Source organism: Alteriqipengyuania abyssalis (assembly GCF_019857185.1).
Lineage (GTDB): Bacteria > Pseudomonadota > Alphaproteobacteria > Sphingomonadales > Sphingomonadaceae > Alteriqipengyuania > Alteriqipengyuania abyssalis.
Genome location: NZ_JAHWXP010000001.1, coordinates 782035 through 836705 on the forward strand (window position 1 = coordinate 782035; position 54671 = coordinate 836705).

Consider the following 54671-nt stretch of genomic DNA (forward strand, 5'->3'; position numbering starts at 1 on the left):
TCTTGTGGGAAAACGGCGAGTTCTTCTTCATCGAGATGAACACCCGCCTGCAGGTCGAACATCCCGTGACCGAAGCGATCACCGGGGTCGATCTGGTGCGCGAACAGATCCGCGTCGCCGAAGGCCGGCCGCTGTCGGTCGCGCAGGACGAGATCGCGTTCAAGGGCCACGCCATCGAATGCCGGATCAACGCCGAAGACCCGTTCACCTTCGCCCCCTCGCCCGGCAAGGTCAGCTATTACCACTCGGCCGGCGGCATGCATGTGCGCGTCGATAGCGGGCTCTACGCCGGCTATTCGATCCCGCCCTACTACGATTCGATGATCGCCAAGCTGATCGTCTATGGCCGCACGCGCGAGGGCTGCATCATGCGGCTGAAGCGCGCGCTGGAGGAAATGGTCATCGAGGGCCCGAAGACCAACATCCCGCTGCACCAGGCGCTGCTGAAAGAGGCCGACATCCTCAACGGCGACTATTCGATCAAGTGGCTGGAAGAGTGGCTCGCGCAGCGCGAGAGCGAAAGCTAACGGCACTTGTAACTTACGCTTCGCCCCGCGCGACCCTATCCGCTGTCTTCACCGACAAGACGATCGCGGAAATAGGCGTGCGGGGCGGCTGATCCTCGCCCGCAGGAGGACCAGCCCATGCGTAAATTGATCTGCACCATTGCCGCAATTTCCCTGTGCGCCGGAACCGCGGCGTTCGCTTCCCAAAGCGAGACCCGACCCGGCGAAGCCGGAGCCGCGCTGGCCGAAGGGGAAAACAAGATGGCCTCCGAAGGGGATATACTAGAGGATCGCAGCTACGATCTGGCGAAGGACTGGGGCAAGCCGACCGCCGAGGGCAAGACCGGCGAGATTTTCAGCCAGATGCGCGTCAACCACGCATTCGGCCGCCATCTCAGCACCGGCGGTTTCCGGCAGGACGTCCTTTTCGGCTTGGACAGCAAGGCCAACCTCAAGGTTGCGATCCTCGATGCCGGGATCGGCGATAGCTGCGAAAATCTGGCAGAAGACACTTTCGCAGTGACCCTCGCTTCTAGAGCGGGAAGCCTGACATTGGACAGCGCCACCACGCGCAAGTTCACCGCAGGGGAGAAGAGCGGGTGTTTCGTCCAGATCGTTGGCAACTGGAGCGCGTTGCGCGATTTCCTGAACCAGTCGGGTGACCTGCCCGTCCTGGTCAGGCTCAATGTCAGTGGCAAGGATTACCCGGTTTTCGCCAGTTTCCCCGGCACGAAGAAGCTGTTCTGGCAACCCGCCAGCCTGATGAAGCTACGGCAGAACTTCGCGGTGACGGGCGGCTGACTTCAGGCGGACGGCTTGTCGGCATGCCATCCGCGAATCATGAACGCCTGGAAGAACGGCACCGGCACCGCAAAGCCTGCCTCGCGCCATAGCGCCTCGGTTTCCGCCGGGCCCATCACGCCCAGCACGTTGCGCAAGGTCTCGCCCAGCGAGGCGAGCGATTCCTCGTTCGCGCCCATCAGCGCCTGAACCTGCTTCCAGTCCTCGACCATCCCGGGAAATTGCGGCGCGTCGAGGTCGCTGCTGATCTCTGCGCTGAGAAAGCGTCCGCCCGGCGCGAGCCGATCGTAAATTGCGCGGTAGAACGCGGGGCGATCCGCGCGCTGCACGAAATGGGCGACGAACAGGCTGACCACCGCAGCAAAATCGCGCTCAGCCACATCGTCGACATAGCCGTGCACCAGTTCGCACCGCTCGCCGATGCCTGCCTCGTTCAGGCGATGCCGGGCAATCTCAAGCATTTCCGCCGAAGGGTCGACACCCACGAAGGTCAGGTCCGCACGCGCGCTGGCGAGAGCGAAAATATCCGCCCCCGTCCCTACTCCGACGCATAGCACGCGGGCACTTTCGGGCAGCGATGCAAGCGTCAGCCGCATCAGGAAGTGCAGGCCCTCGGAAATCGGGGCGAGCCGGTTGTTCCGCTCGTCGTAACTATCGGCGACCTTCTGGTCGAAGAAGCCGGAGGTCGAATGCGATGCGTCCCTGCTCATTGATACAATGTATCATTTGAATGACGCACTGTCTCGCCCATTCTTGCAGTTGGAGGGAAATGACGAGAGAACGGGCAACCCCGCCAACGCCCGTCTATTCGAAGGTGAAGCCTGCCGCCTTGGCCTCCGCAATCACCTCCGCGCCCGTCTGGCGCGGGTGATCGCCCTCGATCCGGCACCAGTCGGCGCGCTCGTCGATGAAAATCTCTTTCTCGATTGCGTGGTGCACCGCACCGTCGAACAATCCTGCGGAAAAGCTCCGGTTGCCCGTCGGCAGGAAACGGTACCACAGCCCGCTGCCGCACTGCTTGCAAAAGGCGCGGCTGGCCCACTCGCTGGAGCGGTATTCGGTGACGAACTCCTCACCCGTTACCGTCGCCGCGGAGCCCCTTTGTGCGGCATAGAATGCACCGCCCCAGCGGCGGCACATGTCGCACTGGCAGATTTCCACCTCGTGCGATGGCCCGGCCAGCACGATGGTCACCTCGCCGCACAGGCAATGGCCGGAAAGCGGTTCGGAAGAAGTCACTCCCGCCCCCGCTTACCTGAGCGGAACGCCCGGGGTATATTTGCTGGTGCGGATCGTCAGAGAGGTCTTCACGCTCGCCACGTTGGGCGCAGGGGTCAGCTTGCTGGTCAGGAATTCCTGGAAGCTCTGCAGATCCCGGCTCACGATCTTGAGAACGAAATCGATCTCGCCGTTGAGCATGTGGACCTCGCGCACTTCGGGCAGATCCTGCATCGCCGCCTCGAACTCGCGCAGCGAATCCTCCGCCTGGCTCTTCAGGCTGACCATTGCGAACACCACGATCGCAAAGCCCAGCTTCGAGGGTTCCAGATCGGCGTGGTAGCCGCGGATCACACCCATATCTTCCAGCGCACGCACACGGCGCAGGCACGGCGGCGCGGTCAGCCCGACGCGGCGCGCCAGTTCGACGTTCGTTATCCGCCCTTCGGCCTGCAATTCCTGCAGCAGCTGCCGGTCGATCTCATCAAGATTGGCCACAGGCCCCCCTTCCGCAACAATCCATCATCCCTACCGCTGTCCGAACCAATCCTGGAAGGATCACCTTTGTTAATAATTCGGGCGGCTAACATTATTGTTCATGACAGCGAATGTCCCGCTTTGCAACGTGGGGACTGACTGTCATTCCTGCGCCGTGTTAAAGGGTTATGCACCATACACGTCGCGCCGCCCGGGCCGGCGGACAATATCGTATTTCTCCGGAGCCCGCGCCTCTTCCCGATCATGCAGTTCGACGATCGCCTAGCCACTGTTCTGCGCCAGAAGGCGAGCGCCAGCGCGGGTGCGCGCACGCAATATCGCCAGTTGCTGGACCTGCTCGGCCGTCCGCGCGAAGGGCGCGATCCGAGCCTGCTTGCCGCTGCGCGCCTGCGGCTCGAATCGCTCGCCGAAACCATCTCCGTGCGCGAGCGGGCGGAGATCATCCGCGAACAGGGCCGACGGCTCAGCGATCCGGAGCTGGTCGCACATTTCGCGGAAGGCGAGCCCGACGTCGCCTGCGCCACCTTGTCCACCGCACGGCTCACGGAAGAGCAGTGGCTCGAGCTGATTCCCGAGCTACCGGTGCGCGCGCGCGGATTCATGCGTCTGCGCCGCGATCTGCCCGGAAAGGTGGAGGACCTGCTCGAAAGGCTCGGCGTGCGCGACCGCGCGCTGCCGCTGCCGGACGCAGAAGAGCCGCTGGTGGAAGACGCGCCGACTGACGAAGCGCCGGTGGCTGAAGAACCGGAGCCCGAACCGGAGGACGACGACATCGTCGATGGCGAATTCACCGAGGTCGACGAGACCGCCGAGGCCGAGGCCGCGCATGCGGCCGCCGCCACAACCGCCAGCGACAGCGACAGCGAAATGGCTGCGGCGATCGGCGCGCTCGCGGCGGGTATCGCCGGCGCGCAGGCTGCCGCCCGGCCCGAATCGCCTCCTCCTGCCGATCGCGAGCCCGCGCCGGAGCCCCAACCTCAGCCGCAACCGCAGGCGCAACCTGACGCGCAGGGTGAAATCGCCGCGCTGCGCCACCGGATCGAAGCCTTTCAGCGCGCCAAGGAAGAGAAGAACGCCGGGCGCGAACCGAGCAACAACGATGATCGCCACGCTGCCGCTCCGGCAGAGCCCGACCGCACCGCCCCCACCCTGCCCTTCACCGAAGCGAGCATCCGGCCGGAAGAGCTGACCGGCTTCGGCTTCGCGACCGACACCACCGGGACGATCGACTGGGCCGACAGCTTCGCCGCCTCGCGCGTGATGTATCTGGCGCTCCCCTCGATCCTGCCCGAGGAATTCGCCGAGGCGGTCGCGCTGCAGCAGCCGCTGCGCGCCGTGCAGGTAAAGCTCGAAGGTGGCCCGGCAATCGAAGGCGACTGGATTCTCGATGCCCACCCGCGCTTTTCCAGCCCCGATGGGCGCTTCCTCGGCTTTGCGGGCGGGATGCGCCGTGCGCTGGAGGCGGAGGAGCCTGGCAACCACAGCGATCGCCTGCGCCAGCTGCTGCACGAGCTGCGCACGCCGGTGAACGCGATCCAGGGCTTTGCCGAGGTCATCCAGCAGCAGGTGGTCGGCCCCGTCCCGCACGATTATCGCGCACTTGCCGCAGGGATTGCGGGCGACAGCGCGCGCATGCTCGCCGGGTTCGACGATCTGGAACGCCTCAGCCGTCTGGAGAGTGGCCAGTTGCGCCCGGCCGGCGGCGATGCGGATATTGCCGCGATCTTCCGCCAGCATGTCGCGCAACTGATCCCGATGCTGCAGCCCCGCAGTGCGAGCTTCGTCGCCACGCTGGGCGGGGTGTGCAAGGTCGATCTGGCCCGCGCGGACGCAGAGCTGCTCAGCTGGCGCATCCTCGCCACGCTAGGCTCGGCTGCCGCGCCGAGCGAGAAGCTCGCGCTGACGCTGGAAACCCACGCGGCGACGGCGCAACTCATCGCCGACCTGCCCGCATCGCTGAATGGCAGCGACGATATCTTCGCCGCGCGCGGCAAGCCGCTGTCGGTCGCGATCAGCGCCGGGCCGTTCGGCCCCGGCTTCGCGCTCCGCCTCGCACGGGCCGAAGCACATGCGATCGGCGGCAACCTACGGCGCGAGAACCGGCAGTTGATACTCACGCTGCCCGCTTTGACCGCAAGCGAACCCGCCGCTACTCAGCGTGGCGGAGTGCCCGAACACGCGGTTTGAACTGCGGGCGTGGCGCCCGACCTGACGGGGGCCAAAACCTATGCTGAGATTGCCGACGGCGGACCAGGCGGCGCAGTTCGCGCCCGGCTTCGCGCCCGTTTCGCTGCTGACCGTCGATACCGAAGAAGGCTTCGACTGGGACAAGCCCTTCACCCGCGACCAGCACGATCTCGACCACGTCGAGCAGATCCCCCGGTTCCAGTCCTTCTGTGAAGAGCTGGGCGTCTCGCCGCTCTATCTGGTCGACTGGCCGATCGTGCAGTCGGCCCGCGCGCGCGAGATCATCGGCGATGCGGTGCGGCGCGGCAAGGCCGAGGTCGGCGTGCAGCTGCACCCCTGGGTCAATCCGCCCTTCGATGAAGAAGTGAATACTTTCAACAGCTTCGCGGGCAATCTTCCGGCAGAGTTGGAGCGCGAGAAATTCACCCGCCTGCGCGATGCAATCGAGGAAGGCTTCGGCACCGCGCCGATCTCCTACCGTGCGGGCCGCTATGGGCTGGGCCCTTCGACCAAGGCGATCCTGCACGACACGGGCATTCGCGTGGACACATCGGTGCGCGCGCTGTTCGACTATTCGGAGCAGGACGGCCCCAATTACGAGGATTTCCCCAACCACCCATACTGGGTTTCGCGCGAGCCTGAGCTGCTCGAACTGCCGGTCACCAGCGTCTATCGCGGCGCGCTGAGACGATCGGGCGCGGCGCTGTTCCCCAAGCTTACCCGCATCCCGCGCGGTGCCGGGATCGCTTCGCGCACCGGCCTGCTCGAACGGGTACGATTGACGCCGGAGGGCACGCCGCTGGGCGCTGCGAAGAAAGCGGTCGATGCCGCACTCGATGCGGGGCTTCCGGTGCTGGTGCTGTCGTTCCACAGCCCCTCGCTCGCGCCCGGGAACACGCCCTACACGCATAGCGATGCGGATGTGGACCGGCTGTACGACTGGCTGAGCGGGGTTTACGCGCACATGGCGGCGCACAAGGTCGCGCCGAGCACGGTTGCCGACATCTGGGCAGCCGCCGACCACGATTGAGAGCCACTGCCCGCTTGCAGGCTCGCGCAATCGCGGCTAGCGCCCGGCCTTGCGATGGCATCGCGATCCGGGGGCCTGTAGCTCAGTTGGTTAGAGCTGGCCGCTCATAACGGCTAGGTCGCGGGTTCGAGTCCTGCCGGGCCCACCGGAAGCGACCGCCATAAGATATCCCGTGTCGGGGAGTAGCGCAGCCTGGTAGCGCATCTGCTTTGGGAGCAGAGGGTCGCAGGTTCGAATCCTGTCTCCCCGACCATTTTCGCCATCGCCCGAAAGAGGGCGGATGCCCGGCGTCTGGTCAGCCCCCCTGGGTAACGGCGACCACGAGCAGCACCACAACCAGCAGCAGCAGACCGATGACCATTGCCTTGCCCAGCATCTTGCGGTCGCGCCGGCGCTTGAAATAGGCCTGCCGACCTTCTTCGGTGTTGGGAATTCTGGTGGCCAAGGGGCACTCCTCATAACTTCGTCGGGCAAACCTTACTTTTCAGGGATTTGACAAGTCAAGTTACAGAGGCGGTTAAGCTGTCAATTGCCTATCCAATCCAGACTCGATTGCCTGAGGGCGGTTGCTCGTGATGCCGGATTGCACGGTGACGAATCGCCGCCCGCGCAGAACGCGGACCAGCCTCGATCGCAGGCGGATCGGGGACGAGCCCTGTGGCCCGCCCCCTCCACTTCTTACTCCGCCGGCTTGAACGGTTCGCGGGTGTTGGCGAGGATGCCCGCCACCTGCGTATAGACTGCGACGTTCTGGCGCAGCTGCGCCGGGTCGATCTTGTCCAGCGTGTCGTTGTTGGTGTGGTGCAGGTCGAAATAGCGGCTGCCATCCTGCTGCAGATCGATCAGCGCGCCGCCCTGGTCGCGCACGATGTTGATGTCCGCACCGCCGGTGGCGATTTCGCGCGAGGGCGCCACGCCAAAGCGGGCGACGGCACGTGCCAGCTTGCCGTAGAGATCGGGGTTGGAGGCGGTGAAGTTGCTGTCGATCCGCCAGATTCGGTCCGCCCCGAAATCGCTTTCGATACCGACCGCGATCGGTTCGTCGATATGCGCCTCGGAATAGGCGGTGCTGCCGAACAGGCCGACTTCCTCTGCCCCGGCGAACAGCACGCGGATGGTCCGCAGCGGCTGGCCCGCCTTGGCGACGTTGAGCGCGGCGGCCGCCACGATCCCGCAGCCGGCGCCATCGTCGAACGCGCCGGTGCCGTTCCACCAGCTGTCGAGGTGACAGGCGAGCAGCACGGGCGGCAGCGAGGGATCGCGACCGACGATCTCGCCGACCACGTTGCCGCTGGTCGTCTCTCCAATGACGCGCGGCGTCAGCACCAGCTTCATGGTGATCGGCTTGCCATCCGCGCGCGCGAACATCCGCTCCAGATTGTCGGCGTCCGGGTTGGACAGCGCGCCTGCCGGGGTCGGCTTCACACCGTCGGGGAAGCTGGTGCCGCCGGTATGCGGCGTCCGCTCGGTCTCGGTGCCGATGGAGCGGATCACGGTGGCGACGGCGCCCTTGCTCGCGGCCAGCCCTGCGCCGGTCCAGCGAACCGGGCCGGCAAAGCCGTAGCCCGAGCCGTCCTGAGTCGGGCGCATGTCGTGGCTGATGAAGGCGATCTTGCCGGTCAGCGAACCTTCGGGCGCGGCGGCGAGATCGGCGTAGCTGGGGAAGTAGACCACTTCGGCCTCGATTCCCGCTTCGCCCGTGCTGGCGCTGTTGCCCAGCGGCACGATCATCAGGTCCTGCGCATAGGGCGCGGTGACGCGTGCGGTCGCGTTGCTGCCGGGCACCCAGGTCTGCATCTGATAGGGTTCGTCAGCGACATTGCGGAAGCCATTGGCGCGCAGCCATGTCACCGCCCAGTCGCGCCCGCGCTGTTCCGCCTCGGTGCCCGCCTGACGGGGGCCGACCTCGGTGGTGATCCCTTCGACGAAGTCCCATGCGGCGGTGTCGCTTGCCAGCGCCTCATCGGCCACTGCGGAGAGCCGGTCGGGCGCCTCCTGCGCAAGAGCGGGAGAAGCCGAGAACGGGGCGGCGAGCGAAAGCGCAGCGAGCGCGACGAGCGATGTTTTCATGGCCCGCAGCGCTAAGCCACTCGCCGCGATCTGCCAAGCCTGTCGACAGTCGGAGGTGTTTTTGGGGAAGCCCGCTTGACGCGCCCCGCAAGCAGGCTTTAAACGCTATTGCGAAGCACTCGCAATGATAGACAGGGCTCAACCGATGACTTTGCACACGCTGCTCGCCACCCCCAATCTCGACGACATCGCGGCGATCCATGCCCGGCTGGTGTGCGCGATGCGCTACGTCCACCTCGCCCGGTGCGAGGGCAAATATAGCTGCCGCACGCTCGCCGCGCAGATCGGTACGCCGGACGCGGTGCGCCCGTTTCATGTCTTCATGGACGAGGCAGGCCGGGCATGGCCCGAACCGATCGCGCTCAACCGACCGTGCCAGATGGCGCTGAGCTATGACGAGATGCTGCTGGTCGACCTGTGCACCGCCGCCGCGCGCAACGAACGCGGGGTCTTCGACGAGCTGGTCGAGGACATGATCGGCCGCGCGGGTCGCAATTCGATCTGGACCGCCGCGCGCCGGTTGATGAGCACCGTGGTCGTAATCGTGCGCTAGGCACGAAGGCCGGTCACCAGAAGCGGCTGCCGGGAACGCCCTTGAACGGGCCGACCACCCGCGACGTGATCCACCCGCCATAGAATTCGCCCGGCTGCGGGGTCACGACCTCCCCATCCACCGTGATCCGGTCGAAGGGTGCGGGGTAGAACGCGACGTGATCGGTCAGGATGCGAAAACCGGGCGTGGGGTCGGCATAGCTCCAGCCGACCTTCGCCAGCCGGTCGCCCCCGGCGATGATATCCCAGTAGCGCGCCTGCCCCTTCCACTCGCATAGCGAGCGGCCCGGCGCGGGCTCCAGCACGCCATTGGCGATGTCTTGCGGGGGAATGTAATATTGCGGCGGATGACTGGTTTCGAGCACGCGGATCGCCGCCCGCGTCTCAGCGATCCGGACACCGCGATGCTCGATCACAATATGCACGTCGGTCGGTTCGGCAATCGCGGGGCGCGGATAGTCCCACACGCTTTCCTGCCCCGGGCCGGGCGGGATCGGATCGGGCCGTTTCATGCGGCGCACCTGCCGGTCATTCGAAGACCACCTTGGTGCCCTTCTCGATCGCCTTGGCGAGCGCGGCGGCATTCCAGTTGGTCAGCCGCACGCAGCCATGGCTTTTGCCCTTGGCGATGAAGTCCGGGTCCGGCGTGCCGTGGATGCCGTAGCCATCCTTGGTCAGGTCGATCCATGTCCCGCCGACCGGGTTGTTCGGGCCCGGGGGGAGGATGAAGGTACCGTCCGGCCCCCACTCCTGCTTGTCGCCATCGAAGGTGTAGTTGGGTTCGGGCGCGACGGTGTTGACCGCCATCGACCCGCTCGGGCTCGGGAATTCGACGCTGCCGATGCTGGCGGGGAAGCTTCCGACGATCTCGCCCGCGTCGTCGAACGCGACCAGCCTGCCCTCGTCCTTGCGCACTTCGAGCTTGGCAATATCCGCAGGCACCTTCTCGTTGCCGTGGCTCACGATCACCAGCTTGGTGCCCGCCTTGCCGAAATCGGCATCGGGGTTGAGCGCCTGCAGGAACTCCGCGTCCATGTGGAACCGCTCGGCCAGCATCTCCAGCGGGGTTTCGTAGCCCAGCGCATCCATCTTAGCCATGTCGGCGAAGTCTTCGGGCAGTTTCTCGAACGGCCCCTTCGCGTCCTTCTCGGTCACGGTGTAGGTGCGGAAGACATCGCCGCTCGTCTCTTCAAACAACGCCTGGAGTAGCTTGCCATCGACACCGCCATCGGCAGACATCCCGTGCGCCTCGCGGAAATAGCGGATCGCGCTGTCGGTATTGCTGCCGCCGAAGCCGTCGATCACACCGGGCGCGTGGGCCGTGTGGTCCAGCATCACCTGCACCGCGATCATCTCCGGAGTGCGGTCGCCGAGCATCTCCTGCGTCACGCCGTCGGGCAGTGTGAGCGAAAGCTTGCCATCGCTCACGCTCGCTTCCGGCTCGGCAGCCGTGCGCGGATCGTCGTAGCCGCCGGTCGCGGCAGGCGTCTCAGCCTTGCGCTCGACCGGCGCCTGTTCGTCCTTGTCGGTGTCGGTTCCCTGCAGGCCGCAGCCTGCCAGCGCGGTGAGGGAAAGGGCGAGGCAAAGCGGGCTGAAGATCCTGTTCATGCCACCCGAACGGCGGCAGCGCGCAAGCCGTTCCCCAACTAGCCTGCGATGCGCCGGGCAAGCGCCAGACCGGAGAGAAACGCGTTCTCGACCCGCGGGCCCGACAGCCAGTCTCCGCACACGCCGATGCGCAGCCCAGCGTCCCACAGCGCGCCCGCATCGTTCTTCTCGCACTTGGCGTAGCGCCAGAGGTGCGCGCTGCTGAACAGGACCGGCGGCAGATCGCCGACCGCGCGGGCGAAATGGGCGAGCAGTTCCTCGCCGACATTCTCCGCCTCCCGCTCCAGCTGGGCGCGCGACCAGCGGGGATTGGCCTGGATCACCCAGCATTCCCGATCCGCATCGCGCCCCGGCTTGGCCGAGTTGCGTGCCGCCCAGCCGATCGCGCCTTCATCGGCCAGAGTGTCGGGCGCATCGACCCCGCTCTCAAACGCGACCATTGCGGTCCAGCACGGTTCGCTTTTCACATCGCGCGCATCCTCGGCGAAATCGGGTGCGTGGACGGCTAGCAGCGGTGCCGCCTGTTCGGCGGGGACCGCGATCACCACCGCGTCGAACCGGTCGTCGGGCGCGCCCTCGCCCTCCAGTCGCCAGCCACCGCGTTCGGGCACCAGCCCCGCGATCCGCGTGCCGAAGCGCACTTCCAGAGCCTCCGCCATCGCCCGGATCGGCGCGTTCATCCCCGGCGTGCCGACCCATGCGCCGTCCTTCGCGGCGGGCCACGGGGCGACGATGCCGTCGGTCTCCCACGCGCGCACCTGCGTCTGGAACGCCATTTCGCGCGCGGTGAAATATTGCGCGCCGTGATCGAAGCGGAAGGTCGCCCCGTTATGCTCGACCCGGCGAGTCGCCATGCGCCCGCCGGGCCCGCGCCCCTTGTCGAACACCGCGACATTGTGGCCCGCCTCGACCAGGCGAGAGGCGCATGTAAGCCCGGCCATTCCGGCCCCGATAACTGCAACGTGCATAGAACATCCTGTCGTGTGGGTGCGCGGGCGGGCGGACGCTTGCCCCCTCGCCGCTTCGCGCCTATCTCACCGCCCAATTCCCGAACCCGACAGATTGATCCGAAGGACCCACGATGGCCGCGCAATACGCCTACGTCATGAAGAACATGACCAAGACCTTCACCGGCGCCCCCAAGCCGGTGCTGAACAACATCAACCTGCAGTTCTACCAGGGCGCGAAGATCGGCATCGTCGGGCCCAACGGCGCGGGCAAGTCGACCCTCATGAAGATCATGGCCGGGATCGACACCGAATTTTCGGGCGAAGCATGGCCGGGCGAGAACATCACCGTCGGCTACCTGCCGCAGGAGCCGGAGCTCGACCCCAACAAGACCGTGCTCGAAAACGTCAAGGACGGCGCGCGCGAGACCGCCGACATGGTCGAACGCTTCAACCAGATCGGGATCGAGATGGGCGAGGAAGACGCCGATTTCGACGCGCTGAGCGAAGAAATGGCGCAGCTGCAGGACAAGATCGACGCGGTCGATGGCTGGACGCTCGACAACCAGCTCGAAATCGCAATGGAAGCGCTGCGCTGCCCGCCCTCCGATGCGTCTGTCGAGAACCTGTCGGGCGGTGAGAAGCGCCGCGTCGCGCTGACCCGCCTGCTGATCCAGAAGCCGGGCATCCTGCTGCTGGACGAACCGACCAACCACCTCGACGCAGAGTCGGTCAACTGGCTCGAAAACCACCTCGCCGAATATGCCGGTGCGGTGCTGATGATCACCCACGATCGCTACTTCCTCGATAACGTCGTGGGCTGGATCCTCGAGCTCGACCGCGGATCCTACTACCCCTACGAAGGCAACTACTCGACCTACCTCGACAAGAAGGCCAAGCGCCTTGCTCAGGAAGAGCGCGAGGATTCGGGTCGCCAGCGCGCGCTGTCCGAAGAACTCGAGTGGATCCGGCAGACCCCCAAGGGCCGCCAGACCAAGTCCAAGGCGCGCCTGCGCAAGTTCGAGCAGCTGCAGGACGCGCAGAGCGACCGCAAGCCGGGTAAGGCGCAGATCGTGATCCAGGTGCCCGAACGTCTCGGCAGCCAGGTGATCGAGGCGCACAACATCTCGAAGTCGTTCGGCGACAAGCTGCTGTTCGAAGACCTGAGCTTCACCCTGCCCCCGGGCGGCATCGTCGGCATCATCGGGCCCAACGGCGCGGGCAAGTCAACTTTGTTCAAGATCATCACCGGTCAGGAACAGCCCGACAGCGGCACGATCAAGATCGGCGACACCGTGCACCTTGGTTACGTGGACCAAAGCCGCGACGACCTGAACCCGAAGAACAACGTGTGGGAGGAAATCTCCGACGGGCTCGATTACATGAAGGTCAACGGCCACGACATGAGCACGCGTGCTTACGTGGGCGCGTTCAACTTCAAGGGGCAGGACCAGCAGAAGAACGTCGGGAAGCTCTCCGGCGGTGAACGCAACCGCGTGCACATGGCCAAGATGCTCAAGGAAGGCGGCAACGTGCTGCTGCTGGACGAGCCGACCAACGACCTCGACGTGGAAACCCTGCGCGCGCTGGAAGACGCGATCGAGAACTTCGCCGGCTGCGCCGTGGTCATCTCGCACGACCGCTTCTTTCTGGATCGCCTCGCGACGCACATTTTGGCGTTCGAGGGCAACAGCCACGTGGAGTGGTTCGAGGGCAACTTCGAGGCTTACGAAGAGGACAAGCGGCGGCGTCTTGGCGATGCGGCGGATCGGCCTACGCGGTTGGCGTATAAGAAGCTGACAAGGTGATGAAAGTCGAGGTTTTCGCGGGAGAACATGGCGATACACTGCTCTTTGCAGGCGATTTCCCCGCGATGCCTCGGATTGGTGAAACAATCTCGAGGGACGCTGGTGGCTATTTCGAGTATTATGACGTGACTGACGTTTGGTATCGTCAAGACGGCGAATCTGGTCGGTTCAACGCTTGCGTTTCTGTGAAACTGAACGACTAGCTTGCAGGAGAGTGACGTCCAAAGAAGCCTGATCCCGGCTCGGGGGCAGGGATAACGTTGGTGGGGGTGTAGCGCCTATCCATCCCCGTCGGCCCGTGCTTGACACGGGCCAAGGCTTCTTCTGGCTTGGCGGGGAAATGGCGAGCCTTGGGCCGTGTCGAGCACGGCCCGACGATGTTGCTAGGGGTGTGCCTTATCCCCGCCGAACCATACGCCCCACAGGTCTTGCCACTCGGGGTTCTCCGCCTCGATCAGCGCGAATTTCCATTCGCGACGCCATTTCTTGACCAGTTTCTCGCGGGCGATGGCGGCTTCGATGTCCTCGTGGCGTTCGGCGTAGACCAACAGGGTCTTGCCGTTTTGCGCGACGTGATCCGAGCCCTCGCCATTGCGGTGCTGGTGTACCCGCGCGATCAGGTCTGCGGTCACACCGACATACACCCCGCCGCGATAGCGGTTGGCCATGATGTATACCCAGCCGCCCTTTTCCATGCCTGTGTCATGCCGGAGCGCGTGGCTGAAGAGAAGCCTTGGCCCGGATCAAGTCCGGGCCGACGAGATGGTGAGACCTTGCCCCCGTCCCTCCCCTCCGCTAACCAGCGCCCGTCATCTGGGGAGTAGCCCGCCGTCGCCCACGCGCAGCGGTTCCCTCGCGTCAACATACTCGGCCGAGAGGTCGTGGCGCAGGGGCGCGGAGTGATCCGCACGGGCAAGACCAATGGCACCTGACTTTCGCCTGGCCGGGCGGGAGGTCATGTGCCGTTGCTGTCTTGTTCGCCCGGCCCGGAGATAGTCAAAGTGGACGCCATCCTCACCTCTACCGCCGTGGTCGCGCTGGCCGAGATCGGCGACAAGACCATGCTGCTTGCCATCGTGCTCGCCGCGCGGTTCCGCGCGCCAGTGCCGATCATCCTCGGCATCCTTGTCGCGACGCTCGCCAATCATGGCATCGCCGCCTTCCTCGGGCACGCGATCGCAGGCCTGCTCGACGGGGAGTGGTTCCGCTATGCGGTGGGCATCGGCTTCGTCGCCATGGCGGCGTGGACGCTGGTGCCGGACACATTCGAAGACGACGACCAGCCCAGGGTCGGCCGCTTCGGCGCGTTCCTGACCACGGCAATCGCCTTCTTCCTCGTCGAGATCGGCGACAAGACGCAGATCGCCACCATCGCGCTCGGCGCGCAGTTCGGCAATGTGCTGCTGGTCACCATCGGCACCACGGCTGGCATGATGCTGGCGAACGTGCCCGCAGTGTGGTTCGGCAACGCGATTATCGAGCGCGTCTCGCTCAAGGCCGTGCGGATCATCGCCGCGCTGCTGTTCCTCGTCATCGGGCTGTGGGTGATCGCTCAGGCCGCCGGGATTCTTGGCGGTTAGGCGGCACGCAGGCTGTCGCCAAGGGAAGGTTAACCCTTTGGGAACAGGCAGTTGCACACACGCGGCAGGCGCAACCACCCTGTTTGCCGACCAAGAAAATGGTGGTCTGCCGCCAGAAATAGCACCCTTCATCTACAATGGACCGGTATTCCCATTTCCATTGCAGAGAAGACCCTCCCGGATGACCCTGAAGCTAAAGCTCTTTGCCTGCCTCGCGATCTTGAGCGCCGCCCTGTTGGCGCTCGCGGGGGCCTTCTATAACACCGCGCAAGATAACGAGGCGGCCTTTGAGACTATTCTGGTCGACCGGGTGGAGCCGCTCGCCGATCTCAAGACGGTCGCCGATACCTACGCGGTGCTGATCGTCGACAATGCGCACAAGGCGCTCAACGGCAATATCGGCTACGCCGAGGCCGAGCAGAACGTGCGCGAGGGGGAGGCCGCAATCAAGAAGGCCTGGGCATCCTATCGCGCGACCAGCATCGACGGTGAAGAGGAAGTGCTCTCGAAAAGGGCCGAAGCGCAGATGGCGGTCGCCGACGCGGCTGTCGAGCGGCTGGAAGCGCTGCTGAAAGCCCGCAACCCGGACGCGCTCAGGAACTTTGTCGAAAACGAACTCTACCAGACCATCGATCCGGTGTCCGAGACGATCGCAGCGCTGACCACGATGCAGATCGAGATCGCCAGCGATGTCACCGGGCAGGCCCTGAGCGAAACCAACGTAGCGCTGACCATTGCACTGGTCCTCGCCATTCTGGCGGTCGCGGCGATCGCGATCTCGATCTTCATCGTCACCCGCAAGGTCGTCCACCCGATCACCAATCTGTCGAGCGTGGTCCACGATCTCGCGAAATCGGGCGACGGGCAACTGCCGCATCTCGACCAGAAGGACGAGATCGGCGACATGGCCCGCGCGATCGACGCCTTCCTGAATGCCGTGCTCGAGAAGGACCGGGCGGCGGCGGCGGCGATCGCCCGCGAACAGAAGATGGTCACCGATACGCTGGCCGAAGGTCTCTCCGCACTCGCGGCGGGCGATCTGACCGCCGAGGTGACCGCGACCTATCCGCCGGCCTATGCCAGCCTGAAGACGAACTATAACGAAGCGGTCAAATCGCTGCGTGAACTGATCGAACGCGTCACCAAGGGGACCGATTCGATCCGCCTGAGCTCCAGCGAAATTGCGCAGAGCTCCGAATCGCTGGCACGGCGTACGGAGGCGAATGCCGCCAGCCTGGAAGAAACCTCCGCCGCGCTCGCCCAGATGAACGACCGGATCTCGCGCGGGGCCGCCGCGGCCAAGGATACCGCCCACAGCGCCAACGAAGCCAACGGCATCGTCCACGACGGCCGCGCGCTGGCCGAGGAAGCGATGCAGGCGATGGGCCGGGTGCAGGAAAGTGCCGAGGGGATCGACACCGTCATCGAAGGTCTCGACAAGATCGCTTTCCAGACCCGCGTTCTGGCCATGAACGCCGCCGTCGAAGCGGGCCGTGCGGGCGAAGCGGGCCGCGGCTTCGCAGTGGTCGCCGATCTCGTCTCCGCGCTCGCCATGCGTGCCGAGGAAGAGGCCGGGTCCGCGCGCGAACAGCTGACCACCACGCAGGAAGAGGTCGGCAACGCGGTGGGCCGCGTCCAGCGCGTCGATGCGGCACTGGAACAGATTTCGACCAGCGTCGGCAATGTGAACCAGTTGCTCGATACTATGGCGGCGGACAATCAGGCGCAGGCTTCGGCCATTTCGGAGATCGTCACCGCGGTCAACGATATGGACACCTCGACCCAGCAGAACGCGGCGATGGTGGAGGAAACCTCCGCCGCCTCGCGCCAGCTCGCATCCGAAGTGACGGCGCTGGCCGAAGAAGCTGGCCATTTCCGCACCCAGGCCGGCACGGCGAAGCCGATGTCCTTCGCGCCCGCATCAACAACCGCGATGGTGCATTAAGCCGGGGCAAGATAGCGCGCGCGGACCCAGCCGGGGGGACACCGGGTCCGCGCGCGGCCGACCGCTAGCCCTGCTTTGCCAGCGGCGGCACGCTCCAGCTGTCGTCGATCACCGGCTCTTCGGGCCGGTAGGTGCGGAAGATCGCCTCGAACGACCCTTCGGGTGTCGGCACCCAGACCACGTCCTCCTCCTCCGGGCGCTCGCGCGAGAGGTGGAGGACGATCGATCCGTCGGGGCGTTTCACCAGATCGGACGAGCCCGAATTGATCGAATGCCGGTCGATCGGTACCTTGAAGAAGAACAGCCGCCCGTCGGCATCGGGCTGGTACACGCTGAGCGACCAGAACGCCTTCACCGGTACGCCTTCGGGCGGGATCACCATCTGGTAGGAGGACGTGCCGCTCAACGCGTCGCCCGCCGCGTCGGTCTCGGTCCGGAAATAGCGCGCGTCCTTCGTCTTGAGCGCACCGAAGCCGATCAGCGCGATGGCGGCGCGGACCAGATCGTTGTTGCCGTAATCGCCCAGGATCAGCGGCGGCGCGTTCCAGCCCGGCTTGTCCTGCGAGCGTGAGAGCCCCTTGCGCAGCATGTCCAGCGAACGGGGCAGCCACGCATCCCACGCGGCGCGCGAGCGCAGCGAGAGGCCGTCCCACACGTTCAGCTGGCCCGGCACGATGCCCTTGTCCGCGAACTTCGCGGCGCGCGCGACCTGCGGGTGGCTCGGCGAACGGCCGAGCACTTCGTTGGTCAGCGCGAGGAAGCTGTGCGGTTCCATTTCAGACGGCGCGAGCGTGGTGAAGAGCAGCGGCTTCGACTTCGTATCGACAGGCTCCACCACGATCCCGCTCTGGACCGCGCGTGCGGCCTCGAGATCGTCGACCCCGGCCACGAAGGTGCGCGCGAGCAGCCAGACATCGTTCGACAGCATGCGGATGACGTCGGGGCCATCCTTCACCGGGCTGTCGGGCCCGACGATCAGATAGGTCCCGCCCTTCCCGCCCTTCTCGGCATGGCCGACCATCGTCTGGTCGGTGAACATGTCCATCAGCGCGACCGACAGATAGCGGTCGCCCGAGTTGGGCAGCGTCAGGCGCACCGCAGTCCTGGAAAGCTCCAGAACCGCCGAGGTGTAGAGCGTGTCGTTGTTTGGCGCGGTGACCGAGCGGATGCGCTCGTCGGCCAGATCGCGCACGTGGATGTGCCGGTTGATGAGCACGCTGGTATCACCCGCCCGCTTGGCCGCATCGGCCAGCGCCTCTTCGGACACCAGCGTATCGCCGACGTCGATCTGGCCCGACAGCGCCTGCATCGAACGCGCAAACTCATAGGGCCCGAAGGCATAGAAGAACGCGTCGATCACCGTCCCGTCGAGCGCGCCGGTCAGCTGGTCCTCGCGCGAGTTCGGGTCCGGCTGGATCGACGCACAGCCGGGCAATGCGATGAGCGATGCTGCAGACAGATTGAAAAGCGCAGCGCGGCGGGTGATACCATGACACATGAGAATGATCCTTTCGCCCGAAAAACCTGACCCGGCATTATATGTACGACCGTACATATATGAAACAAGATGAGCGAAGGTCAAGACGGATCGGCCCCGCGCCGCGGACGGCGGACGGCGGATGCCCCCGCGGGGCGCGATGCGCTGCTGCGTGCGGCGACGCGGTGCTTCGCCGATAACGGGTTCGAGGCGGCGAGCGTGCGGATGATCGCCAGCCGCGCGGGGGCGGCGCCCAACCTCGTCGCGGTCCATTTCGGCAACAAGGAGGGGCTGTGGCTCGCCTGCGTCGATCTGCTGACAGAGACCTTTGCGCCGACTATCGCCGCGCTGACCGCGATGGCGAACGACGCGAAGACGCCATTGCGCGAGAGGCTGCGGCTCGCGATCGGCATGACCGCGGGCTATTACGACCGCCAGCCGGACCTGCGCGGCTTCGTTGCGCGGGCCAGCGTGGAGCCGCCGCCGCGCAGCGAGATCGTCTCCGAACGGCTGCTGAAGCCTTTGTACGAGGCGGCCTGTCCGCTGATCCGGCAGGGAATCGATGCGGGCATTATTCCGATCGACGATCCGGCGATCGTCTTCGTGATCCTCAACCTGTCGCTCGGCCAGCCCGACCGGGTCGCCTCCGCGCTCGCGCTGATCTCGCCCGGGCACCCGGTGGAAGAGACTGCCATCCGAATGGGCGAGGCGTTGTCACAGCTGCTGCTGAACGGGAATGAGCGCTAGAATGCCCACCGCCCGTCACCTCATCCTGCATGGCCGCGTGCAGGGCGTGTTCTACCGCGACTGGACGGTGGAAACCGCGCGCTCGCTCGGCCTCACCGGCTGGGTCCGCAACCTTCCCGATGGCACGGTGGAAGCGCATCTCGAAGGCGAGGAGACTGCCCTCGGCCGGATGATCGACGCGATGCACGATGGCCCGCCGCGCGCTTCAATCGACCGGATCGACCAGCGCGATATACCAGCCGAGGGGTTCGACCGCTTCGAGCGGCGCTGATCCGGTTTTCCTACTCGCCCCGCGCGCACTAGACCGGCGCAATGCTCTTGCCGCAAGGATGCTCTGCCCCTGTCTCGAAGACGGGGCACGTCCGAAGGAGTTTTTCTTGCCCCTGGACTGTGTGTCAGGTGTGTCAGGCCGGCGGGCGATGGACCCACAATTGTCGGTTTCGGAGCTTTGCCTGCGCTCAACCGCTGCGGGGGCATGGCATACAAACATACCCTTCTCTGGCCCGTCCTCAGTTTCCTCGTCTTCTGCCTCATCGGTCTCGGCGCACGTCAGGCGATCGGCACCGTCTATGGCGCGGCCGAGGCGCGCGACCTGCTGGAGGCGCTCAGCCGCGCGGGGCTCTACCTCGGCTCGGCAATCGCCACCGCCTCTGCCACCACGCTCGCGCTGATGCTGACGCTGATCGGCATGATCCGCCGGATAGAGACCGACTTCGACCGCAAGACCTACAAGCAGGTGACCCGCATTGCGGTGCTCTCCACCGCGACACTGATGATCAGCTTCCTCGTGCTGCTGGCCTTCACCCTGCCGATCGGCGAGTTCGAGAACCTGCCGAAGGGCTGGTACAACTACCTCTACACCGCGCTGTTCGCGCTGACCGTGGGGATGGTGGCGCTCGCCTCGGCCAGCGTGACGATCGTGTTCATGACGATCCGCTCGATCGTCTCGCACATCACTCCGGGGGACGATGTCTAGCGGCGGACTCAGCTGCCCTTGTCAGGCTTGGCGGCGATCGTGGCCGGCGCGTCGTCGCCCTCGCTGTCGCCCTTGCCCGGCAGGAAGTCGCGGGAAAGCGCGTGGTAGAGTCGTTCCTTGCACACCATCGATCCGGCCCAGTCGCCAATCAGCGCGGTCGCGAACAGCGGCAGGATCGCGTGGCTGGAGCTGGTCGCCTCGCTCAGGATGATGACCGAGGTCAGCGGCGCGCGAACCACGCCGGTGAAGTAGCCGCCCATCCCGATCAGCACGATCAGCCCCGCCTGCTCTGGCGGGAAGAACGGGGTCAGCAGCTCGCCGAAGCCTGCGCCGACCGCGAGCGAGGGGGCGAAGATGCCGCCGGGAATGCCGCTGGCGCTGGTCGCCAGCGCGGCGACGAACTTGGCCGGGCCGAACCAGTACTCCGCATCCGCCCCGCTCAGCAGGTCGCGGGTAGATACGTAGCCGGTGCCCGAGGTCGCGCCCGCGGTCAGATAGCCGAGCACGCCGACCACCACGCCGCAGACCAGCGCGGTCGTCAGCGGGCGCGCCTTGAGCCGCCCGGCAAAGCGCCCGCCCGGCCCGCGCAGCGCCAGCACTGCGCGCGAGAACAGGCCGCCCGCTGCGCCGCCCGCGAGCCCTGCGATCGGCGCGACGATCAGCACGGTCAGGATCGGCAGGCTGCCACCCAGCTGGCCGAAATAGACATAGTCGCCGGAGATGCCCTGCGCGGTCAGACCGGCGATCATCACCGCGCCCATCACCAGCACCGCGACCCGCTGCTCGTAGGCGACCGACAATTCCTCGATCGCGAAGGCGATTCCCGCCAGAGGCGTGTTGAACGCCGCCGCCACGCCGGCCGCGCCGCCGGCGATGTAAACGCCCGCACTGGCCTTGACGCGGAACAGCCGGTGGACCTGCACCATGATGGCCGCGCCCAGCTGCACCGTAGGGCCCTCGCGGCCGACCGATGCTCCGCCGAGCAGCGCGGCGACGGTCAGCACCGCCTTGAACAGCGCGGTGCGGATCGCGACCAGTCCGGCCATCGCCGCACTGCCCGGCATGCGGCTGGCGGCGATCACCTGCGGAATGCCCGATCCGCGCGCATCGGGCGCCACCCGGTTGGTGATCGCGATGATCGCGACGAACACCAGCGGTGCGGAGACGAGATAGACCCACGGATGCGCGGCAGTGGTGCGGTTGAACAGCTCGGACGCGTGGTCGCCCGCAATCGCGAAGCCGATCGCGACCAGGCCGATCAGCACCGCCCCCACCAGGGTTGCGGCGCGGCGGCTCCAGTCGCTCGCGCTGATCAGCTCCTCGCCCATGCCCGGCAACAGATTTCTGGCAGGCAAGTGGGGGCGCTTCATGCTGCCTCCCCTATGGTAAGCAGCGCGCGCGGTCTAGGGCGTCACCCATCGCGCGGTGCCTTGCGCGAGATCGAACTGTGCACGGCAGTGGCCATCATGCGCGAGATGGAACCAGTCGAGCCGGGTCAGCTCGACCAGCAGCACTGCGAAGTGCTCGCGCGCAGGGATCAGCTCCTCGTCGCTCGGCTCGGGGCCTTCGAACTGCGGCGGCAGGCCGGAGGATGCGGTCTGCGCAACCGTGCCCGGCCCATCGCCGAGGTAACAGCGGCGCGCGAAGTTGTTGCCCGCCTCCCACGCCGCCTGCGCGACCGCGCTGTCACGCTCGATCCGCGCCTGCCCCTGCACGCGGATCTGCACCTTCTCCGCCTTGTCGTAGAACAGCACGCCGACTCGCGGATCGGCCTCGATCACGCCGACCTTGGGCGCGCGGGCATCGGTGTGGAAGCGCAGGGTCCACGGATCGAAGGCGCGCAGCACCATCACCCGGGCATCGGCATCGCCGGTTGCGATCACCGGCGTGTGCATCGGCGAGCGGCGATCGCGTGCCGCGCGCTCCAGCCGCGCCTGCGCATCGGCGCGGACCTTGTCGAGACTGTCGAACATTGCCGCGATCAACACATGGCGCAGCCGCGCATGTCAATGTCCCGTGTAAATAGCGTCATTCATCATTGCGACTGGAAATATGAACAGGAAACCCTAACTCCGGTTCAGAAACGTGTCAGGCCGTATCAGGCATGTAATACATACGGACAAAGAGGCCGCCTGGTGGGTGCGGCGCGAATGGTCCATCGCCATGAAGGGAACCGCTAGCACCATGTATAATCCAACAGATCTTTTTCGATATGGCGGGCTGACTGCGCTCGGCCTCGCTCTCGCCGCGACTGGCCTGCCGGCCAACGCCGCCGTTGCTCCCGCACCGGCCAACCGGGTTTCGACCTATCTTCAGGCCGACACCCAGTTCGCCGGGCAGCCCTCACGCGAAGAACGTCGCGCCGAGCGTCGTGAAGCACGCGGCAACAGGGGTGATCGGTCGCAGATCCGCGAGCAGCGTCGCGAGGCGCGTCAGCAACAGCGCCGCGAAGCACGGCAGGATAGCCAGCAGACGCGCCAGCGCTCTGCGGCCGAGCAGCGGGCGTGGGACGCCCGGATGCAGTCGCGCGAGAACTACGCCCGCGAGCAGCGCCGCGAGGCGCGTCGGGACGTGCGGCAGGACCGGTGGGAAGATCGCCGCGATGCACGCAGGGAGGCACGCCGCGAAGATCGGCGCGAAGCCCGCAGGGATGCCCGTCGGGAAGCACGGCGCGACTATCGGCGCGATGTCCGCCGCGAGGCGCGTCGCGACTATCGACGCGATGTCCGCCGGGATGCTCGCCGCGAGGCGCGCCGCGACTATCGCCGGTGGAACCGCAGCTGGCGGAACGACAACCGGTACAACTGGCACCGCTATCGCGCGCAGAACCGGCGGCACTACAACCTCGGCCGCTATTACGCGCCCTACCGCAACTACAGCTATCGGCGCATCGGGATCGGCTTCACGCTAGGCAGCCTGTTCTTCGGCAACCGTTACTGGATCAACGATCCGTGGAGCTATCGCCTGCCGCAGACCTACGGCCCCTATCGCTGGGTCCGCTATTACGACGACGTGCTGCTGGTGAACACGTACACCGGCGAAGTGGTCGACGTGATTCACGACTTCTTCTGGTAAGCCATCGCTCACCCAAAAACGGACGCCCCGCCGATCAGTGCGATCGGCGGGGCGTTTCGCTTACTGGCGCGCCTTTCCGCCGAAAGGCAGCATCCGGAAGATGCCCAGATCCTTGTCGATGAAGGTGTGCTTCAGCGCGCCGAGGATGTGCAGACCGATCAGGTAGATCATGATCGTGCCCGCGGTCTTGTGAACGTCGAAGATGGTGCCGCCCAGATCCTTGTTCTCGCCCACCGGCAGTACCGGGATGGTGAACATGCCGAAGAAGTCGATCGGGCGATCGAACATCGAAGTCGCGAGCCAGCCGCCCAGCGGCAGACCGATCAGCAGGACGTAGAACACAACGTGAGTCGTCCGCGCGAGCATCCGTTCCCACGGTGCGTAGTTGTTCGGCAGGCTCGGCAACGGGTGCGTCAGGCGCCAGGCGATACGGCCCAGCGTAAGCGCGAGGATCAGCATCCCCAGCGCCTTGTGATTGGCGAAAACAGCGCCTTTCTCGGCGTCCGAGAGATGCTCCGCGCTTTCCGCGATCCGCCAGTTCACGATCACCAGAATGGCGATCAGCCAGTGAAAGATCATCGCGCCGATGCTGTAGCGGGTCTGGTTTGCAGTCTTCATGCTTGCTTCCCCTCACATGTGTTCCCGCTGTCTAGCGGGCAGGCGGCGCACTTGCTAGAAAACTTGCATGACAGACTCGACCACGAAACCCGCCAAGGTGCCCGATCAGGACGCGCTCGCCAAAGTAGGCGAAACCGTCCGCAAGCGGCTCGATGCCGATCCCAAGGCCTATCGCGTTCCCACTGACAAGGCGGAAATCTATGCCGTGGGCGAGTTTCTGACCAGCAACGAGTGCCGCAAGCTGGCGGGAATGATCGATCAGGTCGCCCGGCCCAGCTCGCTCTACGAAGGCACCTACAAGGACGGCTATCGCACGTCGTATTCGGGCAATTTCGACCGCGAGGACCCGATGGTGAAGATGATCAGCCGCCGGATCGACGATTGCCTGGGCCTGCCCGGCAAGTTCGGCGAGACGATGCAGGGCCAGCGCTATCTGCCGGGCCAGCAGTTCAAGAATCACCACGACTACTTCTATCCGGGCGAGGAGTACTGGAAGCAGGAGAGCAAGAATGGCGGCCAACGCAGCTGGACCGCGATGATGTTTCTCAACACGCTGAAGGGCAGCGGCGCGACCGCCTTTCCCAATTGCGGTATTCAGATCGAGCCCAAGGCCGGCGTCCTGCTGATCTGGAACAATGCTAACCCGGACGGCACCCCGAACGAGGATACGCTGCACGCCGGCACGCCGGTCGCCTCGAGCGCGAAATACGTCATCACCCGGTGGTATCGCACCCGCAAGTGGGGTTGAGCCGGCCTAGCCTGCGGTGTTGGCCGCAGCCAGCGCCTCCGCAATCAGCTTGCGGGTATTCTCGACCCCGTAAAGCGCGATGAAGCTGCCCATACGCGGCCCCTGTTCGGAGCCCAGCAGAGTCTCGTACAGCGCCCTGAACCAGTCGCGCAGATTGTCGAACCCGAACTCCTCGCGCTTGCCGGTTTCGTAAACGATCGTCTGCAGGTCTTCCGCGCTCGTATCCGCAGGCACCTGCGACAATTCGCCGTCGAGCGCGGCCAGTGCGGAGGCTTCGTTGGGCGTGGGCGCCCGGCGGTTGAGCGTCGGGGCGACAAAGTCGCGGTTATAGGCGAGCGCGGTGGTCACCAGCCCGTCCAGCTCCGGATGCTTCGCCGGATCGGGATCCTCGATATAGTTGCCGAGGTAGGACCACACCTGTTCGCGCGTTGCGGTTGCCCCCATCACGCCGACCAGGTTGAGCAGCAGGCCATAGGTCACCGGCAGGCTGTCGCCCGCACCCGGTGCTTCCTCCGCCTCATACCCGCCATTGGCGCGAGCCAGGTGCCACACCGGATTGCCGAGCTGCTTGTCGAGTGCCTGCTCGGGCAGACGCTCGCGAAACTGCCAGTAATCGTCCACCGCGCGCGGGATCACGCCGACATGCAGCTGCTTTGCGCTCTTGGGATTGGGGAAGATGTAGAAGCCGAGCGATTCCTCGCTGCCATAGGTCAGCCATTCCTCGATCGTCAGGCCGTTGCCCTTCGACTTCGAAATCTTCTCGCCCTTCTCGTCGAGGAACAGCTCGTAGATCAGGCCTTCGGGCTTGCGACCGCCCAGCACCTTGGCGATCTTGCCCGACTGGATGCCGGTATCGGTCAGGTCCTTGCCGTACATTTCATAATCGACGCCCAGCGCCACCCAGCGCATGGCGAAGTCGACCTTCCATTGCAGCTTGGCCTGCCCGCCCAGCGCGGACTGTTCAACGACCGTGCCATCCTCGTCGGTGAAGCGGATCGTGCCCGCTTCGGCATCGATTACCTCGACCGGAACCTGCAGCACGCGGCCCGTCACCGGGCTGATCGGCATGATCGGCGAATAGGTCGCCGCACGCTCCGCCCGCAGGGTCGGCAGCATAATGTCGAGGATCGCCTGGTTGTGCGCCAGCACCTTCTTGAGCGCTTCGTCGAACACGCCGGTATCGTACTGGGTGTGGCTGGCGATGAATTCGTAATCGAACCCGAACCGGTCGAGGAATTCGCGCAGCTTCGCGTTATTGTGCGCGGCAAAGCTGTCGTGATCGGTGCCGAAGGGGTTGGGAATGCGGCTCAGCGGCTTGTGCAGATTGTCCTGCAGCAGCTGCGCATTGGGCACGTTGTCGGGCACCTTGCGCAGGCCATCCATATCGTCGCTGAACGCAACGAGGCGCGTCTTGCCGTCTTTCGGCTTCGCGCCGATCAGCGCCTCGAACGCGCGGCGCACCAGCGTGGTCCGCAGCACTTCCTGAAACGTGCCGATATGCGGCAGGCCCGAGGGACCGTAGCCGGTCTCGAACAGCACCGGCTCGCCGCCGGGCTTCGTTCCATCGGGATAGCGTTTGAGCAGACGCTGCGCCTCCTGGAACGGCCAGGCCTTGGACACGCGGGCGGCTTCGATCAGATCTTGCATGCTCATGGCAGCAGCCTGTTGCGCAGGCTCCCCCATGTTGCAAGCGCGAATGGCCGGAGCGGCGGCGCCCCGGCCCTTCGCATCAGTCGTAATTGACCACTTCGAACTCGATCCCGTCCCAGTCGAAGAAGTAGAACCGGCGGCCGGGTTCGTAATCGGCATGGTTGAAGGGTTCGAGCCCGTGGCGCTTGACCACTTCCTCCGCCGCGTCGAGGTCGTCGACCACGAAGGCGATGTGGTTGAGCGGATGGCCCTTGGCGAAATTGCCGGTCACGTGCTCACCGGTGTAAAGCGCCACATAATCGACCTCGCCCCCGACATGGATCGTGTGGCCATTGTTGAGCGATGGCCCCTCCCACCGTTTGTGCCAGCCGAGCAGATCGACCAGCAGCGCGGTGCTGCGTTCAAGATCCGTGACGGAAATATTGGCGTGTTCGAGATAACCTCTGGGCATCGCTGTTCTCCTTGATTGAGCGAGGCCGGATCGGCCCCGCGATTGCGATGCACGCATCAATGCAACCTCAACCTCACTTGAGGTCAAGCATCAATATGCCTATCGTCGTGATCGATGAAAGGGAACGATCTCCTGCCTATCGGCGAACTGGCCCGTCGCACCGGGCTCAGCGTGTCGGCCATCCGCTATTACGAGAGCAAGGGACTGATCGAACCGCACCGCACCGGCGGCAACCAGCGGCGCTTCCTGCGGTCCGACATTCGCCGGCTCAGCTTCATCCTGATCGCGCAGCGGCTGGGCCTGTCGCTGGGTGAGATCGAGGCGCAGTTCGCCCGCCTGCCCCACGGGCGCACGCCCAATGCGCGCGACTGGAGCGCGATTAGCCGCGCGATCCGCGACCAGCTCGATGCGCGAATCGCAGAGCTGGAGCGCGCACGGCAAAACCTTGACGGCTGCATCGGCTGCGGCTGTCTGAGCCTGAAGCGCTGCGCGCTCTACAACCCGCAAGACAGGCTTGCGGAAGAAGGCCCCGGGCCGAGGACGGTGCTCGGCTAGTCTGCCGGGGTGCGCCGCCGCGCCATCGCCGCGACCTGTTCGACCGCGCGCCAGTGACCTGCAACCGGGTCGTCCGCCGGATAAATGTCGAGCGCAACGTCCGGCGCGATCCCGCTTTCTTCGAACACATTCCCGGCCTCATCCGCAAAGGTCTCGTTCGACAGCTCCAACAGCCAGCCATTGGGCAGTGGCTTGGCCAGCGGGGTGGAGAACGCACCGCGCGTCGTCCCGCCCACCTGGGTGACATTGGGCAGCTGGCGGAAGGCAAGCGTGGCGAGCTCGCCGCCGCTGACCGTCACATCGCTCGTCATCAGATAGACCGGCCCGGTGAAGCGCAGGCCATCGGCGGGCGCGATGCGGTTGGGAAACGGCGCAAGGCCCGATCCGCGAGCCTGCGTCGTAAAGCCGGTGAACGCGCTGTCGGTAAAACGGCTCGGGAGAGCCTTCGCCACGCGGTCCCACCCGCCTCGATTGTTCGACAGGTCGATGATGACCGCGTCGGCATCCTGAAAAGCGCCCAGCGCCTCGTCCAGGACGCGATTCAGCTCGGCCATTTCCGCCGCAGCCCATGCATCGCTGGAGAAATCCTCGCCGGGGGTAAAGCCGCCCATGACGAACACCTGCAGATAGCCGATCCGCACTCCGTCCGGGCCATCGATCAGGCCCCACAGGATACGGTCCTGCCCCTCATGATGCGCGCTGTCGCCAAGTTTTGCCTTGGCCTGATCGATCAGTCCGCCCAGCCATGCGCCCTCGCCGCCCTGGCTCGCGCGGATCATCGGCAGAGTCGAGCCCTGCCCGTCCTGCACCCGCCGCCGCTCGCCATCGATCGTACCGATCAGCTTGGTATGGCTGTCGGAGAGACCCTCCATATAGGCCGCCAGAGCATCCCACAGCCCGGCCTCGCTCATGTCGTCGGAGATCAGAGCGCGAAGCCGCGCGGCGCGCTCTTCATGGCCGGGCGGGCGACGATCGAAGAAGGCGTAGTGCTGCGCGAAGGCGTTGAGAAACTCGTCGGCGATGGCCTGCGGCGATGTATCGGGCGCATCGGTGCACCGTGCCGGCAGGCGGTCGAGCCGGTCGAACACGACATTGGTATCGCCCTCCAGCAGCTGAAAGATCGCGGCGCGATTTCCGGGCAGCATCCGGAAGAAGCGATATTCGATCGAGTCCATCGTACTCTGACCGCCGTTCTCGCCGGGCGGGGTGTAGCACTGGACGCCATCCTGATACCGCGTGACGCCGGTCTCATCGATCGCGAGAATCCAGCCATAGCCGCGCGATTTCCACACGCCTCTGGCCGCAGGCTCTGTCTTTCCCGATGAATCGACAATGCGCTTGAGCGGCGCGGCTTCCAGCCACGGCTGCGATTGAGAAGTCTGGGCCGGTTGGGCATTCAGGCCGCATGGAGCGACCAGCGCGGCGAGCATCGCTGCGGCGGCCCATCGCGGCCTGCGAACGAGAGCTTGAGAGGTCATGAGACCCATTGATAAATCGCCCGCCATGGCGATCAAGCGGCCGCGATGTCGTTAGTCGAGCGGGCCCAGCGACGGGTCGAGATCACGCGGTCGCTTGAAATGGACCAGCTTGGCGTTCTGCGCGCCCAGCTCGCTCCAGTCGTCGATCGGCAGTTCGAGCACGGCGAAGGACGCGGTTGGGAACTTGACCATCGCCTCGCGGAAATCGGGCGTCTCGTTCTCTTGCGAGACCAGCGCCAGCACCAGATCCTGCAAACCGGGATTATGCGCCGCGATCAGCACCGCGTCGGCATCGCCCGCCTTGTGCTTGATCACTTCGAGGTGAGTCTCCGGCCCGGCGAGATAAAGCCGCTGGTCGAAGGTCGGCTTTACACCGATCGCGGCCTCTTCCAGCGTCAGGCGGACGCGTTCCGCCGGGCTGGCGAGAATCATATCCCACGCGGGCTCCTGCCGCCGGATATGGCGGCCCATGATTCGCGCACCTTCGCGCCCACGCTCGTTCACGCTGCGGTCGAAATCGCGCGTGCTGCTGTCGTCCCAGTCGGACTTCGCATGCCTGAACAGGCCGAGATATTTCACGTGATCCGCCTCATGAGCGCTGCATCCTCAGCCCGTCGTCGTGTCTTCACGCGCGGGCAGGGTTCCTCCCTGCCTTGCCGGTGGCCCCGCTGCAAGGCGCGATACGGCTTCGTCCAGCGTGACGCGGTGAATCGGCGTGCCAGTGGGGAAGGCGCTGAGCAGACGGCTGGGGAACGCGGGCGAGAGCACAACGAAGTGCCCGCTGTCTTCACGCGAGCGAATCAGCCGCCCGAAGGCCTGCGCCAGCCGCGCGCGGATGATCCGGTCGTCATAGGCACTGCCGCCGCCCGCCTCGTCCGCAAAGGCGGCGCGGCGGGCGCGGTGCAGAATGGTCGGGCGCGGCCAGGGCACGGCTTCCAGCACCACGCTGCGCAAGCTGTCGCCCGGCACGTCGATCCCGTCGCGCAGGGCATCCGTGCCGAGCAGGCTGGCGCGCGGATCGTCGCCGAAAATATCGGTAAGCGTGCCGGTGTCGATCGGGTCGACGTGCTGCGCGTAAAGCGGCAGGTTGCCGCGCGCGAGCCGGTCCGCAATCCGCGCATGGACCGCGCGCAACCGCTTGATCGCGGTAAACAGGCCCAGGGTTCCGCCGCCCGCCGCCTCGATCAGGCGGGCATAGCCTCCGGCAAGGCCGGCAATATCGCCGCGCTTGATGTCGGTGACGATCAGCACCTCTGCCTTGCTCGCGTAATCGAACGGGCTTGGCTGGCTGGCCAGCTGCGGGGTCAGGCCGATATGCTCCGCCCCGCTCGATGCGATCGCGCGGGCCCAGTCGGGCTCACCCTCGGGGCCGCGGTCGGCCAGAGTCGCGCTGGTCAGCATCACGCCATGCGCTGGCTCGAGCACGATCTTGGCGAAGGGTTTCATCGGATCGAGCCAGCGGCGATGCAGGCCGATGTCGTATTCGCGCGCCTCGAACCGGTCGACCGCCAGCCAGTCGACGAAATCGGGGTCGGTCGGCCCTCCGATCCTGCCGAGCAAGGCCTCCCACGCGGCAATCAGATCGACCCGCCAGGCGAGCGAGTGCCGCGCGCCTTCGATCCGTGCCCGCCCCTGCCCGTCGAGCCAGTCGGGCGCGTCTTCCAGCACCGCCTCCAGCCGCTGGCCGAGTTTGAGCAGCGGTTTGCGGATATCGGCCAGCGCGCCCTGCGCCTCTTGCGCGGCATCGACCAGCGGCCCGGGAGGATCGGCGATTTCGGTCTCGATCCCGTAGCCCGCTTCGGAGCCGCCGCTCTCGTCGCGGGCGAACACGGTTGCGCGGACCTGCGCGAGCAGTTCTTCGAGCGGGCCCGAGGGTGCCCCCTCGCCGATCCGCCCCAGCCAGCCGTCGGCGGGCAACGCCTGCGCCGCCTCGATCGCGTCTTCCACCGCCTCGCCGCCAGCATCGTCGTAGGATGCGATGTCGGCCAGCCGCGCGGCAAGCCCGCGTCTGCGCCCGCGCGTGTTGCGTTCCGGGCCGATGATCCACCTGCGCAGCTCGATCGCTTCCTGCCCGCTCAGCGCGGCGGCGAAGGTGCTGTCGGCGGCATCGAACACGTGATGGCCTTCGTCGAAGATCATCCGCGTCGGCGGCTGGCCATGATGGCGCCCGCGCGCGGCATTGATCATCACCAGCGCGTGGTTGGCGATCACGAGGTCCGCCTGAGCACTCGTCCGCGCGGCGCGTTCGATGAAGCACTTTCGGTAATGCGGGCACCCGGCATAGACGCACTCGCCCCGCTGGTCGGTCAGCGCGGTGATCCCGCGCCGGGGGAACAGCGTGCCCAGCCAGCCGGGCAGATCGCCGCCGATCATGTCGCCATCGCGCGAATACTGCGCCCAGCGTGCGACCAGCTGCGCCAGCACCGCGCCGCGCCCGGCAAACCCGCCCTGCATCGCGTCTTCGAGGTTGAGCAGGCACAGGTAATTCTCCCGCCCCTTGCGCACCACGACCGGCGCGCTGCCATCGGCGCGCTTTTCGGGCCACGCGCGGCGGCTCTCGCGCCGCAGCTGGCGCTGGAGGTTCTTGGTATAGGTGCTGACCCAGAGCGTGCCCTGCGACCGCTCCGCCCACACGCTTGCAGGCGAGAGATAGCCCAGAGTCTTGCCGATCCCGGTGCCCGCCTGTGCCAGCAGCAGATGCGGCTTGCCCCGCCCCTCACGGGGGGCGAAGATGCGGGCGACATCGCCTGAATAGGCGCGCTGCCCCTCGCGCTTCTCCGCGCCTTCGCCGGTCAGCCGGGCAAGCTGAGCCTGCACCTCTTCCTCGCCGATCGAGACCTGCGCGGGTTGCGGACGCTCCGGCGCATCCTCCCATTCGGGCAGGGTCGCGAACAGCCAGCGCTCGGCCCATTCGGGTCGCTCCACGAACGAGGCGAGCACCTGCGCCCACGGCCAGCGCGCACGGGCGAGCGATTGCAGCGTGCTCCATGCGCCGTGTCGCTCCGCCCAGTCATCGCGCCCGCACACCGCCAGCATCGCGGCGAGCGCGCGCTGGAGGAAGGCAGGCGTTGCGCCCTCGTCCTCAGGCGGGTCGATCCCCAGCGTGGCAGCCAGCCCTTTGGGCGTGGGGACGCAGAACCGCGCGGGGTGGAGGAAGGCGTACAGCTCCAGCAGGTCGAGCCCGGAGAGATCGGGATAGCCCAGCCGCGCGGCCACCAGCGGCGCGTTGAGCAGCAGCACCGGCGTATCGGCGCAGGCATTGATCGCCTGCCCCTTGCCGATCTCTTGCGTGGTGCCATCGGGCGCGGCCAGCCACAGCCCGGCATGGCTGGCGTGGAGCGCGGGCAGAGCAGGCGGTTCGGGGGTCGGCGCGGCCATCGCAGTCCAGTTTCGGGTCCGTGGAACGAAAAGTAAACAGCTGCGCGGGCGTCATCCCGGCGAAAACCGGGATCGTTCGCGGCAAAAGTGCCGAACTCAGGCCCCCGCGTTGCCGACCACGAAGCACGCCGCCGCGAACAGGAACCCTGCCCAGCGGTTCGCGCGGAAACGGTGCAGCGGGTTGCCCGGGTCTTTCTCGTCCAGCGTCACAACCTGCCAGCCGAGGTGCCATGCAACCGGCAGCAGCGTGAGCCACGCGACCGGGTCCGCCCGCAACAGCCAGAAGCCGAGCGCCCACAGCGCGACTGCCAGTGCGTAACATGTCGCCACGCCCTGCTTCACCTTGCCCCCCATGCGCAATGCGCTCGACCGGATGCCGACCAGCGCGTCGTCTTCCTTGTCCTGCACGGCGTAGATCGTGTCGTAGCCGATCGTCCACGCGACGCAGCCCAGATAGACCGCGATCGCGACACTCCAGTTGGCGTCGGCCAGAGTCGCCCAGCCGACCAGCAGGCCCCAGTTGAAGGTCAGCCCCAGCCACGCCTGCGGCCACCACGTAATCCGCTTCATGAAGGGATAGGCGGCGACCAGCAGCAGGCTCGCCAAGGCGATGATCTGCGCCTGCAGCGGAAGCTGCAGCAGCACGATCAGGCCGACGAAGCTGAGCGCTGCGAGCCATATCCACGCGGTCCGCTTGCTCACCCGGCCGCTGGCGATCGGGCGACTGGCGGTGCGCGCCACCTGCCGGTCCAGCTCGGCATCGGTGATGTCGTTATAGACGCAGCCCGCGCCGCGCATCGCGATCGAACCGGCGAGAAACCACAGCAGGAGGCCGAACTGCCAGCCGGTGCCGCTCAGCCACACGCCGAAGACGCAGGGCCAGAACAGCAGCCACCAGCCGATCGGCCGGTCGAAGCGGGCCAGCTGGGCAAGATCGCGAGGGAGCTGCGGGAGCCGCTCGATCAGCCCCCTGTGCTCGCTGTCGGGGACGATCGTTTCGGCGGAGTCGCTGGTGCTCATGGACTTGCTCCCTAGCGCGCCGCGTGGCACCTGCCCAGCCATGCCCGCCACCCCCGCCTGGCCCCCGAAAAGCGCCCCGCGCCTGTTCGTCGAGGACGAGCTTGGCGAGGGCCGCACGTTCGCTCTCGACGGCAATCGCGCGCATTATCTGGGCAAGGTCATGCGCGTGTCCGAAGGCGACACGGTGATCCTGTGCGACGATGTGACCGGCGAATGGGCCGCCCGAGTCGGGCAGGTGGACAAGCGGCGAGTCGAGGTGACCGTGGTCGAGCGCTTGCGCGAGCGCGAGGCGGTGCCCGACCTGTGGCTGTGCCCCGCCTTGCTCAAGAAAGACCGTTTCGACCTGGTGCTGGAAAAGGCGACCGAGCTGGGCGTCGCCGCGATCCGCCCGGTCGTCACCCGCCGCTGCGTCGCCGACAAGCTCAACCCCGAACGTGCGGCGACCATCGTCACCGAGGCGGCGGAGCAATGCGCGCGCACCGCACTGCCGCAGGTGGCCGGGCCGGTGAAGCTGGACGCGCTTCTGGCCGACTGGCCCGCAGAGCGTGCGCTGTTCTTCGCCGATGAGGAAGGGGGCGAGGATGCGGCCAGCGCCTTCGCCCGCCACGGTGCCCCTTCCGCGATTCTCACCGGCCCCGAAGGCGGCTTCGACGATGCCGAACGCGCGGCGATCCGCGCCCTGCCTCAGGCGACCCCGGTCACGCTCGGCCCGCGCATCCTGCGCGGCGAAACCGCGACCATTGCCGCGATCTCGATCTGGATGGCGCAGGCGGGCGACTGGTCTCCTGTGTCAGGAGGGGAAGAATAATTTCCTTCCCTCGCGAGAACCAGTTTTCTAACGCCACCCGATGAGCACACGCAACGCATCGAACGAAGACGATCCCGTCATCGAGAACCGCGACCAGCTGGTCGCTCCGATGCAAGCGGGTGAAAAGCCCAAATCCGCCTGGCGGATCGGGACCGAGCATGAAAAGCTGGTCTACAAGCGCAACGACTTCCACGCGCCGAGCTATGACGAGCCCGGCGGCATCCGCGATATCCTGCTGAGTTTGCAGGATTTCGGCTGGAAGCCGGTCGAAGAAGGCGGCAAGGTTATCGCGATGAGCGGCGATGACGGCACGGTCAGCCTTGAACCCGCGGGCCAGCTCGAACTCTCGGGCGCACCGCTCGAAAACCTGCACGAGACCTGCAACGAGGCGGGTCGCCACCTCAGCCAGGTGAAGGAAATCGGCGAACGCTGCGGAGTCGGTTTCCTCGGCCTTGGCATGTGGCCCGACAAGACCCGCGAAGACCTGCCGATGATGCCCAAGGGCCGCTACGACATCATGGCGCGGCACATGCCGACGGTCGGCAATCTCGGGCTCGACATGATGCTGCGGACCTGCACCATCCAGGTCAATCTGGACTATTCCTCCGAAGCCGACATGGCGCAGAAATTCCGCGTCGGCCTCGCGCTGCAACCGCTCGCGACGGCGCTGTTCGCCAATTCGCCGTTCACCGAGGGCAAGCCCAACGGATACCTGAGCTACCGCAGCCACATCTGGTCCGACACCGATCCGCATCGCACCGGCATGCTGCCCTTCGTGTTCGACGAGGATTTCGGCTACGAACGCTATGTCGACTACATGCTCGACGTGCCGATGTACTTCGTCTTCCGAGACGGGAAATATCTCGACGCGGCGGGTCTCAGCTTCCGCGATTTTCTCGATGGCAAGCTGTCGATCCTGCCCGGCGAAAAGCCGACCGAGAGCGACTGGTGGGACCACCTCTCGACCGCTTTCCCCGAAGTCCGGCTCAAGAGCTTCCTCGAAATGCGCGGTGCCGATGGCGGGCCGTGGAGCCGGATCTGCGCGCTGCCCGCGCTGTGGGTCGGCCTGCTATACGACCAAGGCGCGCTCGATGCGGCGTGGGATCTGGTAAAGGACTGGTCGATGGAAGAACGCGAGGCGCTGCGCAACGCCGTGCCGAAGGAAGGGCTCGCCGCGAGCGTCCCCGGCGGCCGCACGCTGCAGGATCTGGGCAAGGACGTGCTCGAAATCGCCCGGTCGGGCCTTACCGCACGTGCGCGGTTGAATACGGGCGGCGATAACGAGACCGGTTTTCTTCAGACGCTTGACGAAATCGTCGAAAGCGGCAAATCGCCCGCGCAGCGGATGCTCGATCGCTATCACGGCGAATGGGGCGGCGATATCACCCGGATCTACAAGTACAGCTTCTAGGCTGCGGCGTTCATTCCGCGGGGTGGAGCGGCTGCTGGCTTCGCCCGCGCGAGATCGCATGGCCGAGCGCCCCGATCGCGACCGTGAGCGGGCCGTTGCGGCTCATCCACGCGTGATATTCGCGATACTTGGCATCTTCGCGCAGCAGGTGCGCCTCTTCGGTGCGCGCGCGCCAGTAGTAGATGCCCGAGACGAGCGCGAGGCCCACGACATTGCGCACCGCCTCCAGCAGGCCTCCGTTGGTGACGAGGAAGGGCAGCGCCGCACTCCACCAGAACAGGTTCTTGGAGAGATAGGCCGGGTGGCGGGTGAAGCGGTAAGGCCCGTGGGTGATCACCCCGCGATAGGTCAGGTTGGAGAACCGCAGGCCGAAGACCACCGTCGCCCAGGCATACATGCCGGTCAGCACCACCAGCCAGCCGCCCCACAGCGCCATCAGCCACGGCTCGCCCGCCAGCCAGTGCTGCCAGCCGGGAGCGTTGTTTTCGTAGGATAGCAGGCCGCCCGCGCCCGTGATCCCGTAGACGAACGGGGGGTAGCACAGCAGCGCCGCGATCCAGCCGGCGAGAAACGGGTTCCCGCTGCGGATATGCGTATCGAGCGGGCGCATCGTCATCACGTAGCCGACCGTCCCGATCTGCACGTCGATCACGAACAGCAACGAGATGACCGCCAGCGCCAGCGCACCGGGCCGGGTCGCCAGCGCGGCAGGATCGGCGTTCACCACCTCGGCGAAACCGCCGGGCAGGATTGAGATCATGAACGCGCCGAAGAAGCCCTTGATGATCCACGCGCGCCAGTGGCCGATGACCTTTTCGCGGTCCCACTCCTCGCGCGCGAGCAGGAAGGCCCCGAAATGCCAGGTGCCGTCGCGGGGCTCCTCCATCCGCCGGTCGATCCAGAAGATATAGGGCACCGAGAGGATCAGCGCGGGAACCGCGGCGTAGGCCAGCACCTCCATCGCGAACAGGTAATTCCCATCCCAATACCAGCGGCAGAGCCCGTAGAGCACGGCAATCACCGCCCAGGTCGCCCACAGGCCGGTAAGCTTGGTGAAGGAGATTGCCCGCGTACTGTGGGCCGGGCCTCGCTTGCCCAGCACGAGCCCGGTCGAAGGGCGGCGATGGACCTTGTCGACCAGGATCGACCACAGCACCATCGGCACACCACTGGCGAGCAGGCCGCATAGCGCCGCATAGGGACCGGCCAGCCGTGCATGGGGCCCGGGCAGGTCGAGCGCGGTCGAGATGTCAGGGAAGGCGCGGCAGAACGCGATCCAGCCGAGAAGCCCGGCGAGGCCGACGAGACCTACGCCAGCGGAAACATCGCTGCGGGGCGGTTGCGAGCTGGAGGCGTCTTCGCGCATGACGCCGCCTTAGGCCCAAAAGGGTTAAATGGTCGGTAACGCGGCGGCTCGAAGGCCGCCGCGCCACCGCCCTTAGCGGAACGCGGTGATGGTGCCGCTGTCGTCGAGTACGTAGAGCGTGTTGTTGGCGACGATCGGCGGGAGGCTGATCCCGGCCTTGAGCTCGGTCATCAGGTTCGCCGCTCCTTCGCCCACGCTCAGCTGCCACAGCTCACCGTTAGAATTGCCGACGTAGAGCATGTTGTTGGCGAGCACCGGACCGGTCCAGAAGATCGGGCCCTTGCGGTCTTCCTCATTGCGATAGCGGGCGAGCTGGGTGATCCAGCGGATCTTGCCGCTGCCCCGGGCAATCGCCAGCAGGCGCGCATCGCTGGTCAGCGTGAACAGCCACTCACCTGCCAGCGCCGGGGTCGAAATCCCGGCGAGGTTGAGTTCCCACACGCGCTGGCCGGTGACCAGTTCGTAGGCGGCCATGCGGCCCCCCTGGCCCAGCGCATAGACGCGGCCGCCATCGATGATCGGATCGGCATCAATATCGGTCAGGCTGCCGACCTCGGTCGAGATCGAGGTGCGCGCCAGCGCATCGGCCCACAGCTCGCGCCCGTTTTCGTAACGATAGGCGACCAGTTCGCCCGAGCTGTAGCCCGCAACGATCGTGCCCTGCCCGGCTGCGGGCGATGCCACACCGAACACGCCCGCCTGCGTCGACGAGCCGGAGTTTTCCCATTCGATCGAGCCATCATCCTGGCTGAGCGCAATGATCCGGTTGTCCTGCGTCATCACCAACACGAGATTGAAGGCGAGCGTGGGGGAATCGCGCAGCGGCCCGGCGGGGCTGGCGCTCCAGATTACGCTGCCATCGGCCGCATTCAGCGCGACGACCTGGCCGGTGCCGCTGGTCGCGAACAGACGATTGCCCGCCACCGCGATGCCGCCACCGAAGGCCGTGCCGCGCAGGCCCGAGTCGATCTCCGGCCGGTACTCCCACTTGCGTGCACCGGTATCCGCATCGAACGCATGGACCGTGCCGGCAGTATCGGTGACGTAGAGCGTACCGTCGGCAACGATCGGGGCGGCGCCGAGACGACGCTTGTTGCTCGATCCCGGAATCTGCGCGCTCCACGCGCGGGTCGGGCTCGCACCCAGCGCGAGGTTGCCATAACTCTTGCTCGGCGTACCGCTGGCCATCGCCCAGGTTTCGTTGACGCGTGCGGGAGGCAGCACAACCGAAACGCCGGAGATGGTGGGGTCGACCTTGGCACCGCTTTCGATGCGGGAGAGAACCGGCTCGCGGTTGCCCACGGTCGGGGTAACCTTCTTGTCTCCGCCGCCGAACAGACCGCCCGAACAGCCGGTGACGAGCAGCGCCGCGAGAAGAAGCGGGGTGGCACCAATGGATCGCAAGGTCATCCTCCGAAATGTCGCCCCGTCGCGGGGGCCAAGTGTTATGTGTGCGCCGGTTATTCCGGCTGCGCGCCCATCGGCGGCGCACCGCCTGCGCCGGCGGACCCGCGCAGACTTTCGATCAGTTCGTCGACATCGCCGACCGCATCCACACCCAGCGAGCTCGCCATCTGGCGCGCGCGGCCGCGGATCGTGTCGGGCACGTCGTCGTCCATGGCAATTTCGCCGAACAGCTTGCCGGCGCGTTCCTTGTCGCCACCTTCGAGATAGGCCATCGCCAGGATCTCGCCCGCGCTGCCGTAATAAGGCTGGTCAGGCTGGGCGAGCGGCGTCAGGCGGCGGATCACCTCGGCAGGCTTCATCGAGTCATAGCCGGCAACGACCGCGCGCAGTTCCGCGAGATCGCGGACCGGTTGAGGCACGTCTTTGTCGGCGGCGACCTGGCTGAACAGTTCTGCGGCTTCCTTCGCCCGGCCCTGCTCCAGCGCGATGCCCGCGCGCAGCATCTGGGCCTGCGTCTTGCCGCCGCCCCGGCCATCTTCGGCCAGGGGTGCCAGCGCCTCGTCGGCCTGATCCAGATTGCCCGCCTCGACCTGGTCGAGCGCGGTCACCAGCGTTTCGGATTCGGATTCGCGGTTGCCTTCGCTCTGCCCGCTGAAGAACAGCACGGCGGCGAACGCGATCAGCCCCAGCACCACCACACCGATGATGTAGATCCCGTAACGGGTCCAGACATGGCGGTACTGGTCGGTGCGGACGGCATCGTCCACCTCGCGCAGCAGCGCTTCGTCCTGTGCGGCCTGGGTTTTGGCCTTGCGGTCGGCCGCCTTTGCGCTGTCGCGATTGGGTAACAGGGCCACGCCTGGGGGACTTTCCTTAAAACTGCCGGGAACGGGGCGGTTCTTTAAACCATGACGCCGTCAATTCAATAGCCACCGGTTGAACAGCAGCGCGGGTGAATGGGCGCTGAAAGCACGCCCGGCTGCCGGTCAGCGGATCACTCCGCCGCCCAGTGCGCTGTCGTAAAGCCGGCGGTAGGCCGCAACCATGTCCGCCGCGTCGAAGTGCTTGCGCGCCTTCACCCGGTTGGCTTCCCCGATCTGCGCCCGCAAATCCGGGTCGGTGGCCAGCACCTGCAACGCCTCGCCCAGCGCGGTCTCGTCGTTCGGGCGCACGATGAAGGGCGCATTTTCCTGCGCCACCATCGCGGCGATATCCCCCACGGCGGGCGCGGCCACGGGCAGCGCGGCGGCCATCGCCTCGACCACCGAGAGCGGGAACTGTTCGGACCGGGAAGACAGCGCGAAGATGTCGAACAGGCCGATATAACTCGCCGGGTTGGCGACGAAGCCGGGCAGGTGGACGCGGTGGGCGATCCCCGCCGCCTCCGCGGCATCGCGGATCGCGTCACGCTGCGGCCCCTCGCCCACAATCACCAGTTGCCAGTCCTCCGCCAAGTGGGCGACAGCGCGCACCAGCGCGGTGAGATTTTTGACCGGGCGCAGGCCTGCCAGCGCGCCGATCCACTGCTCGCCCTCATGCTTGATCACCCCGCGCAGCGCGTCGGGCGGCGGGCTGGCGGAGAACTTCGCAGTGTTGATCCCGTTCGGGATGTGCTTCACGCGGCCGATCGGCTGCTGCCAGGCATGCAGCGCAATCCCCTCCAGCACCTCTGACGGGACGACCAGCCCGCTGGTCTTGCCCAGCGCGATCCGCCGATACCAGTTGCGGCTGGTTTTCAACCGCTCCTGCTCGTCCTCGTTGAAGCCATCCTCGTGATGGATAAGCGGCGGCAGGCCCATCGCATCGGTGAACAGCGTGTGCGCCATCACCGCGTCCATCGCGCCCCAGTTGTAGGTCAGCACCAGATCGTAGGGCTGCATCGCGCGGGCGAGCTTTTGGAGCCGCCGCGGCAGGGGCTTGCCCTGTAGCGAGGGGAAATCACGCGGGTAGCGGACCTCCACCCCCTGCTCGATATGCTCTGCGGCACCGTACTGGCCCGGATCGGCAGAGACGATCGCATGGCGCAGCGATTCGCCGAAGGCGTTGATCAGCTGCACGCTGCGCAGCTCCTTGCCCCCCGCCGCGAAGGTGGAGTGGAGATGGAGGACGCGCGGTGCCCCTTCGCGCGCGGCGCCCGCCATCAAACGGTTACCCGGGTGCGGACCTTCGCCAGCAGCGCGTCGATCGCGGCGACCGCCTCCGGCTCGTCGAGCATCGGCGCGTGTCCGGTATCGGGCACGAGGACGACCTCCATCCCCGGGTTGCGGACTTTCATCTGGCGCACGGTTTCCTCGGACAACAGATTGGACAGCGCACCGCGCACCAGCAGCAGCGGTGTGTTGCCGAGCGACTCGAACGCCAGCCAGAGGTTGGCAGGCGGTGCCCCCCCGCTGTCCGGCGTCTCGCGGAAGGCATCGCCCAGCGCCATGTCGTAGTCGAAGCTGATCCGCCCGTTCTGCCCCAGCACCATGACGCGCTTGGCCGCCAGCAGCCAGTCGTCCAGCTGGTAGGTCGGGTGCGCGTCCTCGTGCGTTTCCTGAAGGGCGCGCGCGGCGTGCATCCAAGTCGGGAAGCTGCGCCCCTGGCCGACATAGCTGCGGATCTTCTCGAGCCCGGCCTCGTCGATCTCGGGGCCGACATCGTTGAGCACCGCGCCCGCGAGCCGATCGGGAGCGCGACTGGCGAGCAGCATCGTCATCAACCCGCCCAGCGAAGTGCCGATCGCGACGAAGCGGTCGATGCCCAGCTCGGCAAGCAGCGCCTCGACATCCTCGACATAGTTGAGCGGGGTATAGGTCGCCGCGTCCTCGGCATAGTCGCTCTGCCCGCGCCCGCGCATTTCGGGCACGATCACGCGCCATTCGGGCGAAAGCCGCTCTGCCAGATCGGCGAAATCGCGCGAATTGCGGGTGAGCCCGTGCATGCAGATAATCGGCGGACGCCCGTCTTCGCCCCCCGGATAGTCGCGGTAATAGAGCTTGAGGCCGTCGGAACTGCGCCAAAAGCCATCGGTAAAGCGCTGATCCATGGGCATCTTTCAAACGTGATCTGGACGGGTCGGTTGCGCGGGAGCCCGCGCGGCCCCACTATTGCCGCGATGGTCGAAATTCCGCAACAGCACCGCGACACCGGCTCCCCGCCGATCCTCGATCTGGCCGACTGGATCGCCGATCCGGTGGAGGCCGCCGCCTTCCCGCGCACGACGCTGCGCTGGCGTAACGACCGGGCGGCGGACGATATCGGCCTCGCCGACCTGTCGGACGACGAATGGCTCGCCCATTTCGGCCGGTTCGAAACTCTCCCCGGCAATCTGCCGCAGCCGCTCGCGCTGAGATACCACGGGCACCAGTTCCGGGTGTATAATCCGGAACTGGGCGACGGGCGCGGTTTCCTGTTCGCCCAGCTGCGCGACCAGCGTGGCCGCCTGATGGATCTGGGTACCAAGGGTTCGGGCCAGACGCCATGGAGCCGCGCGGGCGACGGGCGGCTGACGCTGAAGGGTGCGGTGCGCGAACTGCTTGCAACCGAGATGCTTCAGGCACTTGGCGTCGATACCTCCAAGACATTCTCGATCGTGGAGACGGGCGAACAGCTGGTTCGCGGCGACGAACCCTCGCCCACCCGCTCAGCGGTGCTCACCCGGCTCAGCCACGGCCACATCCGCATCGGCACCTTCCAGCGCCTGCTCGCCCACGACGAGCCTGAGCACATGCGCCAGCTGGTCGATTATTGCCTGACCCAGTTCCCCGGCCCGCCCCCGCCCGAAGATGCGCCCGACCGGGACGAGCCGGCGGTGCGGCTGCTGCACCAGGTGGTCGACCGGATGGCCGATCTCGCCGCCAGCTGGATGGTCGCAGGCTTCGTCCACGGCGTGCTCAACACGGACAACATGAACATCTCGGGCGAGAGTTTCGATTATGGCCCGTGGCGCTGGCTGCCCGGATGGGAACCCGGCTTCACCGCCGCCTATTTCGATCACGCCGGGCTTTATGCCTTCGGACGCCAGCCAGAGGCGCTCGGCTGGAATTGTGCACAGCTTGCCACCGCCTTGCGGCTCGTTGCCCCCTCGGAAGGCCTTATTGCCGCGCTTGAGCGCTTCGGTACGCTCTATCCCGCCCACCTTCGGAGGCGGTGGCTGTGGCGGCTGGGAGTCGACTCGCTGGACGAGCCCCGCGACGCTGCACTCATAACAGCGTGCGAGCGGCACATGCGCGAAACCGGGCAATCGCCCGACGCATTCTTCTTCTCCCACCGGGGCGGACGGGCTGACAGCGCGGAACTTCAGGCACTGTTCGCCGGTTATGAGGCGATCGGTTCAGATCACGACTACTGGAACGACGGCGCGCCGCAGAGCATGCTGTACGACGAGGTGGAAGCGATCTGGTCCGCAATCGACCGCGACGACGACTGGCAGCCGTTGCTGGACAAGGTCGCTGCGGTCCGCAGGATGGGGCAGGCGCACGGAACTCCGCCGGTTCCCGCCTCGCGCGGAACAGGTGACGAAAGCGAAAAGGCACGCTAATGCGCGCCGCTAGGCCAGAATGCGGCAGCATAACTGCCGAGACGAGGAACTGAGGAACTGCCCGGAGTGCCACTTTCCGAGATTGTGTCTTTCGAACCCGCCACCGGGCGGGAACTCTTTCGCTCGTCCATCGGAGATGTCGACGAGGCGGTGGCCCGCGCGCGCGAGGCGTTTCCCGGCTGGGCCTCGCGCCCGGTCGCCAACCGGATGGAACTGGTCCGCCGCTTCGCCAACGAAGTGCTCGCCGCAACCGACGAATTCGCAGAGCTGATCGCGCGCGAAACCGGCAAGCCGCTGTGGGAAGCCAAGACCGAAGTCGAAGCCGTCATCGGCAAGGTCGAGATTTCGATCAATTCCTATCTCGAACGCACCGGGCAGAAGAAGCTCGACAGCGCACTGGGCGGCAGCTCCGCCGTGCGTCACAAGCCGCACGGTATCATGGCCGTGCTCGGCCCCTACAATTTCCCCGCGCACCTGCCCAACGGCCACATCGTGCCCGCGCTGATCGCGGGCAACACGGTGGTCTTCAAGCCGAGCGAGAAGACCCCGGCCGTGGGTGCCTTGCTGGTCGAGTGTTTCCACCGCGCCGGGATCGACAAGCATGTCGTCCAGGCGCTGATCGGCGGGCCGGACGAAGGCAAGGCACTGGTTGCGCATCCCGAAGTGGACGGCGTGCTGTTCACCGGCAGCGCGCAAGCAGGGATCGCGATCAACCGCAAATGCGCCACCAACCCCGGCAAGATCCTGGCGCTTGAGATGGGCGGCAACAACCCGATCGTCGTCATGAAGACACCCAAGGTGGAGGATGCGGCGCTGCTGATCGCCCGCTCCGCCTTCACCACCGCAGGCCAGCGCTGCACCGCCGCGCGGCGCCTGATCGTGACCGAAGACATGTACGACGAGACGGTTCAGGCCGTGAAAGACCTGATCCCGAAGATCATCATCGACGAGCCTTTCGCCGACCCCGCCCCCTTCATGGGCTGCGTAATCGACAACCAGGCAGCCGACCAGCTGGCGGAGAGCTTCCTCTATCTGCTTTCCAACGGCGGCAAGGCAATCCGCCACCTCAAGCGGCCGCAGGAAGACAAGCCCTTCGTCACGCCTGCGCTGATCGACACCACCGCGATGGAAGAGCGCCCCGATGTCGAGCTATTCGGCCCGCTCTTGCAGGTCATCAAGGTGCCCGATCTGGACGCCGCCATTGCCGAGGCGAACAACACGCGCTTCGGCCTGTCGGCCTCGCTGATCGGTGGTGCTCCGGAAGACTACAACCACTTCTGGGCCAATATCCGCGCCGGCATCGTCAACTGGAACCAGCCGACCAACGGCGCCTCCTCGAAGCAACCCTTCGGCGGGCTCGGCCTGTCGGGCAACCATCGCCCGGCGGCCTATTACGCTGCGGATTACTGCGCCTACCCGGTCGCCAGCAGCGAGATCGGCCAGCCGCGCGCGAGCATGGGTGTCGGGTTCAAGACGGACTGAGCGGGCTGTCATGTTGAAAACGCCCCGACACTTTCGTGCCGGGGCGTTTTCCGCGACGCTGGTGGGACGCCGCGCCCTGGCCCTCCCGTGGAAGCGCCAAAGCTCGTAATTCCGGGTCGATCGGCAGGCACGCTGTTTGCCCTTCCGAATCGGCATGCGTTCATAAATAGCGGCGCTAAGCTGAACGATCAGCAACGCTTGTTCAGGCTTTCGTACAGGACTACGGCGCACTCGTGAGCGAGAACGAAGCACCCCGGCCTTCCGGCCTTCCGCAGGCGCTGGGCGCCTATGTCGTATGGGGGTTCATGCCCCTGTACCTGCTGCTGGTGAAGCAGGTGCCCGCGTTCGAGTTCGTCGGCTGGCGGATCGTCTGGACACTGCCGGTTTGCCTCCTCATCGTCGCCTTCCGCGGCCAGTTTCCCGCGATTCGCGAGGCTCTGAAGGACGTGCGCGCGGTGCTGGTGCTGGGGGCCAGTGCACTCCTCATTGCAATCAACTGGCTGGTCTACGTCTGGGCGATCCAACAGGGTGAGGTCTATGCGGCCAGCCTTGGCTATTACATCAATCCGCTGGTCAACATCCTGCTCGGCACGCTGATCCTCAAGGAGACGCTGAGCCGCGCGCAGTGGGTTGCGGTGGCGCTGGCTGCGGTCGGGATCGCGATCCTCGCCGCGGGCGCGCTGTCGACCCTGTGGATCAGCCTGACCCTCGCCTTCAGCTTCGCGACCTACGGCCTGCTGCGCAAGCAGGTGCCTGTCGGCGCGCTGCCCGGCCTCACCATCGAGAGCGCGATCCTGCTGATCCCCGCACTCGGGGTTGCCGCGTGGTACTGGGCGAGCCCGCAGGGCTCTTCCTTCGATAACAGCATCGCGCTCTCCCTCTCGATCATGCTCGGCGGGCTGCTGACCGCCGTGCCGCTGCTGATGTTCGCGATCGCCGCGCGGCGGATGGACTACTCGGTGCTCGGCTTCGTCCAGTTCCTCGCGCCCAGCATCGTGTTCATCCTCGGCCTGACCGTGTTCGGCGAGGAGCTGCATCCGGCAGAGCTGTTCTGCTTCGGCTGCATCTGGCTCGCCGCGGCGATCTTCGTGTGGGACCTGCTGGTCAAGCGCCGCGCGGCGCGCAAGCCGGTCCCGGCGGCCTAGCCCCCGGCAAGGCTCCACCCGATCGTCTGTCCGGCCATGAACGGCACGACCTGCGTGGCCGCTGCCGGAATGCTCTCCGGCACCGTCTGCTCGCGCTTCACCAGCGTCACCGTGCTCTCGTTCACCGGCAGGCCGTAGAAGCGCGGCCCATTGAGCGAGGCGAAGGCTTCGAAGCGATCGAGCGCGCCCTCTTCCTCGAACACCTGCAGGTAGGCCTCCAGCGCGTGCGGCGCGTTGTAGATCCCCGCACAGCCGCACGCGCTTTCTTTGGCGTGCTGTTCGTGCGGCGCGCTGTCGGTGCCGAGGAAGACCCTGGACGAGCCGCCCGTAGCGAACGCCCGCAGCGCAAGCCGGTGTTCTTCCCGCTTGGCAACCGGCAGGCAGTATGCATGCGGCCGCATCCCACCGACCAGCATCGCGTTGCGGTTAATGTGGAGGTGGTGCGGGGTGATCGTCGCGCCGACATTCTCGCCCGCGCTTTCCACGAACTCCACCGCATGGCGGCTGGTGATATGCTCGAACGCGATCTTCAGCTGCGGCAGGTCGCGGTGCAGCGGCGCAAGGATGCGCTCGATAAACACCGCCTCGCGGTCGAAAATGTCGATCTCGGCATCGGTCACCTCACCATGGACGCACAGGACCATGCCCGCCTCTGCCATCGCTTCGAACACCGGGCGCAGCTTGCCGATATCGGTCACGCCATGCGCGGAATTGGTGGTGGCATTGGCGGGGTAGAGCTTGGCCGCAGTGAACACGCCATCCCGATAGCCCCCGATCAGGTCCGCCGGATCGGTATCGTCGGTCAGGTAGGCGGTCATCAGCGGCGTGAAGTCCATGCCTTCAGGCACGGCCGCCAGGATCCGGTCGCGATAGGCGCGCGCCAGCGAGGCGCTCGTCACCGGCGGCGTTAGGTTGGGCATCACGATCGCGCGGGCGAACTGGCGCGCGGTGGCCGCAACCACGCTTTCCAGCATCGCGCCATCGCGCAGGTGAACGTGCCAGTCGTCGGGGCGGCGGATCGTGAGCATTTCGGTCATGCCCCGCCCCCTAGCCCAACAGGCCCGCGCAGGGGAGCCCTGACACACCTGACACACAGTCCAGGGATCAAAAACCCTGCCCCGCTCGCGGCCACGAGAAACAGGCGGAAGGAGTTGGTCATGCAGCGCATCGCGCAACCATTGTACGCGCCGCCATGCCTGTAGGACAGCGCCGGGTGGCATGATCGCACGCGGAGCCCTATCTCGGCAGGCATGACAGCTACCCGCCTTCAGAACCGCGCCGTAATCCGCCTCAGCCCGACCGCAGCCGGAGAGGATGTCGCAGGCTTCCTGCAAGGCCTGCTGACCAACGACGTCACCGGGGAACTGCCCGCCTATGCCGCGCTGCTGAGCGCGCAGGGCAAGACCATGTTCGACATGATCGTGTGGCCGGGCCGCGCGGGCGAGCATGGGGCGACGATCCTGCTCGATTGCGAGGCGCATATGGCGGACGACCTTGCCAAACGCCTGTCGCTCTATCGTTTGCGCCGCAAGATCGAGATCGCGCGCGACGAAAGCCTGGCCGTACACTGGAGTACCGAGCCGATCGACGCGCATCCGCCCGATCCTCGCCTCCCCGCGCTCGGCCATCGCTGGATCGCGCCCGCCGACGACAGCGAGCCTGCCGATGCGGCATGGCTGGCCCACCGCCTCTCGCTCGGCGTGCCCGAAGGCCAAGGCGAACTGGGCGACATCCTGTGGCTGGAAACCAATGCGGTCGAGCTACACGGCGTCAGCTTTTCCAAGGGCTGCTATATCGGCCAGGAAAACACCGCGCGGATGAACTGGCGGCAGAAGGTCAACCGGCGGCTGGTGGTGGTCCCGCTCGAGCGGTCGGAGGAGAAGCGGCGCAAGGCGGAGTATCCCGATCTCGGTCTGGCGGTCGATCATTTGCGGGTGGCGGATATAACCGCCGATCTGGCGCCTGGGTGGATGCGGCTGGAAGCTGCGGAGTAGCGGCACCAAACGTCATGCTGAACTCGTTTCAGCATCCAGACTACCGACCGCGCCGACAGTTCAAGCGGCAGACTGGACCCTGAAACAAGTTCAGGATGACGGTTCGAGCGACGACAGATCGCAAGATGTCCGCCGGACGATGCCGACGCGCCACCTCAGATCTCGTCGCCCCGGGCCCGACCCACGCCAGTGCCTTCTTCGATCAAACGGACAAGCCGCGAGCCCGAGCGCCCAGACGCCCCTAAGCGCCCCGCTGCTCAATCTGCTCCAGCGAATCATCCACGAACCGCTCGGCAATGTCGCGCGCGGTGTGACTCGGCAGTTTGAGCGCGGATGACAGTGGCCCGCCGATCAGCGACTGGCCCAGCGCCAGCAGCACCACCGTCAGCGTGGATTCCAGCGCATCGCGATCCGCCGGCTGATCCGCGCCCAGCTCTTCCTTGTGCACCGTCTCGATCATCTGGTGAATCGCCTTGGCGAAAGGTTCGAGCGCGTCTTCCTGGCCCGTGGCGAGCAGCCAACTGACCAGCGCGCCCCCGCCCTCTCCATCGAAGGCGTCAAACGCCTGATCCACGATCATCCGCGGGCTCGCCCCGCCCGATCGGCTGGCGCGGATTGTCGCTGCAATCCGGTCGCACACGGACTCAGCCAGATAGACACCCAGCGCGTGCTGCAACCCGGCGGCAGAGCCGAAGTGGTGCAGCAGGTTCGCGTGCGTACGCCCGACCCGCGCGCCCACCGCCTTCAGCGTCACCGCCTGCGGGCCCGCCTCGATCAGCAGGTTGCGCGCGGCTTCGAGCGCTCCGGCGCGGGATTCTTCGGGACTCAGACGTCTGCGTGTAGCCATCGAAGCGTGGTAGTGCGCGGGGGCGGATGCGGCAAGGAACCTCCTACTGACATTATTGTTAATGCTACTGACATTGGTGTAAGTTATAATGCACCGAACGACCGACGTTACGGAAATATGGAGTAGTCAGCATGACCGCCCACGACCAAACCCTTGCCGCCAACCCCGCGATCACCATTCGCGACGAGCGCTTCAACAGGGGCACCACGCCCTCCCGCTGGTGGGCTGGCGAGCCCTTCGGCACTGCGTGGCACAACGCGCTGTCGGGCACATTCCCGCGCGGGGAAGCCTTCTTTATCGAATCGGTAAAGGCCTTTCGCGAAGGGACCGATCCCAAGCTTGCGGCGGAGATCCGCGCTTTCGTGAAGCAGGAGATCAACCACACGCGCGAGCACATCGCGTTCAACCGCCTCGCCGCAGATGCGGGCTACGACATGGAGATGATCGACCGGCGCACGAAGGAACTGCTCGACATGGCGGCGGATCAGCCTGCGATCGCCAAGCTGGGGATCACCATGGCGCTGGAGCACTACACCGCGATGATGGCGCACGAATTCCTCGCCAACCCGCAGCATTTCAAGGATTCAGACCCCGAGGTCCGTAAGATGTGGGAATGGCACGCGGTCGAGGAGATCGAGCACAAGGGCGTCGCCTACGACACCTGGAAGCATGCGACGCAAGGCTGGACCGGGTTCCAGCGCTGGGCGCGACGGAGCATCATCATGCTGGAGGTCACCAGACGCTTCCTCAACAACCGCTGGAAGGACGCGATCGAGCTGCTCGCGCAGGACGGGATCACCGGTGCGCGCGCCCATTGGGGGCTGGCGAAGTATCTGTTCGGCACGCCCGGCGTTCTGCGCCGCTGCTTCCCGGCGTGGCTGGGCTATTTCAAACCCGGCTTCCACCCGTGGGATCACGACGACCGCGCCCTGATCGGCAAGTACGAGGGCGATTACGCGGACGCGCTGTTGCCCGCGTAAAGAGTCCCCGAAGCGGCGGCCTGAGCTAGGCCGCCGCCGGGAGCGATCGCTCCACCTCCTCTGCCAGGTCGAGCGCATAGCCATTGGTCTGCGCTTCATAGCCGCGGGCGAGGCTGAAGTGCCGCCCGCCCTTGCCGGTGGGCAGGAAGCCAGCCTTGCGCAGCACGCGGCCCGATGCCGGATTGTCCAGAAAATGGCTCGCGACGATGCGCGGGTGGCCGCAGGCGTGCGCTATCTCGACCAACGCGCGCGCCGCCTCGCCGGCATAGCCGCGGCCCCAGTGCGGGCGCGCGATCCAGTAACCCAGCTCCATCGTCCCATCGCCGCCACCGTCTTCGGGGGGCAGCGGGCCGATGCCGATGCAGCCGATCACCTCGCCGGAATCGGCCAGCGTGATGATGAAACGGGGCGCCTCGGGCGTGAAGGGGAGCGCGCACCACGCGCGCGCGTCGGCAGCCGAATAGGGCCACGGCGCGGTGGCGAGGTTGCGCACGATACCCTCGTCCGCAATCGCCGCGTAGACAGCCTGCCAGTCCTCGGGCCACGCGGGCCGCAGCAGCAACCTCTCGCTTCTGTGAAACATCGTCGTTTCTCCCCTCGCGCGACGCGCCCTTCCTCGGCGGGCGGCCACGGTGATAAGGGAGACGAAAAAAGGGAGACGGGGCTGGCCCCCTCTCCCTTGATGGCCGGATTTTACCTCCGGCGGGGCCGTCCCGGTGGACAACCCCTGTTATCGAGTTGCCCGATTATTCGGCAGCTTGCGCCATAAGATCGACCGATACGTATTTGCGGCCGAGCTTCCCGTCGTGGAAGCGCACAATACCGTCGGTAAGCGCAAAGAGGGTGTGGTCCTTGCCCATGCCGACGTTGGTGCCCGCGTAGAACTTGGTCCCACGCTGGCGCACGATAATGTTGCCCGCAACGACGCCTTCGCTGCCGAACTTCTTCACGCCAAGACGGCGGCCTGCCGAATCGCGACCGTTCCGCGAAGAGCCGCCTGCTTTCTTATGTGCCATTGCGCTTAGTCCTTATCCGTCTGGGCCGCGCTTACGCGTCGCCCGAATCCTTGGTGTCCGCCTTCTTGGCGGGGGCCTTCTTGGCAGCCGGCTTCTTGGTCGCAGCAGCCTTCTTCGGCGCGGCCTTCTTGGCCGGGGCCTTTTCGGTCGCCTTGTCGTCGGCAGCATCGGCCTTCTTCGCGGCGGGCTTGGCGGCAGCCTTCTTGGTGCCTTCACCCACTTCGAGGATGCGCAGCAGGGTCATCTGCTGGCGATGGCCGTTCTTGCGACGGTAATTGTGACGACGGCGCTTCTTGAACACCACCACCTTTTCGCTCTTCGCCTGAGCGATAATTTCCGCCGAAACGGATACCTTGCCTGCGTCGGACAGGCTGTCGCCCTCACCTGCAAGCAACACATCGCCCAGGGTGATCGTGTCGCCGGCTTCGCCTGCGAGCTTCTCGACCGCGATTTTGTCTCCGGCGGCAACCCGGTATTGCTTGCCGCCTGTGCGCACCACTGCGAACATCGGTTCAACTTTCAATCGTTTAGCTGTGACGCTGCCCCTAACGGAACAGCGTGGTCGACGGGCCACACCGTGGTGAGCCCCCCAAAGAAGGGCGCGCTTACGGTATGATTTGGCCGAAGTCAACGCCGGGTGGCCCAGAAAAGCGCCTTTGCCCACCTTCGCCTCTACCACGGCGCGGCTCGCGTGCTAAGGGTGCGCGCATGTCCGCTGCCCGCCTCGCGATCGCGATCGCCACCCTCCCCGCCATGGCCACCCTCGCCGCCTGCGCCACCACGCCCGACAGCGCCTATCCCTCTCTGGGAGTGCGCGAGGCCGAATACGAGAGCGGCCAGTTTCCCCGCCCGACCGGCGATTGCGCGCCCGACGGGCCGGCACCGGTGACCGGCCAGTTCGAGCCCACGGACCCGGTCGCGCCGCCGCCTCCACCGCCCCCCGTCCTGTCCGCCGATCTCGCCGAGCGGGTCGTCCAGCTGGAAGAGCAGGCGCGCGCCGCGCATGCCGATTTCGAAAAAGCCGTGCCCGCCACCCGCGCGGCGGTTCGGGGCAGTGGCAGCGTGGGGTCCAAGGCGTGGGGCCGTGCGCAGGTCGCCTATGCGAACCTCGAATCGATCCGTGCGCGCACGGCGATTCCCTTCGCCGATCTCGATAGCATGCTGGCGATCCGATCGGTCGATGGCGAACCGGTCGAGGCGGTTGCCAAAGCGCACGCGGAAGTCGCCAGGCTGATCGCCGAGGAAGACGCGATCCTGAACGAACTCGCGCCCGCCAACTGACCGCCCACGCAAAAACGCGCGGGATCGAACCAGTCGACCCCGCGCGCCTCCCCCAACTCCGGGGCGAGCCGGTCAGGCCGAGACGACCCCGGCAATAACCAGCACGGTGCACCCCCAGAGAACGATCAGCACCGGCAACACCATCATCTGGGCCACTGCGTCGCGGCCCTTGAGAAAGCCAGTGTGCGTCTGAATTCCGCCGCGCATCAGTTCGCCGAAGCTCTTCGCCTTCGCCTCCGGCTTGCGCCCGAGGCCCAGCCACAGCGCCGGTGCGCCGAACAGGCCGACGATGAAGATCGCGAAGATCGCCATCGGGATTGCGAGTTCGGGGGTCGACAGGCCGACACCCAGGATCGCGATGAAGCCCAGATAGAGCGCCACGGTCGCTCCGTAGAGCACGCTCGGCATTTCGAACGTGCGATCCACATCTTGGCGGATATTGGCGGTCTCGACCGCATCGGGAGCCCGATAGGTGGCGATCGCTTCGGCCAACGTGGGCTCGCTGCGTTCGAAAAGAGCGTGCGCAGCACCGCGTGCGCGGGGCAGTTCGACATGGACGATCGCCTTTTCGGCGACGGCGGCGCTGTTGAGACGTTCGGACATTTCATCACTCCTCGTTGTCTTGAGGAAGGATGTGCGCCGATCGGCCGCGCCGCGCCTTGATCTCGATCAAATCGCGCGCGGAAAAATCACTCCCAGCGATTGCGGTCGGCAAAGTCCTGCGCGCGCGGTTCGACCCAGTGCCAGCCATCTGCGCGTTTCTCGCGCTTCCACAGCCACGCCGCGCTCTTGAGATAATCCATCAGGAAATCGACCGCGTGGAAGGCATCGCGGCGATGGCGCGCAGCCGCGGCGACCAGAACGATCCCCTCGCCAGGATGCATCACCCCGATTCGGTGCCACACCAGCACCCCGTCGAGCGGCCAGCGCTTCAGCGCCTCGCCCGCCAGATCGCGCATTCCGGGCAGGGTCAGTGGCTCGTAATGCGAAAGTTCGAGCACGCGCACGTCATCGTCGGGCCGCACCTTGCCGAGGAAGGTCGCGATCCCGCCAGCGTCGGGATGTACCGCGTTGAACGCAGCCAGCGCCTCGCCCACCGACATTCCCGAATCGAGCAGCCGCACATCGGCAGGGGTTTCGAGCGTGAGGCGCGCCATCAGCCGCCACTGACCGGCGGCAGCAGCGCCACCTCTTCGCCGTTCTGCGCAGCGAGATCGGCCTTGTCCGACAGAACCTTGCCAGCGCAGGCGACATGCACGCGCGGCTCGCGCAACTGCTCGGCAACGGCGGGCGGCACTGCGGCGAGCAAACCGTCCCAATCGAGCGGGGCAGGATATTCGGCCTGCGGCACACCCGCCAGATCGCGCAACGGGCCGAGGAAGAGGACGGTCACACTCATCTCAACCTCCCGTCACGGACATATGGCGCGGCTGAGTCGGCGCGAACCCTGCACCGATGCGGAAATCGTGCTTCTCCGGCTTGATCGCCATCGCCCGGTCGAGCGCGTCGGCGACCTGCGCTTGCGGAGCATCGGATCGCAACGCAGCGCGCAGATCGACCAGCTCTCCGCCGCCAAGGCAGGGATATAGCTGGCCGGTGGCGGTCACCCGCAGCCGGTTGCAGCCGGAACAGAAATTCTCGCTCATCGGAGTGATGAAACCGATCCGCCCGCCGGTCTCGACGATATCGAAATAGCGCGACGGGCCGGGAGTGCGCGCATCGCTGGGCGTCAGCGTCCAGCGCGACTCCAGATCGCGGCGGACATCGGCCAGCGAGACGAAGCGATCCTCGCGGGCCTCGTCCACCTCGCCCAGCGGCATGGTCTCGATCAGGCTGATCGCGTGGCCCTGCGCATGCGCCCAGGCGACCAGATCGGGAATCTCGCGATCGTTCACACCGCGCATCGCCACGGTGTTGAGCTTGACCCGCAGCCCCGCATCCTTCGCCGCGGCAATCCCTTCGAGCACCTGCGGCAAGGCATCGCGGCGCGACAGCGTGCGGAAGGTGTGCGGATCGCGCGTATCGAGCGAGACGTTGATCCGCCGCACCCCTGCCCTCGCCAGCGCCTCGGCATGCTGCGCTAGCTGCGTGCCATTGGTGGTCAGCGTGACCTCGTCCAATTCAGACCCGACATGGCGGCCGATGGCGCGCACCAGATCGATAACGTCGCGCCGCACCAGCGGTTCGCCCCCGGTCAGCCGGATCGTGCGCACACCGCGCGCCATGAAGCTGCGCGCCAGGACGTAAAGTTCTTCGAGTGAGAGAACCTCGACCTTGGGAAGGAACTGCATCCGCTCGGGCATGCAATAGGTGCAGCGCAGATCGCAGCGATCGGTGACCGACAGGCGCAGATAGGTGACTCGCCTCTCATACGTGTCGACCAGCGGCGCAGCCGCAGGCCGAGCTTGCGTGTCGAGGCGATCAACCGTCCGTGTCATCATCCCCAAGTCGGCCATCGCTGCCGCTCTCGCAAGGGGCACTGTCCGCCAGCGGCAGGTATTGCCCGGTGATGGCAGGCGCGCGGCCGAGGAATTCGACCATTCGGGCGAGTGCGGCGCCTTCCAGTCCGGCGACGATATTGATGCAATTGTCGGGGTGTGCGCGGGCCAGATCGCGGGCAGCAGCGCGCCGCCAGTCGGCATGGTCGAAGGGAGCGGGGTCCAGCACCACAATGACGAATTCGTAGTCTTTGGCGGCGTTGCTCACCTGCTGCGCCCAATGCGCGTGGAAGGCAGCCGCAGCGTCGAGCGCCGGCCCGGGCAAGCGCTCCACCCGGATGATCGCGGGTGCGTTGTCGCTCACGTCAGGGCCGTTCGCGATGGAGCGTGATCCCGATCTTCTCGCTGCCGATCCCAATCGCCAGCTTGATGATATGCACGGTCAGCGCCTCGATCCGCTCGTCCTGCAGGAACAGCGTTTCGCAAATATGGTCGGCGAAGCTCTCGATCAGCTTGAAATGGACACCCTCGGGCACCGCCTCTGTCGCGGCATGGCGCAGGTCCATATAGTTCTTGCTCTCGGCCAGCGGCGTGTCCGGATCATACCGGTCGAGCGGCTTCATCCGCGCCTCGATCGTGATGCGCAGCGGCTGCGGCTTGCCCGTCTCTTCGGAATAGATGCCGGTGAGCACATCGGTTTCGAGATCGGCGACGCGCAGGGTGAGAGTGTCTTTCATCGGGGCTCCCTAGACGCTGTTGCGCCATCTTGCGAAGATGGCAGTTGGCAGAACGCGGCCCGCCTGTCCGCCATCGACGGTTTCCTCGCGCACGCCCAGATCGCCATGCTCGATCGTGCCGGGCAGGCCCGCGAACGCCTCGTCGAGCAGCGCGGCGAGCGCGAGGCTGCTCATCCGCACGGCATACACGGTGAGGAACAGGAACCGGCTCTTCTCGTCGAGAAGCTGGCAGCAATCGGCGATCAGCGGGGCGAGACCTTCCTCGATCCGCCAGGTTTCGTTCTTCGGCCCACGCCCGAACTTGGGCGGGTCGA

58 protein-coding genes and 2 tRNA genes (2 of these 60 only partly in view) are annotated in these 54671 nt (G+C 66.2%); 24 read left to right on the plus strand and 36 right to left on the minus strand.

Annotated features, from left to right (window positions below; all coding sequences use genetic code 11):
- Together accC and KYN89_RS03875 are read left to right on the plus strand one after the other, a co-directional pair.
- On the plus strand, window positions 1-527 hold the final stretch of the coding sequence (accC, locus tag KYN89_RS03870; RefSeq protein WP_054524441.1) for an acetyl-CoA carboxylase biotin carboxylase subunit. 829 nt of this gene lie to the left of the window's left edge; only the last 527 of its 1356 coding nucleotides appear in the window; its start codon lies beyond the left edge, outside the window; its stop codon occupies window positions 525-527.
- Between the two features lie 117 nt (window positions 528-644).
- The gene (locus tag KYN89_RS03875; RefSeq protein ID WP_222823872.1) at window positions 645-1307 is read left to right on the plus strand and encodes a hypothetical protein; all 663 of its coding nucleotides are present in this window, start codon (window positions 645-647) and stop codon (window positions 1305-1307) included.
- 2 nt (window positions 1308-1309) lie between these two features.
- Here the strand turns inward: KYN89_RS03875 and KYN89_RS03880 are convergent, their stop codons facing one another.
- From KYN89_RS03880 to KYN89_RS03890, 3 genes are all read right to left on the minus strand, one after another.
- Window positions 1310-2017 carry a class I SAM-dependent methyltransferase gene (locus KYN89_RS03880; RefSeq protein WP_222823873.1) on the minus strand — a complete coding sequence of 236 codons (708 nt, stop codon included), beginning with the start codon at window positions 2015-2017 and terminating at the stop codon, window positions 1310-1312.
- A gap of 94 nt (window positions 2018-2111) precedes the next feature.
- Window positions 2112-2546 (minus strand): GFA family protein, encoded by a 435-nt coding sequence (locus KYN89_RS03885; RefSeq protein ID WP_346727187.1) that lies wholly within the window; start codon window positions 2544-2546, stop codon window positions 2112-2114.
- Window positions 2547-2558: 12 nt separating this feature from the next.
- Entirely contained in the window at window positions 2559-3023 is a 465-nt protein-coding gene (locus KYN89_RS03890; RefSeq protein ID WP_197636460.1) for an Lrp/AsnC ligand binding domain-containing protein, read from the minus strand.
- Between the two features lie 243 nt (window positions 3024-3266).
- Here KYN89_RS03890 and KYN89_RS03895 point away from each other — a divergent pair, with 243 nt between their 5' ends.
- The 4 genes from KYN89_RS03895 (at window position 3267) to KYN89_RS03910 (ending at window position 6493) form a co-directional block, all read left to right on the plus strand.
- Window positions 3267-5210 carry a sensor histidine kinase gene (locus tag KYN89_RS03895; protein WP_222823874.1) on the plus strand — a complete coding sequence of 648 codons (1944 nt, stop codon included), beginning with the start codon at window positions 3267-3269 and terminating at the stop codon, window positions 5208-5210.
- Between the two features lie 40 nt (window positions 5211-5250).
- The gene (locus tag KYN89_RS03900; RefSeq protein ID WP_222823875.1) at window positions 5251-6240 is read left to right on the plus strand and encodes a polysaccharide deacetylase family protein; all 990 of its coding nucleotides are present in this window, start codon (window positions 5251-5253) and stop codon (window positions 6238-6240) included.
- A 71-nt stretch (window positions 6241-6311) separates the two neighbouring features.
- Window positions 6312-6385 (plus strand) — tRNA-Ile (locus KYN89_RS03905).
- A gap of 31 nt (window positions 6386-6416) precedes the next feature.
- Window positions 6417-6493: transfer RNA gene (locus KYN89_RS03910), tRNA-Pro, on the plus strand.
- Between the two features lie 42 nt (window positions 6494-6535).
- Here the strand turns inward: KYN89_RS03910 and KYN89_RS03915 are convergent.
- On the minus strand, window positions 6536-6685 hold the full coding sequence (locus KYN89_RS03915; RefSeq protein WP_222823876.1) for a hypothetical protein: 150 nt from the start codon (window positions 6683-6685) through the stop codon (window positions 6536-6538).
- Between the two features lie 233 nt (window positions 6686-6918).
- On the minus strand, window positions 6919-8310 hold the full coding sequence (locus KYN89_RS03920) for a M20/M25/M40 family metallo-hydrolase (protein WP_222823877.1): 1392 nt from the start codon (window positions 8308-8310) through the stop codon (window positions 6919-6921).
- Between the two features lie 145 nt (window positions 8311-8455).
- On the opposite strand from KYN89_RS03920, the gene KYN89_RS03925 reads away from it, so the two are divergent.
- Window positions 8456-8863, plus strand: coding sequence for a hypothetical protein (locus KYN89_RS03925; RefSeq protein WP_222823878.1), 408 nt, complete (start codon window positions 8456-8458; stop codon window positions 8861-8863).
- Window positions 8864-8876: 13 nt separating this feature from the next.
- Here the strand turns inward: KYN89_RS03925 and KYN89_RS03930 are convergent, their stop codons facing one another.
- From KYN89_RS03930 to KYN89_RS03940, 3 genes are read right to left on the minus strand one after another with little or no spacing between them, the layout of a single operon-like run.
- A complete protein-coding gene (locus KYN89_RS03930) occupies window positions 8877-9374 on the minus strand; it encodes a DUF427 domain-containing protein (RefSeq protein WP_222823879.1) in 498 nt (165 codons plus the stop codon).
- Between the two features lie 16 nt (window positions 9375-9390).
- A complete protein-coding gene (locus KYN89_RS03935) occupies window positions 9391-10470 on the minus strand; it encodes a L,D-transpeptidase family protein (protein WP_222823880.1) in 1080 nt (359 codons plus the stop codon).
- A gap of 38 nt (window positions 10471-10508) precedes the next feature.
- Window positions 10509-11438 (minus strand): NAD(P)/FAD-dependent oxidoreductase, encoded by a 930-nt coding sequence (locus KYN89_RS03940; protein ID WP_222823881.1) that lies wholly within the window; start codon window positions 11436-11438, stop codon window positions 10509-10511.
- Window positions 11439-11551: 113 nt separating this feature from the next.
- Here KYN89_RS03940 and ettA point away from each other — a divergent pair, with 113 nt between their 5' ends.
- Window positions 11552-13225 carry an energy-dependent translational throttle protein EttA gene (ettA, locus tag KYN89_RS03945; protein WP_222823882.1) on the plus strand — a complete coding sequence of 558 codons (1674 nt, stop codon included), beginning with the start codon at window positions 11552-11554 and terminating at the stop codon, window positions 13223-13225.
- Window positions 13226-13608: 383 nt separating this feature from the next.
- Here ettA and KYN89_RS03950 read toward each other — a convergent pair whose 3' ends face one another.
- Window positions 13609-13920 carry a GIY-YIG nuclease family protein gene (locus KYN89_RS03950; protein WP_222823883.1) on the minus strand — a complete coding sequence of 104 codons (312 nt, stop codon included), beginning with the start codon at window positions 13918-13920 and terminating at the stop codon, window positions 13609-13611.
- Window positions 13921-14226: 306 nt separating this feature from the next.
- Between KYN89_RS03950 and KYN89_RS03955 the strand changes: the two genes are divergently transcribed.
- Together KYN89_RS03955 and KYN89_RS03960 are read left to right on the plus strand one after the other, a co-directional pair.
- Window positions 14227-14805, plus strand: a complete 579-nt coding sequence (locus KYN89_RS03955) for a TMEM165/GDT1 family protein (RefSeq protein WP_222823884.1) — start codon at window positions 14227-14229, stop codon at window positions 14803-14805.
- 181 nt (window positions 14806-14986) lie between these two features.
- Complete coding sequence (locus KYN89_RS03960) at window positions 14987-16750, plus strand: methyl-accepting chemotaxis protein (protein ID WP_222823885.1); 1764 nt, start codon at window positions 14987-14989, stop codon at window positions 16748-16750.
- Window positions 16751-16814: 64 nt separating this feature from the next.
- Here KYN89_RS03960 and KYN89_RS03965 read toward each other — a convergent pair whose 3' ends face one another.
- Window positions 16815-18248, minus strand: a complete 1434-nt coding sequence (locus KYN89_RS03965; RefSeq protein WP_222823886.1) for a DUF1254 domain-containing protein — start codon at window positions 18246-18248, stop codon at window positions 16815-16817.
- Window positions 18249-18317: 69 nt separating this feature from the next.
- Here KYN89_RS03965 and KYN89_RS03970 point away from each other — a divergent pair, with 69 nt between their 5' ends.
- The 3 genes from KYN89_RS03970 to KYN89_RS03980 all read left to right on the plus strand — a co-directional run bounded on the left by KYN89_RS03970 (window position 18318) and on the right by KYN89_RS03980 (window position 19950).
- Entirely contained in the window at window positions 18318-18974 is a 657-nt protein-coding gene (locus tag KYN89_RS03970; protein WP_222823887.1) for a TetR/AcrR family transcriptional regulator, read from the plus strand.
- 1 nt (window position 18975) lies between these two features.
- On the plus strand, window positions 18976-19245 hold the full coding sequence (locus tag KYN89_RS03975) for an acylphosphatase (protein WP_222823888.1): 270 nt from the start codon (window positions 18976-18978) through the stop codon (window positions 19243-19245).
- Window positions 19246-19449: 204 nt separating this feature from the next.
- The gene (locus KYN89_RS03980; protein WP_054524601.1) at window positions 19450-19950 is read left to right on the plus strand and encodes a hypothetical protein; all 501 of its coding nucleotides are present in this window, start codon (window positions 19450-19452) and stop codon (window positions 19948-19950) included.
- 8 nt (window positions 19951-19958) lie between these two features.
- Here KYN89_RS03980 and KYN89_RS03985 read toward each other — a convergent pair whose 3' ends face one another.
- Together KYN89_RS03985 and KYN89_RS03990 are read right to left on the minus strand one after the other, a co-directional pair.
- Window positions 19959-21320, minus strand: a complete 1362-nt coding sequence (locus KYN89_RS03985; protein ID WP_248284967.1) for a chloride channel protein — start codon at window positions 21318-21320, stop codon at window positions 19959-19961.
- A gap of 33 nt (window positions 21321-21353) precedes the next feature.
- Window positions 21354-21923 carry a pyridoxamine 5'-phosphate oxidase family protein gene (locus KYN89_RS03990; RefSeq protein ID WP_222823889.1) on the minus strand — a complete coding sequence of 190 codons (570 nt, stop codon included), beginning with the start codon at window positions 21921-21923 and terminating at the stop codon, window positions 21354-21356.
- A 211-nt stretch (window positions 21924-22134) separates the two neighbouring features.
- On the opposite strand from KYN89_RS03990, the gene KYN89_RS03995 reads away from it, so the two are divergent.
- A complete protein-coding gene (locus KYN89_RS03995; protein WP_222823890.1) occupies window positions 22135-23025 on the plus strand; it encodes an RcnB family protein in 891 nt (296 codons plus the stop codon).
- Window positions 23026-23085: 60 nt separating this feature from the next.
- Here KYN89_RS03995 and KYN89_RS04000 read toward each other — a convergent pair whose 3' ends face one another.
- Window positions 23086-23643: a cytochrome b gene (locus KYN89_RS04000; RefSeq protein WP_222823891.1), complete on the minus strand. Its 558-nt coding sequence runs from the start codon at window positions 23641-23643 to the stop codon at window positions 23086-23088.
- Window positions 23644-23710: 67 nt separating this feature from the next.
- Between KYN89_RS04000 and KYN89_RS04005 the strand changes: the two genes are divergently transcribed.
- Window positions 23711-24391, plus strand: a complete 681-nt coding sequence (locus KYN89_RS04005; protein ID WP_222823892.1) for a 2OG-Fe(II) oxygenase — start codon at window positions 23711-23713, stop codon at window positions 24389-24391.
- A 6-nt stretch (window positions 24392-24397) separates the two neighbouring features.
- Here the strand turns inward: KYN89_RS04005 and KYN89_RS04010 are convergent, their stop codons facing one another.
- Entirely contained in the window at window positions 24398-26044 is a 1647-nt protein-coding gene (locus tag KYN89_RS04010) for a lysine--tRNA ligase (protein ID WP_222823893.1), read from the minus strand.
- Between the two features lie 76 nt (window positions 26045-26120).
- Window positions 26121-26492, minus strand: a complete 372-nt coding sequence (locus KYN89_RS04015; protein WP_197636481.1) for a VOC family protein — start codon at window positions 26490-26492, stop codon at window positions 26121-26123.
- Window positions 26493-26606: 114 nt separating this feature from the next.
- Between KYN89_RS04015 and soxR the strand changes: the two genes are divergently transcribed.
- On the plus strand, window positions 26607-27047 hold the full coding sequence (gene soxR / locus KYN89_RS04020; protein ID WP_222823894.1) for a redox-sensitive transcriptional activator SoxR: 441 nt from the start codon (window positions 26607-26609) through the stop codon (window positions 27045-27047).
- Here soxR and KYN89_RS04025 read toward each other — a convergent pair.
- The 4 genes from KYN89_RS04025 to ubiA form a co-directional block, all read right to left on the minus strand.
- Window positions 27044-28525 (minus strand): S41 family peptidase, encoded by a 1482-nt coding sequence (locus KYN89_RS04025; protein ID WP_222823895.1) that lies wholly within the window; start codon window positions 28523-28525, stop codon window positions 27044-27046. The genes soxR and KYN89_RS04025 overlap by 4 nt on opposite strands.
- 51 nt (window positions 28526-28576) lie before the next feature.
- A complete protein-coding gene (locus KYN89_RS04030; protein ID WP_222823896.1) occupies window positions 28577-29104 on the minus strand; it encodes a SixA phosphatase family protein in 528 nt (175 codons plus the stop codon).
- Between the two features lie 27 nt (window positions 29105-29131).
- Window positions 29132-31903, minus strand: a complete 2772-nt coding sequence (locus KYN89_RS04035) for an ATP-dependent DNA helicase (protein WP_222823897.1) — start codon at window positions 31901-31903, stop codon at window positions 29132-29134.
- 96 nt (window positions 31904-31999) lie between these two features.
- Complete coding sequence (gene ubiA, locus KYN89_RS04040) at window positions 32000-32923, minus strand: 4-hydroxybenzoate octaprenyltransferase (RefSeq protein ID WP_222823898.1); 924 nt, start codon at window positions 32921-32923, stop codon at window positions 32000-32002.
- Between the two features lie 40 nt (window positions 32924-32963).
- Between ubiA and KYN89_RS04045 the strand changes: the two genes are divergently transcribed.
- Together KYN89_RS04045 and KYN89_RS04050 are read left to right on the plus strand one after the other, a co-directional pair.
- A complete protein-coding gene (locus KYN89_RS04045) occupies window positions 32964-33731 on the plus strand; it encodes a 16S rRNA (uracil(1498)-N(3))-methyltransferase (RefSeq protein ID WP_222823899.1) in 768 nt (255 codons plus the stop codon).
- A gap of 40 nt (window positions 33732-33771) precedes the next feature.
- A complete protein-coding gene (locus KYN89_RS04050) occupies window positions 33772-35142 on the plus strand; it encodes a glutamate--cysteine ligase (RefSeq protein ID WP_222823900.1) in 1371 nt (456 codons plus the stop codon).
- Window positions 35143-35152: 10 nt separating this feature from the next.
- On the opposite strand, the gene KYN89_RS04055 is transcribed toward KYN89_RS04050, so the two are convergent.
- From KYN89_RS04055 to KYN89_RS04075, 5 genes are all read right to left on the minus strand, one after another.
- Entirely contained in the window at window positions 35153-36508 is a 1356-nt protein-coding gene (locus KYN89_RS04055) for a methyltransferase family protein (protein ID WP_222823901.1), read from the minus strand.
- 72 nt (window positions 36509-36580) lie between these two features.
- Window positions 36581-37918 (minus strand): outer membrane protein assembly factor BamB family protein, encoded by a 1338-nt coding sequence (locus tag KYN89_RS04060; RefSeq protein ID WP_222823902.1) that lies wholly within the window; start codon window positions 37916-37918, stop codon window positions 36581-36583.
- A gap of 50 nt (window positions 37919-37968) precedes the next feature.
- Window positions 37969-38772, minus strand: coding sequence for a tetratricopeptide repeat protein (locus KYN89_RS04065; RefSeq protein ID WP_222823903.1), 804 nt, complete (start codon window positions 38770-38772; stop codon window positions 37969-37971).
- A gap of 129 nt (window positions 38773-38901) precedes the next feature.
- Window positions 38902-40056 (minus strand): glycosyltransferase, encoded by a 1155-nt coding sequence (locus KYN89_RS04070; protein WP_222823904.1) that lies wholly within the window; start codon window positions 40054-40056, stop codon window positions 38902-38904.
- Window positions 40056-40943: an alpha/beta fold hydrolase gene (locus KYN89_RS04075; protein ID WP_222823905.1), complete on the minus strand. Its 888-nt coding sequence runs from the start codon at window positions 40941-40943 to the stop codon at window positions 40056-40058. Before KYN89_RS04075 ends, KYN89_RS04070 begins: the two co-directional genes overlap by 1 nt.
- A gap of 69 nt (window positions 40944-41012) precedes the next feature.
- On the opposite strand from KYN89_RS04075, the gene KYN89_RS04080 reads away from it, so the two are divergent.
- From KYN89_RS04080 to rarD, 3 genes are all read left to right on the plus strand, one after another.
- Complete coding sequence (locus KYN89_RS04080) at window positions 41013-42437, plus strand: protein adenylyltransferase SelO family protein (protein WP_222823906.1); 1425 nt, start codon at window positions 41013-41015, stop codon at window positions 42435-42437.
- 84 nt (window positions 42438-42521) lie between these two features.
- Entirely contained in the window at window positions 42522-43919 is a 1398-nt protein-coding gene (locus KYN89_RS04085; RefSeq protein ID WP_346727188.1) for a succinylglutamate-semialdehyde dehydrogenase, read from the plus strand.
- Between the two features lie 233 nt (window positions 43920-44152).
- Window positions 44153-45064, plus strand: coding sequence for an EamA family transporter RarD (gene rarD, locus KYN89_RS04090; RefSeq protein ID WP_222823908.1), 912 nt, complete (start codon window positions 44153-44155; stop codon window positions 45062-45064).
- Here rarD and pyrC read toward each other — a convergent pair.
- Window positions 45061-46101, minus strand: coding sequence for a dihydroorotase (gene pyrC, locus KYN89_RS04095; RefSeq protein WP_222823909.1), 1041 nt, complete (start codon window positions 46099-46101; stop codon window positions 45061-45063). The genes rarD and pyrC overlap by 4 nt on opposite strands.
- Window positions 46102-46314: 213 nt before the next feature.
- On the opposite strand from pyrC, the gene ygfZ reads away from it, so the two are divergent.
- Complete coding sequence (ygfZ, locus tag KYN89_RS04100; protein ID WP_222823910.1) at window positions 46315-47058, plus strand: CAF17-like 4Fe-4S cluster assembly/insertion protein YgfZ; 744 nt, start codon at window positions 46315-46317, stop codon at window positions 47056-47058.
- A 241-nt stretch (window positions 47059-47299) separates the two neighbouring features.
- Here ygfZ and KYN89_RS04105 read toward each other — a convergent pair whose 3' ends face one another.
- Entirely contained in the window at window positions 47300-47905 is a 606-nt protein-coding gene (locus KYN89_RS04105; protein WP_222823911.1) for a TetR/AcrR family transcriptional regulator, read from the minus strand.
- A gap of 131 nt (window positions 47906-48036) precedes the next feature.
- On the opposite strand from KYN89_RS04105, the gene KYN89_RS04110 reads away from it, so the two are divergent.
- Complete coding sequence (locus KYN89_RS04110; RefSeq protein WP_222823912.1) at window positions 48037-48885, plus strand: metal-dependent hydrolase; 849 nt, start codon at window positions 48037-48039, stop codon at window positions 48883-48885.
- A 25-nt stretch (window positions 48886-48910) separates the two neighbouring features.
- Here KYN89_RS04110 and KYN89_RS04115 read toward each other — a convergent pair whose 3' ends face one another.
- From KYN89_RS04115 to rplU, 3 genes are all read right to left on the minus strand, one after another.
- On the minus strand, window positions 48911-49468 hold the full coding sequence (locus KYN89_RS04115) for a GNAT family N-acetyltransferase (RefSeq protein WP_222823913.1): 558 nt from the start codon (window positions 49466-49468) through the stop codon (window positions 48911-48913).
- 163 nt (window positions 49469-49631) lie between these two features.
- Complete coding sequence (gene rpmA, locus KYN89_RS04120) at window positions 49632-49901, minus strand: 50S ribosomal protein L27 (RefSeq protein ID WP_010238344.1); 270 nt, start codon at window positions 49899-49901, stop codon at window positions 49632-49634.
- 31 nt (window positions 49902-49932) lie between these two features.
- Entirely contained in the window at window positions 49933-50409 is a 477-nt protein-coding gene (gene rplU / locus KYN89_RS04125) for a 50S ribosomal protein L21 (protein WP_222823914.1), read from the minus strand.
- Window positions 50410-50609: 200 nt separating this feature from the next.
- Between rplU and KYN89_RS04130 the strand changes: the two genes are divergently transcribed.
- Window positions 50610-51182 (plus strand): hypothetical protein, encoded by a 573-nt coding sequence (locus KYN89_RS04130; RefSeq protein ID WP_222823915.1) that lies wholly within the window; start codon window positions 50610-50612, stop codon window positions 51180-51182.
- A 72-nt stretch (window positions 51183-51254) separates the two neighbouring features.
- On the opposite strand, the gene KYN89_RS04135 is transcribed toward KYN89_RS04130, so the two are convergent.
- The 7 genes from KYN89_RS04135 to KYN89_RS04165 all read right to left on the minus strand — a co-directional run.
- On the minus strand, window positions 51255-51785 hold the full coding sequence (locus KYN89_RS04135; protein WP_222823916.1) for a hypothetical protein: 531 nt from the start codon (window positions 51783-51785) through the stop codon (window positions 51255-51257).
- An 86-nt stretch (window positions 51786-51871) separates the two neighbouring features.
- Window positions 51872-52339 (minus strand): molybdenum cofactor biosynthesis protein MoaE, encoded by a 468-nt coding sequence (locus KYN89_RS04140; protein ID WP_222823917.1) that lies wholly within the window; start codon window positions 52337-52339, stop codon window positions 51872-51874.
- The gene (locus KYN89_RS04145) at window positions 52339-52581 is read right to left on the minus strand and encodes a MoaD/ThiS family protein (protein ID WP_222823918.1); all 243 of its coding nucleotides are present in this window, start codon (window positions 52579-52581) and stop codon (window positions 52339-52341) included. The genes KYN89_RS04140 and KYN89_RS04145 overlap by 1 nt, the downstream gene beginning before the upstream one ends.
- 1 nt (window position 52582) lies before the next feature.
- Window positions 52583-53623 (minus strand): GTP 3',8-cyclase MoaA, encoded by a 1041-nt coding sequence (moaA, locus tag KYN89_RS04150; protein WP_222823919.1) that lies wholly within the window; start codon window positions 53621-53623, stop codon window positions 52583-52585.
- Window positions 53604-53984, minus strand: a complete 381-nt coding sequence (locus tag KYN89_RS04155) for a Rossmann fold domain-containing protein (protein ID WP_222823920.1) — start codon at window positions 53982-53984, stop codon at window positions 53604-53606. The genes moaA and KYN89_RS04155 overlap by 20 nt, the downstream gene beginning before the upstream one ends.
- Window position 53985: 1 nt before the next feature.
- The gene (locus KYN89_RS04160) at window positions 53986-54357 is read right to left on the minus strand and encodes a dihydroneopterin aldolase (RefSeq protein WP_010238363.1); all 372 of its coding nucleotides are present in this window, start codon (window positions 54355-54357) and stop codon (window positions 53986-53988) included.
- 9 nt (window positions 54358-54366) lie between these two features.
- Window positions 54367-54671: the final stretch of a class I SAM-dependent methyltransferase gene (locus tag KYN89_RS04165; RefSeq protein ID WP_222823921.1), read on the minus strand. Its footprint extends 595 nt past the window's final position; the window shows 305 of its 900 coding nt (coding positions 596-900); its start codon lies beyond the right edge, outside the window; its stop codon occupies window positions 54367-54369.

Bases quoted from the DNA above. Each gene is read 5' to 3' on its own strand.
- KYN89_RS03875 (WP_222823872.1), top strand. From the start codon at position 645: ATGCGTAAATTGATCTGCACCATTGCCGCAATTTCCCTGTGCGCCGGA.
- KYN89_RS03880 (WP_222823873.1), bottom strand. From the start codon at position 2,017: ATGAGCAGGGACGCATCGCATTCGACCTCCGGCTTCTTCGACCAGAAG.
- KYN89_RS03895 (WP_222823874.1), top strand. From the start codon at position 3,267: ATGCAGTTCGACGATCGCCTAGCCACTGTTCTGCGCCAGAAGGCGAGC.
- KYN89_RS03900 (WP_222823875.1), top strand. From the start codon at position 5,251: ATGCTGAGATTGCCGACGGCGGACCAGGCGGCGCAGTTCGCGCCCGGC.
- KYN89_RS03920 (WP_222823877.1), bottom strand. From the start codon at position 8,310: ATGAAAACATCGCTCGTCGCGCTCGCTGCGCTTTCGCTCGCCGCCCCG.
- KYN89_RS03925 (WP_222823878.1), top strand. From the start codon at position 8,456: ATGACTTTGCACACGCTGCTCGCCACCCCCAATCTCGACGACATCGCG.
- KYN89_RS03930 (WP_222823879.1), bottom strand. From the start codon at position 9,374: ATGAAACGGCCCGATCCGATCCCGCCCGGCCCGGGGCAGGAAAGCGTG.
- KYN89_RS03935 (WP_222823880.1), bottom strand. From the start codon at position 10,470: ATGAACAGGATCTTCAGCCCGCTTTGCCTCGCCCTTTCCCTCACCGCG.
- KYN89_RS03940 (WP_222823881.1), bottom strand. From the start codon at position 11,438: ATGCACGTTGCAGTTATCGGGGCCGGAATGGCCGGGCTTACATGCGCC.
- ettA (WP_222823882.1), top strand. From the start codon at position 11,552: ATGGCCGCGCAATACGCCTACGTCATGAAGAACATGACCAAGACCTTC.
- KYN89_RS03950 (WP_222823883.1), bottom strand. From the start codon at position 13,920: ATGGAAAAGGGCGGCTGGGTATACATCATGGCCAACCGCTATCGCGGC.
- KYN89_RS03960 (WP_222823885.1), top strand. From the start codon at position 14,987: ATGACCCTGAAGCTAAAGCTCTTTGCCTGCCTCGCGATCTTGAGCGCC.
- KYN89_RS03965 (WP_222823886.1), bottom strand. From the start codon at position 18,248: ATGTGTCATGGTATCACCCGCCGCGCTGCGCTTTTCAATCTGTCTGCA.
- KYN89_RS03970 (WP_222823887.1), top strand. From the start codon at position 18,318: ATGAGCGAAGGTCAAGACGGATCGGCCCCGCGCCGCGGACGGCGGACG.
- KYN89_RS03975 (WP_222823888.1), top strand. From the start codon at position 18,976: ATGCCCACCGCCCGTCACCTCATCCTGCATGGCCGCGTGCAGGGCGTG.
- KYN89_RS03980 (WP_054524601.1), top strand. From the start codon at position 19,450: ATGGCATACAAACATACCCTTCTCTGGCCCGTCCTCAGTTTCCTCGTC.
- KYN89_RS03985 (WP_248284967.1), bottom strand. From the start codon at position 21,320: ATGAAGCGCCCCCACTTGCCTGCCAGAAATCTGTTGCCGGGCATGGGC.
- KYN89_RS03990 (WP_222823889.1), bottom strand. From the start codon at position 21,923: ATGTTCGACAGTCTCGACAAGGTCCGCGCCGATGCGCAGGCGCGGCTG.
- KYN89_RS03995 (WP_222823890.1), top strand. From the start codon at position 22,135: ATGTATAATCCAACAGATCTTTTTCGATATGGCGGGCTGACTGCGCTC.
- KYN89_RS04000 (WP_222823891.1), bottom strand. From the start codon at position 23,643: ATGAAGACTGCAAACCAGACCCGCTACAGCATCGGCGCGATGATCTTT.
- KYN89_RS04005 (WP_222823892.1), top strand. From the start codon at position 23,711: ATGACAGACTCGACCACGAAACCCGCCAAGGTGCCCGATCAGGACGCG.
- KYN89_RS04010 (WP_222823893.1), bottom strand. From the start codon at position 26,044: ATGAGCATGCAAGATCTGATCGAAGCCGCCCGCGTGTCCAAGGCCTGG.
- KYN89_RS04015 (WP_197636481.1), bottom strand. From the start codon at position 26,492: ATGCCCAGAGGTTATCTCGAACACGCCAATATTTCCGTCACGGATCTT.
- soxR (WP_222823894.1), top strand. From the start codon at position 26,607: ATGAAAGGGAACGATCTCCTGCCTATCGGCGAACTGGCCCGTCGCACC.
- KYN89_RS04025 (WP_222823895.1), bottom strand. From the start codon at position 28,525: ATGACCTCTCAAGCTCTCGTTCGCAGGCCGCGATGGGCCGCCGCAGCG.
- KYN89_RS04035 (WP_222823897.1), bottom strand. From the start codon at position 31,903: ATGGCCGCGCCGACCCCCGAACCGCCTGCTCTGCCCGCGCTCCACGCC.
- ubiA (WP_222823898.1), bottom strand. From the start codon at position 32,923: ATGAGCACCAGCGACTCCGCCGAAACGATCGTCCCCGACAGCGAGCAC.
- KYN89_RS04045 (WP_222823899.1), top strand. From the start codon at position 32,964: ATGCCCGCCACCCCCGCCTGGCCCCCGAAAAGCGCCCCGCGCCTGTTC.
- KYN89_RS04050 (WP_222823900.1), top strand. From the start codon at position 33,772: ATGAGCACACGCAACGCATCGAACGAAGACGATCCCGTCATCGAGAAC.
- KYN89_RS04055 (WP_222823901.1), bottom strand. From the start codon at position 36,508: ATGCGCGAAGACGCCTCCAGCTCGCAACCGCCCCGCAGCGATGTTTCC.
- KYN89_RS04060 (WP_222823902.1), bottom strand. From the start codon at position 37,918: ATGACCTTGCGATCCATTGGTGCCACCCCGCTTCTTCTCGCGGCGCTG.
- KYN89_RS04070 (WP_222823904.1), bottom strand. From the start codon at position 40,056: ATGGCGGGCGCCGCGCGCGAAGGGGCACCGCGCGTCCTCCATCTCCAC.
- KYN89_RS04075 (WP_222823905.1), bottom strand. From the start codon at position 40,943: ATGGATCAGCGCTTTACCGATGGCTTTTGGCGCAGTTCCGACGGCCTC.
- KYN89_RS04080 (WP_222823906.1), top strand. From the start codon at position 41,013: ATGGTCGAAATTCCGCAACAGCACCGCGACACCGGCTCCCCGCCGATC.
- pyrC (WP_222823909.1), bottom strand. From the start codon at position 46,101: ATGACCGAAATGCTCACGATCCGCCGCCCCGACGACTGGCACGTTCAC.
- ygfZ (WP_222823910.1), top strand. From the start codon at position 46,315: ATGACAGCTACCCGCCTTCAGAACCGCGCCGTAATCCGCCTCAGCCCG.
- KYN89_RS04105 (WP_222823911.1), bottom strand. From the start codon at position 47,905: ATGGCTACACGCAGACGTCTGAGTCCCGAAGAATCCCGCGCCGGAGCG.
- KYN89_RS04110 (WP_222823912.1), top strand. From the start codon at position 48,037: ATGACCGCCCACGACCAAACCCTTGCCGCCAACCCCGCGATCACCATT.
- KYN89_RS04115 (WP_222823913.1), bottom strand. From the start codon at position 49,468: ATGTTTCACAGAAGCGAGAGGTTGCTGCTGCGGCCCGCGTGGCCCGAG.
- rpmA (WP_010238344.1), bottom strand. From the start codon at position 49,901: ATGGCACATAAGAAAGCAGGCGGCTCTTCGCGGAACGGTCGCGATTCG.
- rplU (WP_222823914.1), bottom strand. From the start codon at position 50,409: ATGTTCGCAGTGGTGCGCACAGGCGGCAAGCAATACCGGGTTGCCGCC.
- KYN89_RS04130 (WP_222823915.1), top strand. From the start codon at position 50,610: ATGTCCGCTGCCCGCCTCGCGATCGCGATCGCCACCCTCCCCGCCATG.
- KYN89_RS04135 (WP_222823916.1), bottom strand. From the start codon at position 51,785: ATGTCCGAACGTCTCAACAGCGCCGCCGTCGCCGAAAAGGCGATCGTC.
- KYN89_RS04140 (WP_222823917.1), bottom strand. From the start codon at position 52,339: ATGGCGCGCCTCACGCTCGAAACCCCTGCCGATGTGCGGCTGCTCGAT.
- KYN89_RS04145 (WP_222823918.1), bottom strand. From the start codon at position 52,581: ATGAGTGTGACCGTCCTCTTCCTCGGCCCGTTGCGCGATCTGGCGGGT.
- moaA (WP_222823919.1), bottom strand. From the start codon at position 53,623: ATGATGACACGGACGGTTGATCGCCTCGACACGCAAGCTCGGCCTGCG.
- KYN89_RS04160 (WP_010238363.1), bottom strand. From the start codon at position 54,357: ATGAAAGACACTCTCACCCTGCGCGTCGCCGATCTCGAAACCGATGTG.